Origin of the sequence: Acinetobacter sp. YH12072 (genome assembly GCF_013419565.1) — a bacterium.
Lineage (GTDB): Bacteria > Pseudomonadota > Gammaproteobacteria > Pseudomonadales > Moraxellaceae > Acinetobacter.
This window is the reverse complement of sequence record NZ_VOZV01000003.1, coordinates 57,672-115,342: the sequence shown is the minus strand read 5'-3', so window position 1 is coordinate 115,342 and position 57,671 is coordinate 57,672. Positions and strand designations below refer to the sequence as shown.

At 44.3% G+C, this 57,671-nt stretch carries 53 protein-coding genes, 5 tRNA genes, 1 pseudogene and 1 riboswitch (2 of these 60 cut by a window edge); of the genes and pseudogenes, 29 read left to right on the top strand and 30 right to left on the bottom strand.

The genetic code is table 11. The features are described 5' to 3' along the window. The 3 genes in view from FTU19_RS02715 to FTU19_RS02705 are tightly spaced (at most 27 nt apart) and all read right to left on the bottom strand, a layout consistent with a single transcriptional unit that may run on beyond the window. On the bottom strand, positions 1 to 415 hold the 5' portion of the coding sequence (locus FTU19_RS02715) for a sigma-54 dependent transcriptional regulator (protein WP_180016639.1). The gene continues 1,007 nt to the left of window position 1, outside the view; 415 of the gene's 1,422 nt are visible here — the first part of the coding sequence; it begins with the start codon at positions 413 to 415; its stop codon lies beyond the left edge, outside the window. Between the two features lie 17 nt (positions 416 to 432). After that, the gene (locus FTU19_RS02710; protein WP_180011332.1) at positions 433 to 1,998 is read right to left on the bottom strand and encodes a PAS domain-containing sensor histidine kinase; all 1,566 of its coding nucleotides are present in this window, start codon (positions 1,996 to 1,998) and stop codon (positions 433 to 435) included. Positions 1,999 to 2,025: 27 nt separating this feature from the next. Then, the gene (locus FTU19_RS02705) at positions 2,026 to 2,661 is read right to left on the bottom strand and encodes a response regulator (protein ID WP_005233474.1); all 636 of its coding nucleotides are present in this window, start codon (positions 2,659 to 2,661) and stop codon (positions 2,026 to 2,028) included. 216 nt (positions 2,662 to 2,877) lie between these two features. Here FTU19_RS02705 and FTU19_RS02700 point away from each other — a divergent pair, with 216 nt between their 5' ends. Beyond that, entirely contained in the window at positions 2,878 to 3,930 is a 1,053-nt protein-coding gene (locus FTU19_RS02700) for a serine hydrolase (RefSeq protein ID WP_034703413.1), read from the top strand. A 59-nt stretch (positions 3,931 to 3,989) separates the two neighbouring features. Here FTU19_RS02700 and thrC read toward each other — a convergent pair whose 3' ends face one another. The 4 genes from thrC to xerD form a co-directional block, all read right to left on the bottom strand. Further along, complete coding sequence (gene thrC, locus FTU19_RS02695) at positions 3,990 to 5,129, bottom strand: threonine synthase (protein ID WP_180016629.1); 1,140 nt, start codon at positions 5,127 to 5,129, stop codon at positions 3,990 to 3,992. A gap of 55 nt (positions 5,130 to 5,184) precedes the next feature. Beyond that, complete coding sequence (locus FTU19_RS02690; RefSeq protein WP_005233480.1) at positions 5,185 to 6,489, bottom strand: homoserine dehydrogenase; 1,305 nt, start codon at positions 6,487 to 6,489, stop codon at positions 5,185 to 5,187. A gap of 127 nt (positions 6,490 to 6,616) precedes the next feature. Next, complete coding sequence (locus FTU19_RS02685) at positions 6,617 to 7,429, bottom strand: DsbC family protein (RefSeq protein ID WP_034703409.1); 813 nt, start codon at positions 7,427 to 7,429, stop codon at positions 6,617 to 6,619. Between the two features lie 100 nt (positions 7,430 to 7,529). Beyond that, the gene (gene xerD / locus FTU19_RS02680) at positions 7,530 to 8,447 is read right to left on the bottom strand and encodes a site-specific tyrosine recombinase XerD (protein WP_159124366.1); all 918 of its coding nucleotides are present in this window, start codon (positions 8,445 to 8,447) and stop codon (positions 7,530 to 7,532) included. Positions 8,448 to 8,622: 175 nt separating this feature from the next. On the opposite strand from xerD, the gene FTU19_RS02675 reads away from it, so the two are divergent. From FTU19_RS02675 to ftsW, 5 genes are all read left to right on the top strand, one after another. Beyond that, on the top strand, positions 8,623 to 8,883 hold the full coding sequence (locus FTU19_RS02675) for a FeoA family protein (RefSeq protein WP_004787267.1): 261 nt from the start codon (positions 8,623 to 8,625) through the stop codon (positions 8,881 to 8,883). Continuing rightward, a complete protein-coding gene (locus FTU19_RS02670) occupies positions 8,880 to 10,736 on the top strand; it encodes a ferrous iron transporter B (protein ID WP_004787264.1) in 1,857 nt (618 codons plus the stop codon). Before FTU19_RS02675 ends, FTU19_RS02670 begins: the two co-directional genes overlap by 4 nt. A 57-nt stretch (positions 10,737 to 10,793) precedes the next feature. Continuing rightward, positions 10,794 to 11,045 (top strand): DUF6587 family protein, encoded by a 252-nt coding sequence (locus tag FTU19_RS02665; RefSeq protein WP_175966305.1) that lies wholly within the window; start codon positions 10,794 to 10,796, stop codon positions 11,043 to 11,045. 378 nt (positions 11,046 to 11,423) lie between these two features. Further along, positions 11,424 to 12,770, top strand: a complete 1,347-nt coding sequence (gene murD / locus FTU19_RS02660; protein WP_180016627.1) for a UDP-N-acetylmuramoyl-L-alanine--D-glutamate ligase — start codon at positions 11,424 to 11,426, stop codon at positions 12,768 to 12,770. A gap of 20 nt (positions 12,771 to 12,790) precedes the next feature. Then, positions 12,791 to 13,987: a putative lipid II flippase FtsW gene (gene ftsW, locus FTU19_RS02655; protein ID WP_004787257.1), complete on the top strand. Its 1,197-nt coding sequence runs from the start codon at positions 12,791 to 12,793 to the stop codon at positions 13,985 to 13,987. On the opposite strand, the gene FTU19_RS02650 is transcribed toward ftsW, so the two are convergent. The 7 genes from FTU19_RS02650 to FTU19_RS02620 form a co-directional block, all read right to left on the bottom strand. Continuing rightward, positions 13,976 to 14,236: a zinc ribbon domain-containing protein gene (locus FTU19_RS02650; protein ID WP_034705366.1), complete on the bottom strand. Its 261-nt coding sequence runs from the start codon at positions 14,234 to 14,236 to the stop codon at positions 13,976 to 13,978. The genes ftsW and FTU19_RS02650 overlap by 12 nt on opposite strands. A gap of 56 nt (positions 14,237 to 14,292) precedes the next feature. Continuing rightward, positions 14,293 to 15,213, bottom strand: a complete 921-nt coding sequence (gluQRS, locus tag FTU19_RS02645; protein ID WP_180052429.1) for a tRNA glutamyl-Q(34) synthetase GluQRS — start codon at positions 15,211 to 15,213, stop codon at positions 14,293 to 14,295. A 2-nt stretch (positions 15,214 to 15,215) separates the two neighbouring features. After that, positions 15,216 to 15,743, bottom strand: coding sequence for an RNA polymerase-binding protein DksA (gene dksA, locus FTU19_RS02640; protein WP_004787252.1), 528 nt, complete (start codon positions 15,741 to 15,743; stop codon positions 15,216 to 15,218). 209 nt (positions 15,744 to 15,952) lie between these two features. After that, on the bottom strand, positions 15,953 to 16,765 hold the full coding sequence (locus tag FTU19_RS02635; protein WP_180052428.1) for a metallophosphoesterase: 813 nt from the start codon (positions 16,763 to 16,765) through the stop codon (positions 15,953 to 15,955). Beyond that, positions 16,762 to 17,397, bottom strand: coding sequence for an NUDIX domain-containing protein (locus tag FTU19_RS02630; RefSeq protein ID WP_180016624.1), 636 nt, complete (start codon positions 17,395 to 17,397; stop codon positions 16,762 to 16,764). The genes FTU19_RS02635 and FTU19_RS02630 overlap by 4 nt, the downstream gene beginning before the upstream one ends. Before the next feature lie 79 nt (positions 17,398 to 17,476). Beyond that, complete coding sequence (gene thiC / locus FTU19_RS02625; protein WP_179992201.1) at positions 17,477 to 19,372, bottom strand: phosphomethylpyrimidine synthase ThiC; 1,896 nt, start codon at positions 19,370 to 19,372, stop codon at positions 17,477 to 17,479. 88 nt (positions 19,373 to 19,460) lie between these two features. Then, positions 19,461 to 19,589, bottom strand: a riboswitch (TPP riboswitch). 96 nt (positions 19,590 to 19,685) lie between these two features. After that, the gene (locus FTU19_RS02620) at positions 19,686 to 20,702 is read right to left on the bottom strand and encodes a hypothetical protein (protein ID WP_180048011.1); all 1,017 of its coding nucleotides are present in this window, start codon (positions 20,700 to 20,702) and stop codon (positions 19,686 to 19,688) included. A gap of 302 nt (positions 20,703 to 21,004) precedes the next feature. Here FTU19_RS02620 and FTU19_RS02615 point away from each other — a divergent pair, with 302 nt between their 5' ends. The 4 genes and pseudogenes from FTU19_RS02615 to FTU19_RS02595 all read left to right on the top strand — a co-directional run bounded on the left by FTU19_RS02615 (position 21,005) and on the right by FTU19_RS02595 (position 24,854). Next, positions 21,005 to 22,354, top strand: a complete 1,350-nt coding sequence (locus FTU19_RS02615) for a TolC family outer membrane protein (RefSeq protein WP_180130058.1) — start codon at positions 21,005 to 21,007, stop codon at positions 22,352 to 22,354. 98 nt (positions 22,355 to 22,452) lie between these two features. Next, positions 22,453 to 23,172, top strand: coding sequence for a phosphate signaling complex protein PhoU (phoU, locus tag FTU19_RS02610; RefSeq protein WP_180016622.1), 720 nt, complete (start codon positions 22,453 to 22,455; stop codon positions 23,170 to 23,172). Positions 23,173 to 23,574: 402 nt separating this feature from the next. Continuing rightward, positions 23,575 to 24,660: pseudogene (locus FTU19_RS02600) on the top strand (glycosyltransferase family 2 protein). Continuing rightward, complete coding sequence (locus FTU19_RS02595) at positions 24,609 to 24,854, top strand: hypothetical protein (RefSeq protein ID WP_257218559.1); 246 nt, start codon at positions 24,609 to 24,611, stop codon at positions 24,852 to 24,854. Before FTU19_RS02600 ends, FTU19_RS02595 begins: the two are co-directional and overlap by 52 nt. A 75-nt stretch (positions 24,855 to 24,929) precedes the next feature. Here FTU19_RS02595 and FTU19_RS02590 read toward each other — a convergent pair whose 3' ends face one another. Beyond that, positions 24,930 to 26,732 (bottom strand): ABC transporter ATP-binding protein, encoded by a 1,803-nt coding sequence (locus FTU19_RS02590; RefSeq protein WP_159124355.1) that lies wholly within the window; start codon positions 26,730 to 26,732, stop codon positions 24,930 to 24,932. A gap of 160 nt (positions 26,733 to 26,892) precedes the next feature. Here FTU19_RS02590 and FTU19_RS02585 point away from each other — a divergent pair, with 160 nt between their 5' ends. Next, positions 26,893 to 27,513 (top strand): alpha-ketoglutarate-dependent dioxygenase AlkB, encoded by a 621-nt coding sequence (locus tag FTU19_RS02585; RefSeq protein WP_180052427.1) that lies wholly within the window; start codon positions 26,893 to 26,895, stop codon positions 27,511 to 27,513. Between the two features lie 235 nt (positions 27,514 to 27,748). Here the strand turns inward: FTU19_RS02585 and ruvX are convergent, their stop codons facing one another. Both ruvX and FTU19_RS02575 read right to left on the bottom strand, forming a co-directional pair. Beyond that, a complete protein-coding gene (gene ruvX / locus FTU19_RS02580; RefSeq protein WP_180016618.1) occupies positions 27,749 to 28,192 on the bottom strand; it encodes a Holliday junction resolvase RuvX in 444 nt (147 codons plus the stop codon). Continuing rightward, the gene (locus FTU19_RS02575; protein WP_004787233.1) at positions 28,185 to 28,739 is read right to left on the bottom strand and encodes a YqgE/AlgH family protein; all 555 of its coding nucleotides are present in this window, start codon (positions 28,737 to 28,739) and stop codon (positions 28,185 to 28,187) included. The genes ruvX and FTU19_RS02575 overlap by 8 nt, the downstream gene beginning before the upstream one ends. A gap of 645 nt (positions 28,740 to 29,384) precedes the next feature. On the opposite strand from FTU19_RS02575, the gene FTU19_RS02570 reads away from it, so the two are divergent. The 4 genes from FTU19_RS02570 to FTU19_RS02555 are packed head-to-tail and all read left to right on the top strand — an operon-like array spanning position 29,385 to position 32,808. Then, the gene (locus FTU19_RS02570) at positions 29,385 to 30,743 is read left to right on the top strand and encodes a COG3014 family protein (protein WP_180016617.1); all 1,359 of its coding nucleotides are present in this window, start codon (positions 29,385 to 29,387) and stop codon (positions 30,741 to 30,743) included. A 19-nt stretch (positions 30,744 to 30,762) separates the two neighbouring features. Continuing rightward, positions 30,763 to 31,164, top strand: a complete 402-nt coding sequence (locus FTU19_RS02565; protein WP_180016616.1) for a YcfL family protein — start codon at positions 30,763 to 30,765, stop codon at positions 31,162 to 31,164. Positions 31,165 to 31,176: 12 nt separating this feature from the next. Next, complete coding sequence (lpoB, locus tag FTU19_RS02560) at positions 31,177 to 31,776, top strand: penicillin-binding protein activator LpoB (RefSeq protein WP_180016615.1); 600 nt, start codon at positions 31,177 to 31,179, stop codon at positions 31,774 to 31,776. A 51-nt stretch (positions 31,777 to 31,827) separates the two neighbouring features. After that, positions 31,828 to 32,808 carry a CsgG/HfaB family protein gene (locus tag FTU19_RS02555; RefSeq protein WP_180016614.1) on the top strand — a complete coding sequence of 327 codons (981 nt, stop codon included), beginning with the start codon at positions 31,828 to 31,830 and terminating at the stop codon, positions 32,806 to 32,808. 71 nt (positions 32,809 to 32,879) lie between these two features. Here the strand turns inward: FTU19_RS02555 and recN are convergent, their stop codons facing one another. After that, positions 32,880 to 34,541 carry a DNA repair protein RecN gene (recN, locus tag FTU19_RS02550; RefSeq protein WP_180002783.1) on the bottom strand — a complete coding sequence of 554 codons (1,662 nt, stop codon included), beginning with the start codon at positions 34,539 to 34,541 and terminating at the stop codon, positions 32,880 to 32,882. Positions 34,542 to 34,978: 437 nt separating this feature from the next. On the opposite strand from recN, the gene FTU19_RS02545 reads away from it, so the two are divergent. From FTU19_RS02545 to FTU19_RS02535, 3 genes are all read left to right on the top strand, one after another. Further along, positions 34,979 to 35,302: a pyrimidine/purine nucleoside phosphorylase gene (locus FTU19_RS02545; protein WP_004787221.1), complete on the top strand. Its 324-nt coding sequence runs from the start codon at positions 34,979 to 34,981 to the stop codon at positions 35,300 to 35,302. A 142-nt stretch (positions 35,303 to 35,444) separates the two neighbouring features. Continuing rightward, complete coding sequence (gene rlmB, locus FTU19_RS02540) at positions 35,445 to 36,194, top strand: 23S rRNA (guanosine(2251)-2'-O)-methyltransferase RlmB (protein ID WP_005233526.1); 750 nt, start codon at positions 35,445 to 35,447, stop codon at positions 36,192 to 36,194. A gap of 45 nt (positions 36,195 to 36,239) precedes the next feature. Further along, a complete protein-coding gene (locus FTU19_RS02535; RefSeq protein ID WP_159122718.1) occupies positions 36,240 to 37,157 on the top strand; it encodes a DMT family transporter in 918 nt (305 codons plus the stop codon). A 38-nt stretch (positions 37,158 to 37,195) separates the two neighbouring features. Here the strand turns inward: FTU19_RS02535 and coaE are convergent, their stop codons facing one another. Genes coaE through pilB form a run of 4 tightly spaced genes read right to left on the bottom strand, consistent with a single transcriptional unit; the run spans position 37,196 to position 41,632 of the window. Further along, complete coding sequence (gene coaE / locus FTU19_RS02530; protein ID WP_159122717.1) at positions 37,196 to 37,801, bottom strand: dephospho-CoA kinase; 606 nt, start codon at positions 37,799 to 37,801, stop codon at positions 37,196 to 37,198. A 1-nt stretch (position 37,802) separates the two neighbouring features. Further along, positions 37,803 to 38,663 (bottom strand): A24 family peptidase, encoded by an 861-nt coding sequence (locus tag FTU19_RS02525; RefSeq protein WP_180016613.1) that lies wholly within the window; start codon positions 38,661 to 38,663, stop codon positions 37,803 to 37,805. Further along, entirely contained in the window at positions 38,663 to 39,892 is a 1,230-nt protein-coding gene (locus tag FTU19_RS02520) for a type II secretion system F family protein (RefSeq protein ID WP_004787210.1), read from the bottom strand. Before FTU19_RS02520 ends, FTU19_RS02525 begins: the two co-directional genes overlap by 1 nt. Before the next feature lie 30 nt (positions 39,893 to 39,922). Continuing rightward, positions 39,923 to 41,632, bottom strand: a complete 1,710-nt coding sequence (gene pilB, locus FTU19_RS02515; RefSeq protein WP_180104172.1) for a type IV-A pilus assembly ATPase PilB — start codon at positions 41,630 to 41,632, stop codon at positions 39,923 to 39,925. Between the two features lie 278 nt (positions 41,633 to 41,910). Here pilB and tpiA point away from each other — a divergent pair, with 278 nt between their 5' ends. The 11 genes from tpiA to FTU19_RS02460 all read left to right on the top strand — a co-directional run bounded on the left by tpiA (position 41,911) and on the right by FTU19_RS02460 (position 49,179). Continuing rightward, positions 41,911 to 42,702 (top strand): triose-phosphate isomerase, encoded by a 792-nt coding sequence (gene tpiA, locus FTU19_RS02510; protein ID WP_180130055.1) that lies wholly within the window; start codon positions 41,911 to 41,913, stop codon positions 42,700 to 42,702. A 13-nt stretch (positions 42,703 to 42,715) separates the two neighbouring features. Further along, positions 42,716 to 43,045, top strand: a complete 330-nt coding sequence (gene secG, locus FTU19_RS02505; protein WP_159122712.1) for a preprotein translocase subunit SecG — start codon at positions 42,716 to 42,718, stop codon at positions 43,043 to 43,045. Between the two features lie 53 nt (positions 43,046 to 43,098). Next, a tRNA-Leu gene (locus tag FTU19_RS02500) sits at positions 43,099 to 43,183 on the top strand. Positions 43,184 to 43,236: 53 nt separating this feature from the next. Next, positions 43,237 to 43,313: transfer RNA gene (locus tag FTU19_RS02495), tRNA-Met, on the top strand. 81 nt (positions 43,314 to 43,394) lie between these two features. Beyond that, positions 43,395 to 43,471 (top strand) — tRNA-Met (locus tag FTU19_RS02490). 71 nt (positions 43,472 to 43,542) lie between these two features. Further along, a tRNA-Met gene (locus tag FTU19_RS02485) sits at positions 43,543 to 43,619 on the top strand. A gap of 88 nt (positions 43,620 to 43,707) precedes the next feature. Next, positions 43,708 to 43,784, top strand: a tRNA-Met gene (locus tag FTU19_RS02480). 224 nt (positions 43,785 to 44,008) lie between these two features. Further along, positions 44,009 to 44,533 carry a ribosome maturation factor RimP gene (rimP, locus tag FTU19_RS02475; protein WP_179992192.1) on the top strand — a complete coding sequence of 175 codons (525 nt, stop codon included), beginning with the start codon at positions 44,009 to 44,011 and terminating at the stop codon, positions 44,531 to 44,533. A gap of 35 nt (positions 44,534 to 44,568) precedes the next feature. Continuing rightward, entirely contained in the window at positions 44,569 to 46,053 is a 1,485-nt protein-coding gene (gene nusA / locus FTU19_RS02470) for a transcription termination factor NusA (protein ID WP_004787201.1), read from the top strand. Between the two features lie 10 nt (positions 46,054 to 46,063). Further along, entirely contained in the window at positions 46,064 to 48,775 is a 2,712-nt protein-coding gene (gene infB, locus FTU19_RS02465) for a translation initiation factor IF-2 (protein WP_180011351.1), read from the top strand. Further along, the gene (locus tag FTU19_RS02460) at positions 48,775 to 49,179 is read left to right on the top strand and encodes a ribosome-binding factor A (RefSeq protein ID WP_004810065.1); all 405 of its coding nucleotides are present in this window, start codon (positions 48,775 to 48,777) and stop codon (positions 49,177 to 49,179) included. Before infB ends, FTU19_RS02460 begins: the two co-directional genes overlap by 1 nt. Before the next feature lie 79 nt (positions 49,180 to 49,258). On the opposite strand, the gene FTU19_RS02455 is transcribed toward FTU19_RS02460, so the two are convergent. From FTU19_RS02455 to FTU19_RS02420, 8 genes are all read right to left on the bottom strand, one after another. Further along, on the bottom strand, positions 49,259 to 49,657 hold the full coding sequence (locus FTU19_RS02455) for a Na+/H+ antiporter subunit G (protein WP_005233541.1): 399 nt from the start codon (positions 49,655 to 49,657) through the stop codon (positions 49,259 to 49,261). A 10-nt stretch (positions 49,658 to 49,667) separates the two neighbouring features. Beyond that, positions 49,668 to 49,943, bottom strand: a complete 276-nt coding sequence (locus FTU19_RS02450; protein WP_004787192.1) for a monovalent cation/H+ antiporter subunit F — start codon at positions 49,941 to 49,943, stop codon at positions 49,668 to 49,670. After that, positions 49,940 to 50,458: a Na+/H+ antiporter subunit E gene (locus tag FTU19_RS02445; protein ID WP_180025455.1), complete on the bottom strand. Its 519-nt coding sequence runs from the start codon at positions 50,456 to 50,458 to the stop codon at positions 49,940 to 49,942. Before FTU19_RS02445 ends, FTU19_RS02450 begins: the two co-directional genes overlap by 4 nt. Beyond that, positions 50,458 to 52,266 (bottom strand): monovalent cation/H+ antiporter subunit D, encoded by a 1,809-nt coding sequence (locus FTU19_RS02440; protein ID WP_180130052.1) that lies wholly within the window; start codon positions 52,264 to 52,266, stop codon positions 50,458 to 50,460. The genes FTU19_RS02445 and FTU19_RS02440 overlap by 1 nt, the downstream gene beginning before the upstream one ends. Beyond that, on the bottom strand, positions 52,266 to 52,631 hold the full coding sequence (locus tag FTU19_RS02435; RefSeq protein WP_034169749.1) for a Na+/H+ antiporter subunit C: 366 nt from the start codon (positions 52,629 to 52,631) through the stop codon (positions 52,266 to 52,268). The genes FTU19_RS02440 and FTU19_RS02435 overlap by 1 nt, the downstream gene beginning before the upstream one ends. Before the next feature lie 4 nt (positions 52,632 to 52,635). Beyond that, the gene (locus FTU19_RS02430) at positions 52,636 to 55,473 is read right to left on the bottom strand and encodes a monovalent cation/H+ antiporter subunit A (protein WP_180016638.1); all 2,838 of its coding nucleotides are present in this window, start codon (positions 55,471 to 55,473) and stop codon (positions 52,636 to 52,638) included. A gap of 437 nt (positions 55,474 to 55,910) precedes the next feature. Beyond that, positions 55,911 to 57,305, bottom strand: coding sequence for an AAA family ATPase (locus FTU19_RS02425; RefSeq protein WP_180130049.1), 1,395 nt, complete (start codon positions 57,303 to 57,305; stop codon positions 55,911 to 55,913). Between the two features lie 39 nt (positions 57,306 to 57,344). Further along, positions 57,345 to 57,671 carry the 3' portion of an AAA family ATPase gene (locus tag FTU19_RS02420; protein ID WP_034590271.1) on the bottom strand. The gene runs 1,176 nt beyond the window's last position, so the window shows 327 of its 1,503 coding nt (coding positions 1,177–1,503); its start codon lies beyond the right edge, outside the window; it ends in the stop codon at positions 57,345 to 57,347.

The following is a 57,671-nucleotide window of genomic DNA, read 5'->3' as shown; positions in this document are numbered from 1 at the left end:
TATGCTCTAATGAGTCATTGGAATTATTCTGATAATAGTCTACTGGTTTATTTAGCGCTTTTTGCAGCAGTTGTTCCAGATGCTTTTGATTAATCGGTTTGCTGACAAAGTCAAATGCACCTGCCTTGAGTGCAGCAATGGCAATTTCCATATTACCATAGGCCGTTAGAACAGCTACCGGAAGGTGAGGGGAATGCTGGTTAATCCAGTCCAGTAATTGCAGACCATTGCCATCAGGAAGATTTAGATCTGTCAGACAGGCATCATATTGATGATCCCTAAGACATTTTTTTGCATCTTCCAGACGATGAGCAATATGCGTACGGATTCCCATGCGCATCAATGACATTTGCATGAGGGTACATAGATCTTCCTCATCATCCACCAATAAAACCAGTGGTTGTTGTTCCACAATATTTCCCCTTATTCCTTTTATGCTGTCACACGTTGACAGCTAATCCGAAAGCATGCGCCCTGTTCTTGTGAAATGTAGTTGAGTTGTGCCTGATTGGCTTCACAAAAACTGTGTGATAAATATAGTCCGAGTCCCGTTCCATGGATAGACGTGCTGAAAAAAGGTTTAAATAATAATTCCTGATCATGGGTGGCAACACCAGAGCCAAAATCCCGGACATCTATCCATACCTTATGTTCATATGGGTGAATATTCAATTGAATATGGGACGAATCCGGTGAATTATGCCGGATGGCATTACGAATCAGGTTAATTAGAATCTGACGTAACTGGGCTTCATCGAACTGAATTGCCAGTGGTACATCAATATTAAATTGAATCTGGTCCGCCACATCTGCTAAATCTTCCTGAATAAACAGTGGTATAAATTCATTCAGCTGAATTACGACTGGATGGGTTTCTTTATTCTTCACCATATTCAGGGTGTCCTGAATAATCCGGTCAATCCGGGTGGCCTGTCGGCTAATCATCTGATGCAGAACTTGTTGCTGTTCAGGTTCAGAATCGAGATAAAGATCATTGGCCTGTACAATGGCAGCCAGAGGATTGCGAATTTCATGGGCAATACTGGCGGAAAGCTGGCCTAGAGCAGCAAGCTTTAACTGTTGCACCTGCTGATTAAGTTTACGGGCATCTTGCAGCACGAGGAGAGTCAGAGTCTGGTGCGGCACAATCAGCTTTTGTACCTGCACGTGAATATTATAACGACTCTGCTGGGATTCAAATTGAAACCGCTCGCCATTTTCCAGATTTTCAAAACGGATCAGTTCAAACAGGTCATTTTGAGATTGGTATAACGAAAATCTTTCATGGGCATACATTGGCTCAATGCCGAGCAGATGACAGGCAGCCGGATTACTGAGCACCACATGGTAATTCTCATCTAAAACCAGATAGCCGGTTTCAATCTGTTCCAGAATATAGCGGTTAATATTCTGTAAGCGATATAGTTCCAGCGATTGAGAAAAATTCAGGTTTTCCAGAATCTGAAAGCGCCGTACCGCAATTTGTCCTGAGCCATAGACGACAAAAAACAAAAAGGCCAGCAGGGCACTATTCCCGATATTGGTAAGCGAGGAAAAGGCAAAAATACTGCCGATAAAATGCTGGTAGATGATACTAATCACCGCAATCAGGGTGATGATCAGGGCCTTCTTGGCATCGAGCAATAATGAGGCTGAAAAAATGGTAATAACAAAAATCAGTCCGAGATGCACGTTTGGACCCTGACTGGCCAAGGTCAATAAACTGAGAAAAAAGACATCGCTGGCAAAAATCAGAATGAACTGCGGCTGAATCAGGCGCTTTACCCATCTCAGCGTAAACAGCTGCACAGTATTGACGGCGACGCTAATCATTAAGGCATAGTGATAGAGTTTAGGATACTGATAATCTGTAGTCATATCAGGATAAGTCAGCAGAAAAATCAGCAACAGACCCGTGCTGATAATCAGGCGGTAGGCGCTATACCATAGGCCCAGATGATATTGATTCAGTTCAGAATAACTGGATGTTTGCGCCATAGGAACCGCATTAAGCAGAGGGTTAAATTAAGGTTTAATCAGGCCATAGCGCATTGCAAGATGGGTTAGTTTAACATCACTATCGATATTCAGTTTTTCGAAGATCCGGTAACGGTAAGTATTAACTGTTTTAACACTTACAAACAGCTTGTCGGCAATTTCCTGCGCGCTGATACAGTTCACTACCATCATGGCTACCTGCATTTCACGTTCAGACAGTGCGTCAAAAGGAGATTGCTGGGTATCGGACAGGTAAGAACTCGCCAGCTGTTCAGCAATGTCGGCACTGAAATATTTACCGCCCTGCATGACTTTATTGATGGCACGGACCATCTCTGATACAGGTGCACCTTTGGTGATATAACCTTTGGCACCTGCTTTCAATAATAGTGAAGGATAAGGTTCTTCAGCCAGGCCACTGACCGCAAGAACTTTGGTTTCAGGAGCAGTCTGTAGCAAACGGCGTGTGGTTTCTACACCACCGATACCTGGCATGTTGACATCTAACAGAACCACATTGGGATGATGCTGACGGACGAGGGTAATTGCTTCTTCACCAGATTCAGCCTGTCCAATCACCTGAACATCCGCATGGTCTTCCAGCATTCTGCAAATTCCAGTACGAACTAATTCATGGTCGTCGACAACTAAAACTGTGATCACCTAGACTCTCCCTCATTAAAAAATCATTTTTTTGTTACATAAAGCAAAATAAGCTTGCAATGAAACTACAAAATTAGCAATCCTATTCGCAGATTAAATCTGAAACTTATCACATAGTGTCAAGAACAAAAAATGTTCGGCATTGTGTTTAAATGTAAGGCATATTAGAGGTAATACGCAAATCAATCTTACCTCTGTTAGTTGAGTGAAGGAATAGTGAAGAAAATAAACAAGTCTTTAAGGCATCTACTCGGCCTGTCCGTGTTAATCAGCATGAGCACGACAAGTTTTGCTGAAATCATTATGAATTCTGGCACAACAGAGGGCGGATCCAGCATCAGCTGGTCTTCTGATGAAGTCAATCAGCTCATGAATGATAATTTGAGCGTATCTGCTGCAGAACCTTCACCACCAGGTTCAGCAACTGTTACGACGACGATTCGTCAGGGCGGCGCACCAGCACCAGTACCGACAAAACCTGTGCAGATTATTGATAATAGTCATTTTATTAATCAACCTGCTGTAAGTGCGCGTGCAGCTCTGGTGATGGATTCACAGACAGGTGAAGTGTTATTCAGTAAAAATACCAATAATGCTTACCCGATTGCGTCGATTACCAAATTGATGACTGCAGTAGTGATTTCAGATGCGCGTTTGAATATGTCTGAAAAAATTACCCTGCAACAGGCTGATTTTTCCTGTGCAGGCTGTAAGAGCTCAAGTTCTACCTTAAGAGCCGGGGACAGCATGAATCGTGCTGAAGCCTTATTATTTGCTTTGATGAAGTCTGAGAACCCGGCTGCAGCTGCATTGGCGCGTACTTATCCAGGCGGTCGTGCAGCCTTCATTGCGAAGATGAATGCCAAAGCTAAAGAGCTGGGCATGAATTCAACCCACTATATGGAATCTACTGGCCTGCATCCTGGCAATGTGTCTTCTGCACGTGATTTGGGGATTCTGGTCAATACCGCTTCACAGTATGGCCTGATCCGTCAATTCTCTACCACTGCCAGCTATGATTTCAACCTGGGTTACCGTGTATTGAAATCCAACAACACCAATTCACTGGTGCGTAATGGTGGTTGGAATATCAATCTGTCTAAAACCGGTTATATTAATGAAGCAGGACGTTGTGTCGTCATGCACACCACCTTGAATAACCGTCCTGTGGTGGTCGTGGTATTAGGTGCGGATTCAACTGCTGCACGTACCAATGATGCGACTCGTCTGATGACTTGGGTATCTAGCCTGCCTAAACAACGTGTTTAATCTTTTTTAAGCGCATATAAAAAGCCCTGCAATTGCAGGGCCTTTTATTTCAATCTAAATTACATATTAGAAAGAATTGATTCACGAACCTGTTCTAAAGTTGCGTCAATTGAAAGCATTACGGCATCAGAACATTGTTTGATCGCAGTATCCGGATCTTTCAGACCGTTACCAGTTACAGTACACACGATCACAGAACCTTCAGCAATTTTACCTGCTTTAATGTCACGGATTGCGCCACCGATTGAAGCTGCAGATGCAGGTTCTACGAATACGCCTTCATACATAGAAAGAAGACGTTGCGCTTCCAGAATCTCGGCATCAGTCAGTTCATCGAACCAGCCTTTAGAATCACGAACAACCGCTTTCGCATGGTTCCAGCTTTGTGGATTACCGATACGGATTGCAGTTGCAACAGTCTCAGGATTTGCAACAGGTGCACCACGAAGGAAAGGTGCGGCACCAGAAGCCTGGTAACCTACCATTGTTGGCAGACCTTCAGGTTTAGGACCAGTGAAGGCATCAGTAGCAGCATCGTAAACCACTTGCTCAAACTCGCCAGCAGGCTGATTTGCAACCGCTTCGGTATAACCCATCCAGTGCGCAGTAATGTTACCCGCATTACCTACAGGCAGGCAGTGGTAATCTGGTGCACGGCCCAATTCATCCACGATTTCGTAAGCAATGGTTTTTTGACCTTGCAGACGGTATGGGTTGATTGAGTTCACGATAGTGACAGGTGCTTTGTCAGCGATTTCTTTTACCAGACGCATACCGTCATCGAAGTTACCGCGGATTTGCATGGTGATCGCACCATACATCATCGCTTGCGCCATTTTACCCATCGCAATTTTGCCTTCTGGGATTAAAACAAACGCCTTGATACCTGCACGCGCTGCATAAGCTGCTGCAGCTGCTGAAGTATTACCTGTAGAAGCACAGATAATCGCTTTAGAGCCTTCTTCAACCGCTTTTGTTACCGCCATGGTCATACCACGGTCTTTAAATGAACCAGTCGGGTTTAAGCCCTCGTACTTCACATAAATTTCAACATTTTTGCCAATAATGCGCGGAATATTCGCAAGCTTAATCAGTGGCGTGTTACCTTCACCCAGAGAAACGGCTTTAGTAGTTGCAGACACTGGTAAACGGTCGCGATAGCGGTCAACTAAACCAGTATAACGATTGGCATTCGACATGATGATGTTCCAATTGTGTAGAGCTTGGCAAGGGGAGAGTGTCCCCTCGACCCGATTAATTATCAAGCGATTCTAAACGAATTCGTACAATTTCGCCATGAATGACAGGAAGAGCTTGAATTTGTTTTAACGCTTCATCCATTTTCGCTTCCTTGACTGGATCAGTCAGGATCACGATAGGAATAAGATCTTTCAGACGTGACTGCTGCAGAATTGCATCAATACTGATGCCTTCGCGGCTTAGAATAGAGGTTACTTCAGCCAGTACTCCGGTTTGATCTTCAGCATTGATCCGGATGTAGTATCCAGTCGTCATTTCTTCACGTGGCAGGATTGGCAGGTCACTTAAGCTTTCAAAAGCCAGTTGTGGAATTGTACCAGCACCATCTTCAGTATAAGAAATATCACGTACGATATCCACGACATCTGCGACTACTGCAGAAGCTGTAGGACCTGCACCCGCACCTGCACCGTAATACAGTGTAGGACCAACCGCATTGGCTTGAACCAGAACTGCATTTTTTACACCATTCACATTAGCGATCAATTGCTCTTCAGGAATCAGGGTAGGGTGTACACGGAGTTCGATACCAGTTTCAGCACGACGGGCAATACCGAGGTGTTTAATACGGAAGCCCAAGTCTTCAGCATATTTCACGTCTTGTGCAGTAATTTTGCTGATGCCTTCAGTAAAGACTTTATCAAACTGCAACGGAATACCAAAAGCAATAGAGGCCAGTAATGTCAGTTTGTGTGCTGCATCGATGCCTTCTACATCGAAGGTTGGATCTGCTTCTGCATAACCCAGTTCTTGCGCTTCTTTCAGTACATCAGCAAAGGCACGGCCTTTATCTCGCATTTCAGTCAGGATGAAGTTACCTGTACCGTTGATGATACCAGCCAGCCAGTCAATCTTGTTGGCTGCCAGACCTTCACGCATCACTTTAATAATTGGAATGCCGCCAGCTACCGCTGCCTCGTAAGCAATTTGCACAGCGTTGTCATCGGCAAGTTTGAACAGTTCATTTCCATGTTCAGCCAATAGGGCCTTGTTGGCAGTTACGACCTGTTTGCCATGCAGAATGGCTTCTTTAATCACTTCATAAGCAGGGTGAATACCGCCCATGACTTCAACCACCACATCTACATCAGGTTGACGTACGATATCGAGCAGATCTGCACTTTGTTTGACTGATTCAGGTAGATCCAGATCAGGACGCGGACGACGCGTACCAACATGGGTAATTTGAATTTCACGACCGGTGCGACGTTTAATCTCAGCAGCATTTTCTTTTAATAGTTTAAGGGCACCACCACCCACAGTACCAAGACCGAGGATTGCCAGACGAACTGGTTTCACGTCACACTCCAAATATAAACAGTTTTTTACGAGAGCCTAGATCATAGCTAAAAAAGCGGCCTGACTCTAGGGTCATTTCAGAATATCTTCATCTATAAAATAAAGTTAAATAACTAATTAAAATGAGTTATTTAAGTCGATCCAATAATTCTGATGTGCTCATATAGCCACCGAGGTAAAGTCCTTCAGAACTGTATACGCCCGGCGTACCATTGACACCAATATTAAGACCCATTTGATATTGATCTTTCACAGGATTTTTACAAGTCGTTGGTGTGATAGATCCACCGGCAATGGCTTGATCGAAGGCTGCACGACGATCGGAATTACACCAGATGGCTTCCATGGCAGGCATATGCTGCTCGCCACGTGGCCAGGCAATATAGCGTACTTCGATGCCTTTGCTGTTCATTTCATCCATCTGTTCATGGAATTTGTGACAATACGGACAGCTGACATCGGTAAAGACATAGATCACATGCTTGGTTTTGCCTTTGGCTGGATAAATCAGCAGGTCTTCCGCTTTAAGGTTTGCAAAGATTTTCTTGTTGACGTCAGATTGCAAAGTTTCACTGACATTGTGCAGCTCTTTATCTCCAAGGCGAATGACATCGCCCTGAATCAGATATTTGCCATCATTTGTCACATAGACGGGTGCCATACCTTCCAGGCTGACCCATGACATGTTGGGTACTTCAGTGGTTTTAATACCCGTGATTTTTGCGTTAATTCCCGCTTTTTTGAAATGACCTTCGAGCGTTGAAATCAGGCGTTGCTGTGCATTACGTTCGCTAAGGTTAGAGGCTTCACCCGTCGCCGGTGCACTTGCTGTAAGCGTATCTTGCTTTTTATCTGAATTATTGGAATTGGAACATGCGCTCAGTCCCAGACCGGTAGCAAGCAGACAAGCGATAAAAATTTTGGTGCGGGCAAATGTCATAATAACCCTTTTTTTTCTTGGACTAAAAACAGAGCATTAGCATAGCAAAAAAAGATAGAGCTACGTCAAACTTCTCAGTTTATTCTATTCAAATCAGCTCTTAAGCCCGTGGATGATGGGTTGCATGCAGTTGCTGCATTCTAACTTGTGCCACATGGGTATAGATCTGTGTGGTGGATAAATCACTATGACCTAGCAACATTTGTACTACCCGTAAGTCAGCGCCATGATTAAGTAAATGCGTGGCGAAGGCATGACGCAAAGTATGTGGAGACAGTTCAGCCTGAATTCCGGCTTGTAGTGCATAGCGTTTAATGGCATACCAGAAATTCTGCCGGCTCATGATGCCGCCATGCTGGGTGAGGAACAGATAATCAGTCGCTGTCTTATACAATTGCGGGCGTGCTTCCTGCAGGTATTTTTCCACCCATTCACAGGCCATCTGTCCCATCGGCACCAGACGTTCTTTATTGCCTTTACCGACAATACGCAAATAGCCCTGTTTTAAATTAATCAGATCCAGACGCAGATTAATCAGTTCTGTCACCCGTAAACCGCACGCATAAAGCACTTCAAACATAGCACGATCACGTAAACCGAGGGCAGTATTAATATCGGGTGCATGAATCAGTGCTTCGACATCAGCTTCAGACAGGTCTTTGGGCAGGGCACGGCCCAGCTTCGGTGTTTTATGAGCAGCAACCGGATTGTCACTCCGCAGTTTTTGTTCCCGCAGGAATTTATAAAAAGAACGTAAGGCGGACAAACATCGTGCAATTGAACGTGGACTTTTTTGCTGTTTGGTCAGTTCAATCAGTACATCGGAAATATCGTCATGGTTCCATTCTGGTAAAGGTTTAACCAGACATTCGGCACACTGGATCAGATCAGACAAATAGGCATTTCGGGTATGAGGGCTCACTGTCTGGGCAATCAGATAATCGCGAAAACCCTGTAAGTAACTGAAAGCTTCAGGAATCTGAACTGGACTAGGAATGCGAGGTTTTTTATTCAGCATGATGTTTAATGAAGATAATTTTAAAAGCGAGAAGCCTGATTGCTCATCTCCACTCTAGTTTAATTTTACGAACATGTCGATGTGCTATACAGCTAAGAAGAAATGTAATTAATACTTATTTGTTAATTATTCTCATTTGTTTGTATACTGTACAAAAGTCTTAGGAATTTTCACGGTGCGTTTGTCTGATTTGAAAGCAAAACAAACTGCCATCATTCGAAAAGTTAATCGAACTACTGATGGTAAAGGCGCTTCCCACGATGTTGTGGCCAGTCGCTTGGAAACTTTAGGTTTTGTACCAGGGACTCAGGTACAAGTCATTACCAAAGGTATTTTTGGTGGGGATCCGATTCTTATTCAGGTGGGGTTTACGCGTTTTGCTTTACGAAAATCGGAAGCGGCCAAGATTGAAATTGAACAGGGAGCGGCGGCATGAGTGATACCTTACGTATTGCCCTTGTCGGTAACCCAAACTGCGGTAAAACTTCTTTATTCAACCATTTAACCGGATCTCGTCAAAAGGTCGGCAACTATGCCGGGGTTACGGTTGAACGTAAAGTCGGGAATTTTACACTTCCTTCAGGCAAACCGGTACGCGTACTGGATCTGCCAGGAACTTATAGTCTGGATGCGACCAGCCCGGACGAAGAAATTACCCGTAATGTGGTTCAGGGTAAAATTGCAGAAGAAGGCCAGCAGGATACTTTCCTGTGCGTTGTAGATGCAACCAACCTAAAACTGCATCTGGGACTGGTACTGGAAATGATTCAGCTAGGTCGTCCAATGCTGGTGGTGCTAAACATGATGGATGAAGCGCGCCGTCGCGGGATGCAGATTAATACCCAGAAACTGTCTGAACGTCTGGGTGTGCCAGTGGTTGAGACCGTTGCCGTGCGTACTTCAGGCATTGAAAACCTGAAAAATGCACTGGATAAAAACAAATTTTCTGCCCCGCAAACTGAACTCAGCGGTTTGAGTGGCGATCACCATCATCAGATTGCCAGCATTCTGAAAGATGTGGTGAATTATGCCGATCAGGAAGATAAACGTACTGATTTTCTGGACAAGATATTCCTGCATCCGGTATTGGGCCTGCTTAGCTTAGCCATTATGATGTTTGTGGTGTTTCAGGCGGTCTTTGCTTGGGCTGCGCCATTCATGGATGGGATTGAAACTTTCTTCGGCTGGTTGGGCGAGTACATGGGTGGACTGATCGCTCATCCTTTATTAAACAGCTTGGTGGTTGACGGGATTATTGCCGGCGCGGGTGGGGTAGTGGTCTTTCTGCCGCAGATTCTGATTCTGTTCTTCTTTATTCTGGTACTAGAAGAGTCCGGCTATTTACCACGTGCCGCCTTCCTGCTGGATAAATTGATGTTTAAGGCAGGTCTTTCGGGCCGAGCCTTTATTCCATTATTGTCCAGCTTTGCCTGTGCCGTACCGGGAATTATGGCTTCAAGAACGATTAGTGACCCACGTGACCGTCTGACCACGATTTTTGTGGCGCCACTGATGACCTGTTCGGCACGTCTGCCAGTATATGCTTTGCTGATTGCAGCCTTCATTCCTGAGCAAACCGTGTGGGGCTTCATGAATCTGCAAGGTTTGGTGTTATTTGGTCTGTATATGGCCGGTATTCTAAGTGCACTGATTGTTTCCTTTATCCTGAAATTTTTCCATAAGGACAAGTCACAGCATATGCTGTTGATGGAGCTGCCAAGTTACCGTTTCCCGGATGTGAAAAACGTTTGGATTGGTTTGCTTGATCGCGGCAAAATATTCTTGAAGCGTGTCGGTGGCATCATCTTTGCGCTATCCATTCTGCTTTGGTTCCTGTGTACGTTCCCGCAACCACCAGAAGGTGCAACTTTACCGGATATCGATTATTCCTTTGCCGGGATGCTGGGCCATGTGATGCAACCTATTTTTGCACCATTAGGCTTTAACTGGCAGATCTGTATTGCACTGATTCCGGCGATGGCAGCGCGTGAAGTTGTCGTGGCAGCACTAGGTACGGTTTATGCCTTGTCTGCAGTCGATGAAGATGCCATGTCTGAGGGTCTGGCGGCACTGATTAGTGGCGGCGGTGATTTGGGCTGGTCGATCGCGACCGGCTTGTCTCTACTGGTATGGTTTATTTATGCACCACATTGTCTGGCGACCTTAGCCACTGTGAAGCGTGAAACCGGTTCATGGAAAACGGTCAGCTTTATGACCTTCTACCTGTTTGGTTTGGCATATTTCATGTCATTCCTGACTTATCAAATTGCATCACATTATTTGGGTTAAACTGGCTGAAGGGAAACCTTGGCTAGATCTGAATGATCATGTGAATGGGAGATTGAGATGATTGAAATTCTGATTGTAGCGGTACTGGTTGTCTGGAGTGCGCTCGTGGTATTTAAAAAGGTATTTCCGAATACTTCACGCTCAGTCTTCCAGAAGTTGTCTGATGCCTGTGCAGCCAAGGACTGGCATACGCTGGCGAAATGGTTAAAACCGGCTATGGCCAGTGGCTGTGGCGGTAACTGTGCCTGTCCGGCATCGGAGCAAAGTTCGGATGCTAAGCCTAAAGCTCAGGCAGTGAAATGGAAGTAAACTTTCATTCTGTTTGAGAATAAAAACTGAGCATGCAAATGAGTAGGGAGCTTAGAAATAAGCTCCCTAATTTTTTATTTTTTAAAAACTTATTAATTTATCTAGGTGAAAAGAATCCACTATTTTTCTATATTATGAATGGAAGCGTTATCTGATTTTCCTTTCAAGTTATGGATAGCATAGTCTTAACTTTTATTCCCATGATGGCTCCAATAAAAATTTATTAATTATTAAACCGATTAAAGATGAAGATTTAACGATATTTTTTTACGCCCTGACACAAAAAATGCCAGAGAAAGTCAAAACAGAAAAAGTATTCAAAACAGCAAAGTGCTACCATTTCGTCAGTTTTAAAATAGACCAGAAAATGGGGCGAAAATGTTAATACAACGTGGTGGATTAAAAGTCGTTGCAGGACTCGGGATTTCAGGTGTTGCAGCGGTCAACTTCTTACATGACCAGGGCTACCGCGTTGCAGTAACGGACTCAAGAGCCACCCCTCCGGGACATGACCAGATTCCTGCGGAAGTACAGACCAGTTTTGGCAAGTTTGACCAGAATCTGTTGCTCTCTGCCGAAGAAATTATCATCAGCCCGGGACTCGATCCAAAACTGCCTGAAATCCAGGCAGCACTAGATCAAGGTATTCCTGTGGTAAGTGAAATCCAGATTTTACGTCGTGCGACTGATAAGCCGATTGTGGCGATTACCGGTTCCAATGCCAAAAGTACCGTAACTACTTTAATCGGTCTGATGGCAGCGAATGCGGGTAAAAAAGTGGCGGTTGGGGGGAATCTTGGTCGTCCAGCACTGGATCTGACCAAAGATGATCCTGAACTGTATATTTTGGAGTTGTCGAGCTTCCAGTTAGAAACCACATCAAACTTGCAGGCTGAAGTGGCTGTTGTTCTGAATATGAGTGAAGACCATCTGGATCGTCATGGCGACATGATGGGTTATCACACCGCCAAACACCGTATTTTCCAAGGCGTGAAAAAAGTGGTGTTTAACCGTGATGATTCACTGACCCGTCCACTGGTTCCAGATGCAACACCGATGCAGAGCTTTGGTTTGAATGCACCGGACATCAACCAGTACGGTATTCTCAAAGATAAGGATGGCACGATCTGGCTGGCACGTGGTCGTGAACGTCTGCTCAAAAGTTCTGACATGTACATTCAAGGTACCCATAATGTGGCGAATGCCTTGGCTTGTCTGGCTCTAGGTGAAGCAATTGGCCTGCCAATGGACGTTATGCTGGATACGTTAAAAACCTTCAAAGGTTTGGAACATCGCTGCGAATTTGTTAAAGAAGTCAATGGGGTACGTTATTATAATGACTCCAAAGGAACCAATATTGGTGCAACACTGGCAGCACTTGATGGCTTGGGCATGGCAATCGAAGCTCAAGGTGGTAAAGTTGCCATTATTCTTGGCGGTCAGGGTAAAGGTCAGGACTTTACTGCTTTACGTGACTCATTATCTAAGTATGCAAAAATAGCTGTATTAATTGGTGTGGACCGTCCAATTATTGAAAAAGCCATTGCGGGTACAACTGAGCTGGTGCATGCAGAAAGCCTGCAGGAAGCAGTAGAAATTTGTCAGAAGCGCACTCAGGCACATGATGTCGTGTTATTGTCTCCTGCATGTGCAAGTTTTGACATGTTCTCCGGTTATCCGGAACGTGGTCGCAAGTTTGTGGCCTATGTGAATGAACTCAATTAAGAATAACAAGGATTCGTGATATGGCTGAGTTTGCTCAGACTGCGATCAATAAAATTAATCAATTTTATCAGCAGTGGGTACCTAAGTTACCCGCTGAAGTTAATCCGCGTAATGTGCTGATTTTTTGTGTGCTGGCTTTGCTGTGCATCGGTTCGATCATGGTGGCATCGGCTTCGATGCCTTATGCGGAACGGATGCATGAGAATGCTTTCCATTATGTGACCCGACATGCGATCTCGATTCTGGTTGCGGCGGGTGCAGCCTTTTTAGCCTATAAAGTTCCATTAAAAGTCTGGTTCAATAACACTTTCTTTTTATGGATTATTACCATTGTTTTGCTGGTCGCCGTACTCTTTGTCGGGACTGAAGTAAACGGCTCCAAGCGCTGGATTCGGGTAGCCGGTTTTACCTTGCAGGCTTCCGAAGTCGCTAAGGTCATGATGGCGATTTTTACCGCTGACTATGTAGTCCGTCGTGCTGAAGAGGTTCGTAATAATATCAAAGGCTTGGTACGATTAAGTGCCATCATGGGTGCAACCGTTGGCCTGATTATTCTTGAGCCTGACTTAGGGGCAACAGTGGTAATCACCCTGACCATGCTCGGTGTATTCTTCCTGGCTGGTGCACCCTGGATTCAGTTCGGTGTCGCTTTTATTACTTTATTGGGTGCATTTGCTGCTGCGATTGCTCTGGAACCTTATCGTTTACAACGTTTATTGTCTTTCTCGAATCCTTGGGAAGATCCGCTCGGTACCGGTTATCAGCTTTCTAATGCCTTGATGGCGTTTGGTCGTGGTGAATGGACCGGAGTAGGGCTAGGCCATAGTATCCAGAAAATGTCATATCTGCCGGAAGCGCATACTGACTTTATGTTGGCGATCTTAGGGGAAGAATTTGGTTTCTTGGGTATTTCTACCATTCTGATTCTGTCCTTTACCGTGATGGTCTGCTGTATCCGGATTGGACATCGTGCCTTGCAGCATCAATACTTGCGCGCAGGTTATCTGGCTTATGGGATCAGTATCATTTTCCTGTTACAGATTCTGGTAAACGCCGGGATGAATATGGGTCTATTGCCAACCAAAGGTTTGACCCTGCCATTTATTAGTTATGGTGGTTCATCACTCATTGTCTGTGCAGTGATGATCAGTTTGATTCTGAAAATTGACTCAACTACTCAACAAGTTAATCCAAGTCGGGAAGAATCAAGCTTCTAGATTAGACGGACGCTGTGGATCGGGCTGAGCATGGTTAAGCACTGTGCTCGGCATGACAGTTCCACAGTTCAGGCAACGCACAAAAGTACTTTTTGCCTTAGAAAGTGGAACTAGCGGAATAAAAAATAAAGAAAAATAATTACGCTGCTGTTTGAGTTCATACCCAGAACGGGTTCGGCAGACTGGACAAAGAAACTGACTTTTCTCAATGACCTTGGTTTTCGGTCCTACACCAAAAATAAAAAACATTTTTATGACCCTCACTCGCCTGTGTTATTGCTTTTAGCTTAAGTGAAAACCCGTTTTTATAAATAGTGACCTTGTAGCTCAGTTGTATGCGGGATTCGGGAGATATCCCATTGTGCGACGGCTTGTTCGAGCATACGAGCAGGGCGATCCAGTTCTACGGGCGCCTGACAGAGGGCTTGAAGTGCCTGTTGCAAGAGCAGGGGAACTTGATCAAGATCCAGTGCTTGCGCCAGATTTTGCTTGGACAGTTTCTGGCCCTGATCATTCATTGCCAGTGGTAAATGCATATAGCTTAAACGCGGATAACCCAACAATTGACCCAGATAAATCTGACGTTCCGTGTTGTCCAAAAGGTCTGCACCACGGACTACATGGGTCATGCCTTGCAGATAGTCATCGACCACAACTGCCAACTGATAATTCATGATGCCATCACGGCGTTTTAAGACAAAATCGCCCAAGTCCTTTTTCAGTTGTGAGCAGTGTCGGCCTTGCAGACGGTCTTCAAAACAGATTTCAACATCTTCAACCTTGACCCGAATTGCCTGATGTTCAAAAGGCAAACCTAAGTCACGACAGGTGTCCTGATAAATATGATTGGAACCCAGCATTTTACGGGTACATTGACAGGCATAGACCAGACCCTGCTGGCGCAGTTGCTGGATCACATTTTCGTAAATATCCAGACGATCTTTCTGATAAATGATTTCACCATCTGGCTCGAATTCAAAAGCATCCAAGGCACGCAAAATATGTTCTTCGCTGCCGGGATAAATTCGCGGGATGTCGGTATCTTCAATGCGGACTAGCCAGCGCCCCTGATGGGCTTTGGCATCGCAGTAACTAGCGACTGCGGTAATGAGGGAACCAAAATGCAAAGGGCCGGTTGGCGATGGCGCGAACCGGCCCACGTAATTCTCTTCAGCTTTCCCTTCCTTTGATAAAGGGAGGGTCAGGGAGGGATTACTTAAAGACATGCTTAACCGTTATTTTGCTTCTCTTTGATCTCTGCCAAAGTTTTGCAGTCGATACATAAAGTTGCAGTTGGACGTGCTTCTAGACGGCGCAGACCAATTTCGATACCACAAGTTTCACAGAAACCGTAGTCATCGTTTTTAATCGCTTCGATAGATTGCTCGATTTTGCGGATCAGTTTACGTTCACGGTCACGAGTACGAAGTTCGATGGCAAATTCTTCTTCCTGAGTCGCACGGTCGTTTACATCAGGGAGTGCAGTGTTTTCGTCTTGCATCGTATTTAAAGTACGATCAACTTCTGACATCAGTTCAGCTTTCCATGCCATCAAGATTTGGCGGAAGTGTTCAAGCTGCCCTTCAGACATGTATTCTTCATTTTTTTTAGGTTGATAAGGTTCAATACCAAATAAGCTAGCAGTAGAACCACCCTCAGTCGTTTTCGGCTTAGATTTGCGCACACGTTTTGTAGGTTTTTCCTCTACAACATCAGTTTGTTCGTCTAAGACTTGATTTTGGTTGTCATTCGCCATTTAGGGCATTCCTCATCATATGCGTATGTTAATACGCAAAAAATATGGTGATATGCAATTTTTATCCACCCTGTAGAAAGATTATCCTCCTACGGGGGTCGTCATCATATAGACTTTTTATGCTTTTTGATAGTCTTTGATGTCTGGATTATAGATATCACATTTCCTTTGGTTGCAATAAAGTAATTCAAAAAAAATAAAATGCAAAGTTAATAACCTGAAATTTCGGTATTAATATTTTGCTGGCTTAAGGTCACACGTTCGATATGTGTATCGAACTCCCCATTTTGTTTCAAATGTAATACACGATAGCCAGGTGCCGCCTGGTCTAGCGCGAATTCATCACTCTTGGGTTTGAACTGTACGCTGGTCGATGGCGTCGATAAAAACTGGATACCGTGCCATTCATTGCAGGAATCCTGATGCACATGACCAAACAGAACCAGCTTCACATTCTGGTGCCGGGCCAGTACATCTTTTAGATCTTCGGCATTCTTTAGCCGGTGCTGGTCAATCCAGTGCGACTTCATCGCAAAAGGATGATGATGGCAAGCCACAACCACATGCTGATTACGATATTCAAGCAATAATTGGTCTAGCTGTTCCAGTTGAGCCTGCTCTACCCAACCATCTATCCGATCCTGGACTGCACTATTTAGTAAAATCAGGGTCCAGTTGCCAAAATGAATCGCATGAGCCTGATCTCGATCCTGATAAAAAGGAAAGACCTTGATGTCATCATGATTGCCCGGAATCTGGTAATAGGGCACTTGACAGGACTGGATATATTTTAAATAACGCGTATAGGTTTCTGCGATCGGCACCTGTGCCAGATCACCCGTATGTACGAGTGCATCCATTCCTGGAAAATTATACTGAATATGCTGCATGACTTCATGGAAGCTCTGCTCGGGATTCATATTCGCGAATTCCAGATTGGGCTGATCCATCAAGTGGGTATCAGAAATCTGGATAATGGTCCATTCTTGCGGCGATGCAGGACTGAATTGTTCCGATGTCATGTCTGCCCCCTTAAACCTGATGGGACAGCCTGTTGATGCTGTTGTAGCCATTGTAAGGCCATAATCACAGGTGCATTTCTCAAGCGACCATTATTCAGCAGGGTCGGAATATCGGCATAATCCAGAATGTGCAGCTGGATATTTTCCCCTTCATCCGGCATACCAAAAACACCGCCTTCTTCAGGCAGTTCAGTCTGGGCGACATAAAGATGAAACAGTTCCGAGCAGGCACCGGCAGAAGGGTAGAAACTGAAAAGATGCTGTAAGGAATCAACAGTGCAGCCTGACTCTTCGAAAGCTTCGCGGCGAATACAGGTCTCAGGCGTTTCATCGCCATCCAGTACACCGGCAATGACTTCTAGTTGCCATGGCGTATCCTGATCATCCAGCCCGCCAATACGGAACTGTTCAATCAAGCCGAATTTTTGCTGTTGATCGTTATACAGCAGTACCCCAGCGGCTTCAGGACGATGGATGAGCTCACGCTGCAATGCAGGTGTATAAGATTCCTGATGGAAGACACGATGACGTAACGTGACTTTTTCCACCTGAATAAATCCCCGATATAAAAACTCACGGGCCTCTATCCTAAAATCTTTTTTATTATAAGAGGCTTGTTTAATAATATTCATAACTCAGAAAAGGATGAAATAACTTATTTTTTTCATCCTATCTGAGATTTTTATGAAAACAACTGTTTTTTTTACGGTTTTACACCTTGTGGTACAATTTTTGACCAGAGCTGTGGAAATCGTTTTTCATCTGGTTGAGGCCGGCTTCAATCTCTGCCTGCGTTACAGCCGGGGTTTCATCAGCAGATAACTGGCTGGCATAATCCCGCACATTCTGGGTGATTTTCATTGAACAGAACTTTGGTCCGCACATTGAGCAGAAGTGAGCCGATTTATGTGCCGCTTTGGGCATGGTTTCATCATGCATGCTGCGTGCTGTGTCCGGATCTAGACTCAAGTTAAACTGATCTTCCCAACGGAATTCAAAGCGGGCTTTGGACAGGGCATTGTCACGCGCTTGTGCTCCCGGATGGCCTTTGGCCAGATCAGCAGCATGTGCAGCAATCTTGTAGGTAATGATGCCATCTTTGACATCTTTCTTGTTCGGCAAGCCTAAATGTTCTTTCGGTGTCACGTAGCAAAGCATTGCCGTACCGTACCAGCCAATCATCGCGGCACCAATCGCCGAAGTAATGTGGTCATAACCCGGTGCGATATCTGTGGTTAATGGCCCAAGTGTATAGAAAGGTGCTTCCTTACAGACTTCCAGCTGCAGATCCATATTTTCCTTGATCATATGCATCGGTACATGCCCCGGACCTTCGATCATCACCTGAACATCATGTTCCCAGGCACGATGCGTTAGTTCACCCAAAGTGCGCAGTTCAGCAAATTGTGCTTCGTCATTGGCATCCTGAATACAGCCCGGACGTAAGCCATCCCCGAGGCTGAAAGACACATCATAGGCTTTCATGATTTCGCAGATTTCATCGAAATGGGTATAGAGGAAGTTTTCCTGATGATGGGCCAGACACCACTGTGCCATGATCGAACCACCACGTGACACAATACCAGTCAGACGATTCGCGGTCAGCGGTACATAACGCAATAACACACCGGCATGAATCGTGAAGTAATCCACGCCCTGTTCAGCCTGTTCAATTAAAGTATCTTTAAAAATTTCCCAAGTCAGGTCTTCGGCTACACCGTTAACTTTTTCTAGTGCCTGATAAATTGGTACGGTACCAATTGGCACTGGTGAGTTGCGAATAATCCATTCACGAGTTTCATGGATATTTTGACCAGTCGACAGATCCATAATGGTGTCGGCACCCCAGCGGGTGGCCCAGGTCATTTTTGACACTTCTTCTTCAATACTTGAACCTAGTGCGGAGTTCCCGATATTGGCATTGATTTTCACCAGGAAATTGCGCCCGATGATCATTGGTTCCAGTTCAGGGTGATTGATATTGGCAGGAATAATGGCACGGCCTGCAGCGACTTCCTGACGGACAAATTCAGGGGTGATTTCCTGTAAATTTTTGGCACCAAAATTCTGTCCCGGATGCTGGCGCATATCGGTACCTTCCAGCTGACGCAGGTTTTCCCGAATCGCAATATATTCCATTTCCGGCGTAATAATGCCCTGTTTGGCATAGTGCATCTGGGTCACATTCTGGCCAAGTTTAGCCCGGCGTGGTTTCTGGATATGGGCAAAGCGGATATTGGCAGTACGGATATCGCGCAGACGTTGGCGACCAAACTCAGAACTTAAATCATCTAGCATCTCTGTGTCATTACGCTGTTCAATCCAGCCTTCACGCAGATTTGGCAGGCCTTTATTCAGATCAATTTCAACGTTTGGATCGGTATAAACCCCTGAAGTGTCATAGACCATCAACGGTGCATTATATTCACCGCCCAGACCAGTCGGGGTTTCGCTGAGAGAAATTTCCCGCATCGGCACCTGAATATCAGGACGTGAGCCTTGTAGATAGACTTTACGGGAAGCAGGCAGAATGCGGGTCAGATCACGCGCTTCCTGTTCGTGTGGAGTAAGGGGTGTTTCAGAAGAAAGATTCGTTAACTGGCTCATTGCAATGATCCTTATGAATGACATCAACGAATCAAGCACGACCAAAAACGTGGACAGAATTATCTGAGTAGATAAAATAAGGGTAGTCGTTTTTAGATGGCTTGATTCCTACGCAGGTATTAACCTGATCAGGTTCAACGGTACTCACTATCAAATGGCCGATAAGGCTGATTTAAGTGATCTCAGCGAGTTATTACTCGCGCTCCGTCAAGCGAAGTTAAATCTTAGCTTAGTTGGTATTTAAAAAGTAGCTTTAAATTGGGAGGGGTTGCTGATTTTCGGCTATCTCATCGATTTTTAAGAAAAGATTGTTTTAAAGACAGATCGCATCCTTAAAGCAGTCTTTACCATAGTTCTGTGAGGGTGGGGTGACTTGAGCATAATATAAAATCTGTTCAGTGCTGGAACGGTCACGATATTCCGCAGCTAAGGCACGCTGACGCTGTTCAGGATTCATGTCCAGAAACTCTAAAAATAATTGCGCCTGTGTCGATAACTTGGATTTCTGACCACGCGCTAGACCAATAATAGTTTCCAGATGGCTGGTTTCTACTGAATAACGGTCACGATAATCCTCAGAGATTGGCGATTGCTCGCTGCCTCTGAACAGGAAATAAGTATATTGTTTCAGCAGATATTCGGCATCACGCTGATAACTGCTTTTTGGATAGGTTTGCAGATAATCTTCCCAGAATAGAGCGCGAGCGGCAATATTGGCAGCTTCAAGCTGTAAGCGTTTTTCGACCAAGACCGGTTCCATATTCTGCTCAGCCAGATTTTCAATAAATACCTTTTCGGCAGCTGGTAAATACGGCGCAAAGATACGTACCAGATATTCCGGACTACGACGATATTGTAGCGTGCCATTGCCCTGATCCAGCAGTTCTACATAGGCCTGACCTTTATGCTTCAATAAATACTGGTCGCGTGTGGTCAACTGTTCAAAGTGGCTTTGCTGAATAGTAGGATGCTGAGCCATATCTAAGGCATATTGCTCGAAAGCACGCTGCTGAAATTCGGTACGTTCCACATGCAGGAAGCGTTGATACATTTCGGTAGAACGCTGCATCAGGTGTTTCTGCTCGGCCAGTTCCATGAGCGGCAGACACACTTTAAGGTCCTGATTAATCTGTTCCAGCGCAAAAGTGGTGCGCTGTTCATTAATCTGGGACATGTTTTTTTCAATATTTTCACACATGAGGGTGAAATCGTTCGCGGGAGATTGAACGGTTTTAACCTCGGCCTGTTCCATTTCAACTTGCGGTTCTGAGGATTGCTGGCATCCGCCTACGAACAGCAAGCTGCTGAAAACAAAACAAACTTTGAACATCGAATGAATTCGCGTTAACACTATGCTTCAGGACTCTATATAGATGAAATCAGAAATAACTGCCTTACTGGGAGCTATATTGTATAGATCTAATTCAAGCTCTATGTGTAGTATTGTGAATGGCTTTGTTAAGCTAGGATGCGGGATGGGGAAAATAGGAGGAATATTGAATAAAATCGTGGATCTATAAGAGAAAATTAATAAAAGTCATACGTAAAAAATCAAAAGAAATCTTTAGTATTGCTGGGTTTAAAGCGCCTTAATCTGATGATTTAAATGGCTGTAGGGGTGAAAACTATAAAATGAAATTAAAACTCATCGTCAGTGCCTGTTTATTGGGTGTCAGTCCGACACTGTTTGCACTGGATCTGCTTGAAGCTTATCAGCGTGCCCAGCAGAATGATCCGAACTGGCAGGCGAATCTGTTGCAATACCAGTCGGACCAGCTCAATCTGGGCATTGCCAGCGGAAATTTATTGCCGACTGTGACTTTATCTGGAAATGTAACCCGTAAAAACCAGTCTGCTGATAATTCATCGATAGAAGGTTTGCCTGCCGAATTTGGGGAACTACAAGGTTCGAGTACGACCACGCGTCAGATTGCAGTCACTGCACGTCAGCCTTTATTCCGCTGGGATGCCTGGCAGGGTTATAAGCAGGTCAAAACCTCGGTAGAACTCAGCGAAGTTAATCTGCGTCTGCAAAAGCAGCAGCATATTTTACAAGTGGCAGAAGCCTATTTTAATGTTTTACGTCAGCAGTCTTTAACCACAGCTTATTTACAGGAAGAGCAGGCTTTATCAGAACAGTTAAGGATGATGAATGCCAAACTTCGAGAAGGGCTCGTGGCGAGAAGTGATGTCAGTGAAGCCAATGCCCAATACCAAAGTGCACAAGCTAACCGGATTTCTACACAGGTACAACTGGTGCTGGCACAGGAACAATTGACTCAGTTGATTGGACCCTATCAGGAAAATCTGGCGGTTCTGCGTGAGGATTTCCAGTTTCAGAAACCTGTTCCGAGTAATATCGGTTCCTGGACCGAACTGGCACAAAACCAGAATCTGGAAATTCTACAGGCACGTTTGCAGAAACGCTATTCTGAAGATGCCAAACGGGTGGAGCAGGCTGCTCTCTATCCTCAGGTTGAAGCCGTTGGAACCTATGGCTATTTGAAGCAGACCCCTGAAACAGTGTTATCAACCAATGGGGATTTTGACCAGATTGGTGTCGAAGTTAACTGGAACCTGTTTACCGGGGGCCGAACCCAAAAAAGTATTCGTCAGGCCGGCGTAAATGTGCAGCGAAGTGAAGCCCAACTGGATGCTGCCATTCGCAAAGCCAACACCGATGTCAAACAGTCTTATCTGCAGGTAGAAACGGATGAGGCCAAGCTGAATGCACGTAAAGCAGCGATGCAGTCTTCAGATATCGTTTCTCAAGCTTCCAGAGCTCAATATCAGGAAGGTTTAAAAACCATGGTGGATGTATTACTGGCCCAGCGCAATGCTTTCTCTGCCAAGACCGATTATCTGAATGCCAAATATGATTATTTGCTGCATGTACTACAATTACAGGCTTCGGTAGGACAATTGACAGAAAAGGAACTGGCAGAGATGAATGCCTGGCTCATTGAATATGACCGCTCTTAAAAAAGGCTAACAAGTTGTCATCAAACTTTCATGATGGTCATGCTTTAATCACAGTTCATGATGTATTTTTGCCTTTTCCTGTTCAGGAGTAGATTTCCTTGAGTCCCAATAATCCTGTGCTCAGTCATCACATTTCTTCGCAATTCAATGAAGAATTGCAGGATGTAAATACCAAGTTCATGACCATGGGCGGCATGGTAGAACAGCAGGTGGCTAATGCCATTCATGCGCTGCTGGATACAGATGCTGCAATGGCGGTTGAGGTGCAGTTTCAGGACAACACCGTGAACCGCCTGGAAGGTGAAATTGATGAGGCGCTCACCCTGATTTTGGCTCGCCGTCATCCCGCTGCCATTGATCTGCGTATGGTGCTTGCCATGTCCAAGGCCAATACCGATCTGGAACGGATTGGAGATGAAGCATCGAAAATTGCCCGTATTGCCCAGACTTTGTGTGAAGAGGGTGGTTCACCACGCGGTTATATGGAAACCCGACATATTGGTAACCAGGTTCGAGTGATGATTCATGATGCATTGGATGCCTTTGCTCGTCTGGATATAGACCAAGCGCTGCGCGTGATGCAGGCCGATGCCGATATTGACCGGGAATATCAGTCCGCTACCCGTACCTTAATGACTTATATGATTGAAGATCCACGGCATATTAGCCGAGTGATCAATGTGCTTTGGGTGCTACGCTCACTGGAACGCATTGGAGACCATGCACGTAATATTTCGGAACAGGTCATTTATATGGTCAAGGGCCTGGATGTACGGCATAGCAGTGTCGAAGAAATTGAGCAAAAATTTCAGCGTTAAGCAAACCTAAATAATGATAAAAAGCCTGCATTGTGCAGGCTTTTTTTATTTCAAAAATATATTCTTGATATTGTGAAAGCTAGATAGGATAGGCGTTCCTTAATATTACTATGAGAAAAATCACATAAATAACAATTACTAATAATCGTTATAAATTTAATTAAAAGAAATGTGAACTATTTATCAAAAAACATACAAAAGTTGTATATAATTTAGCAAAATGCGGGTTGATTTATGAAAATGGAATTATTTTCAGAAAGTGAAAAGATTTTTTCATGTGCTCATCAAACCTATAGATAAGAAAGAAAAACGAAGCTCTTTTGTTATCAGTCACATACTTCTGGTCTAAACCTAACCCTGCATTAATTTACTCAGTGAAATTATATATTTAAGAGAAAATTCATGATCATTGATGAAAGTCAAAGAGAAGCTTCCCGAATTTACTTTTCTGTGCAGTTAAAGTTTGTGATCGCGTTAATGGGTGCGTGTTTTTGGACCGTATTTTCTATCTGGATTGCCCAGGACTGGATGCATGATTTGAGCAGCTATATCGGTTATTTTTGGGCTATTTTTCTGATTTATGGTATTGCCATTATTCCAGGATTTATGAACTCATTTGCGGCATTAAGCCTGATGATGGACAGACGCCCTAAACGCCAGCCATTAGCAGTTTATCCAGGGATTACCATGTTGGTGGCTGCTTACAATGAAGCCGCGTCAATTGAAGATACTTTGGTCAGTATTAACCAGCAAAAATATCCGGGAAAATTACAGGTTATTGTGATCAATGATGGCTCTCAGGATGAAACCGCAGAGATTGTTCGCAAAGCAGAATCAAGATTTCCCTAGCTGACTTTACTGGATTTAAAGCAAAATGCAGGGAAGGCGCACGCCTTAAACGAAGGTCTGAAACTTGCGGAACATGATCTAGTAATTACCGTCGATGCGGATTCCTATCTCCATCGTGTTGCCCTCATCAATATTGTTGAGCGCTATGTGGCAGATCCTCCAAATACACGTGCGGTTGCGGGTAAAATTCTGGTACGTAACTCACGTACCAATCTGCTGACCAAAACTCAGGAATGGGACTATTTTTTGGGGATCTCGGCGACCAAACGCCTGCAATCTCTCTATCAGGGAACTCTGGTAGCACAAGGTGCTTTTTCTATTTATGACCGTAATGCCCTGATTGAAGTCGGTGGCTGGCCTAAATGTGTAGGTGAAGATATTGTGCTGACCTGGGCTTTATTAAATGCAGGTTATCGGATTGGACATTGTGAGGATACCTGCCTGTTTACCAATGCACCGACGACGCTTAAAGTGTTTGTTAAACAGCGTCAGCGTTGGGCTCGTGGCATGATTGAGGCATTCATTAAACATCCCAGTATTTTAATGTGGGTAGAGAGTACTTCAACCCAGAAGATTATCAAGAATCGATGCTCGCTCTCGGTTGGCGTCAGCGTTTTGCTGGCTGGTCCGCAGGCTTAACGGCAGGCTTTGGCCGAGAAAAAATCAATCAGGATCCGAGCCAGTCTACCCGGCTATTTGAGCTTAATGTACAAAGTTCTGTTCGTGGCTCGCAATTTCTGCGGATGAATGCCGGCTATAACCGCAGTGCTTCTTTCTATGGCCCGAATTACGATTATCGTTATATCAAAGGTGAATGGATTATGCGTTTTTAATACTGGACGATAAATCTTGATTTTAAGCGGTCTTTAAAGACCGCTTTTATTTTTTAGGGATAGTCTAATGAAGAGCTAACTATGCGTTTCTTCCTCTGCATCATCTTCAAAAGTCTTGGCAATTTTTTCAATATTCAGGCTCTTGGCCATTGCATCGAAAATTTCCTTATATACGCCGTCCTGATGATAAAGCGCGTCATGTTCACCGTGTTCGGCAATACAACCTTCTTTCATCACATAGGTATAGTCCGCATCAATAATTTGAGACAGGCTATGTGAAATGATAATCACGGTACGGCCTTGCTTGATCTGATCCAGACTTTGTTTGATCTGTTCTGTCGCAATGGCATCCAGACTCGCCGTCGGCTCGTCCAGAAAAATAATCGGCGGGTTTTTCAGGAACATCCGTGCGATGGCAATTCGCTGTTGCTGACCGCCGGACAGTTGCAGGGCATCGGAATCATAACCATCCGGTAGCTGTAAAATCTGTTCATGAATTGAGGCTTTTTGAGCAGCTGCAATCACCTCATCCATACTGGCATTGGTTTTGCCATAACGGATATTGTCAAAAATTGTGCCCTGGAAAATATGGTTTTTCTGTAGTACCAATCCGATATGATCACGTAAATATTGAGTGTCATAATCTTTTAAATCAATCCCATCCAGCTTGATCTGGCCTTCCTGTGGTTCATAAAATTTATCTAGCAGACTGATCAAGGTTGATTTTCCGGCTCCCGATAATCCTACCAGTGCGGTAATGGTATTGGGGCGGATTTCCATATTGATATCTTTTAAAGCATGATGCCCATTCGGATAATAAAAATTCACGCCACTTAGCTCAAATCGGCCTTGGACAGGTGGTTTTTGCTGGCCACTCTGTTCAATTTCAGCATCCGCTTCCAGAATATTAAAGAAGCTTTCTGAATAGATCATGGCATCATTCACTTCATCATAAATCCGGTGCAACGAGCGAATCGGGGCAGAGACGTTATTAAAGAGCAGCACATGGTACATGATCATGCCGATACTCATCTGGCCATCCAGTACAAAATAGGAGGTCAGAATAATAATCAGGACTATGCCGATCTGTTCAATAAAGGTTTTTAAGCCATCAAACAGGAAGCTGGTTTGCCGGGTTTTCATCTGGTTATCGGTCAGTTCACGCTGCAAGCTCAGCTGCTTGTCTGATTCAATTGATTCCCGGTTAAAGGATTTGATGACTGTAATTGAATTGATGATACTGAGAATCCCTTGGCTCTTTTTTTCCCGGCCATCTCTCAGACTACGGCGCCATCCACCAAGTTTTTGTGCCTGTTTATAGGTGAGCCAGAAGTAGATCGGTACAATCGCTGTGGCGACCAGCCCGACATAAAAATTGGCATAGTACATCAATCCGAGCGCGACAATTGCACTGGTAAATAGAGGAAAAATATCAATGAAAAAGATCTGGACCAGTCGGGTGAGGGAGCCAATTCCGCGGTCGATCCGGGTCTGCAATTTTCCGGCCTGATTATTATCCTGATTAAAAAATGCCAGCCGATACTTTAAAAACTTTTCAATAATGCCTTGAGCCAGATCTTGGGAAATAAAAATCCGCAGCTTTTCTCCATAAAACTTCTGCCCAAACTGTACCAGCGCATTCACCACTTCCTTACCGAGTAAAATGGCAGAGATAGTGATCAGGATATGCCAGCCTTCATCTAGCCCTTGTCCTTGTTCCAGCAAAGCATTGATACTGTCGACTGCATATTGCAGGGTCAGTGCATTGACCTGAGCAGTAAAGGAACCGATCAGGGTCAGAATGAGGGTCGCAATCACCAGGAGCCGATAAGGGCTGACAAAGGGACGAAGTTTTAAAAACAGCTGCCATAAATTCATAAGCAATTATTTTTATTGTCAAAGTTGAATTTAGTCTAGGCAGGAATAGAGGTACTCACAAGAGTAAATGTTGTATTTATTTGTGAAATTAGATTGTAATTTTTCCGGTTAAGTCTCAATCTTTTCAGCAAGATATCGTAAATTTTAGACTGATTTTAAAATGACTTTGGACCTGTTTGCGCCAGAATCTCAAGTGAATTTATTACCCTTTGATGGGGTGGTAGAGGATTATGGCCAGATTTTAAATGAGCAGCAGAGCCAGCAATATTTACAGCATTTTCTAGCTCATCTGGCTTGGCAAGCGGATGAAGTCACTTTATTTGGCAAGCATTATATTACTGGACGAAAAGTCGTCTGGTATGGTGATGAACACTATCAATATCATTATTCCGGAAGTTTTAAACAAGCTCATATCTGGACACCAAGACTATTTCGGTTAAAGCAGCATATTGAAAAATTGGTCGGTCATTCCTTTAATTCCTGTCTGGCGAATCTATATGAAGATGGTTCACAAGGTCTGGGCTGGCATAGTGATGATGAAGCTGCTCTATATCAAGGAACATCTCAAGAAAATGTGATTGCGTCCCTCAGTCTGGGTGCAACCCGCAAGATGAGTTTTAAACATAAAACGGAAAATAAAACAGTAGATCTGCTTTTACAAAGTGGACAGTTGATTGTGATGCGTGGACAGACTCAACACTACTGGAAACATTGTATCCGGAAAACGACTCGGGTTCTGGAGCCTAGAATTAACCTGACTTTTCGTTATTTTTTTCCTTAATTAAATTATCTTTGATAAAACAAAAAATACTAGTTCATTAGTATTTAAAATTCCTTCTCTCAGGGAGAAAGTGAGGATGAGGGAGTTCCTTTGCTCATTGTTGAATGATTAAAAAATGATTGATGAAGGCACTCTATTGTTTTTAGATTGAAAGTATCCCAATGAGCTAAAAAAGGGATTCTTTAATTCAAAAAAATAGCATCTCGAAAGATGCTATTACTGATATTTAAAAAATTTAAGGTTGCAGTCCAGCCGGATACCTATACCAGCTTTCAATCAAGAGGGCAGCAGCAATACTGTCCGCAGACAATTTTTTGCCACGACCTTGAGCCTGATAATGATCCAGTTCATCCCGTGCTTCACGAGTGGTCAGGCGTTCATCCACCATCAAGGTTTCAATATTGGTCTGATGACGTAAACGGCGGGCAAATTTTCGTGCCCGTGTCGACAGTTCAGATTCACTATCATCCATATTCAGTGGAAGTCCCACTAAAAATAGGCTTGGCTGATGGTTTTTTACAATTTTCAGTAATTCGTCCCAGTTCGGAATCCCGTCTTTCATAGGAAATAAAGGGAGGGGGGTGGCACTTTCAATCAGGGATTGGCCGACTGCCATTCCCATTTTCTGTGTACCAAAATCAAACGCCATAATAGTGTTTGGCGCGTTTACATCAGGCATGTCCAATCTCGGAAGATAACCAGGTTCGGTCTACGCCCATTTTTTTATAGGCAGCATCCCAGCGGTCGTTATAAGGTAAGTTAAAAATCAGGTCCATATCGGATTCACAGATTAGCCAGTCACCCCGGGCAATCTCTTCTTCAAGCTGATGTTTGCCCCAGCTCGCATAACCCAATGCGATCTGATAGCGGCCTACACCTTCATTATGCGCAATCGCATCCAGAATATCTTTAGATGTGGTAATACAAACATTTTCACCCACAGCAATAGAGGAATGCCAGGTCGGCTGACCGGTATGCAGGACAAAACCAGCCTCTGGTCGCAAAGGTCCACCTTGCAACACTTCATGGGGATTGACATTATCCGCCTCAATATCCAGATCATTCAGCAATTCTTTAATTTGAATGCCAGCAGGGCGGTTAATAATGATCCCTTGAGCGCCATCTTCATCATGACGGGCCAGATAAATGACCGTATGCGCAAAAAAATCGTCACTTGCATGGGGTGGCGCAATCAGACAACGATGAGTCAGATATTGTTTAGTCACCTGAGCGGCTCTCCAAAAGTCTATATCGTTTATGATTGTGGTAAATGATTTATCAGGGCAAAAGACTGGATTTTCAATTCTGCAAATTGTCTATTCCTTTATTTACTTATCCCACAAAAATGCACCACTGACAACTTAGCTTTGTAGATACTGAGTATAAAAAAACTACAAATAGGCATTTTTTTTATTTTTTCAATAAATTAATAAAATCAGTTTTATTTTATTGAATGGTAAATTCTAGAGCTCATTTATTATTGACTAAGAATATAAAATAAATTCAATGAGGAATAAGTTTATATATTTTTAATTGTTTAATAATCAAACTAAATAATTAAATAGAAGAAAATATTAAATTTTATATTTTAAGCGAAGTGCTTTATTTTTTATTAATTTTTTATAAGTTATTTTATTAATGAATAGATGTAATTAATTAAACTTATATAGCAATAATAGAAAAGATTTTTCATACTTAAAAACGATCATAATTTGTAAAGTTTATTTAATATTGTTTAATTTAGGTAAATATAATGCGTTTGTTTAGAGTTAAATTTTACGTAATATATACATAAACTACATATTGAAACAATCAGGCTTTGTTTGTAAGATGCGCCGATTTTTAATCTTCTATTATTTTAACGGATCGTTATGCATCATTTTTTTAAAGGGACTTTAATTTCTACTCTATGTTCAGCATCTATTATTTCCCATGCGGAAGTATTCAAAACATATAATGAAGAAGGTAATTTTTTTCGTAGTCATTTAAATGCAGAACTGTCTGAAAATTTAATTACAGATTTCAAGAATAAAACTAATTCAAAAGATGGAGTTTTATATCTGTTAGAACAAGCCCGTTTATTACAGGTTAATCATCAATATGATCAAAGCCAAGAATATTATAAACAGGCTTTTACTTTGCTGGATAAACAGCAAAATCGTGCGAAAGTCAGTGTATCCCGTGTGGGCTTTAAAGCTCTGGCTTTGATGAGTAATGATTCAATCGTTCCTTATCTGGTGCCACCACATGAACAGGTACTGGCACATATTTCTCAGGCAAAAAACTATATTTTTCTCAAAGATTTAGAAGCTGCATCCGTAGAAATGCGGGTCGCGCAAGGCCTACAGCGTGAAATTGAACTGGCTCACCAGAAAGAGCTGGAAAGAAAAAAAGATAAAGTTAAAAAACCGGCTACTGAAGGAAATCCGCTTAGCGCACTGGATGAAGCGTTTATAGGTTTGGACCCTATTGCCGGCAAGATTAAAAACAGCTACCAGAATGCGTATGCGTTCTACATGGCTGCCAATTTATGGGAAACCTTGGGTGAATATAATGATGCCTTGGTAGATTATAAAAAGGCCTATGAATTACAACCAGATGCGCAGATTGCCCAAGATGTAAAACGCCTGAATCAGTTAGTAGCAAAACCAAAAAGTGGCAGTGTGCCGGTGATTGTCTTTATCGAGCAAGGCATTGTGCCACAAAAGGTTGAAAACAAGATTGATGTGCCAACACCAGGCGGTCTGGTCAATATCGCTTTTGCGACTTATGAACCAAGCACCTATGTGGCACCGAAAAGCTTAAAAGTCAAAGTTAACAATAAGCCTATGCAAGACAGCTACGTGATTAGTGATATTGGCGCTCTGGCAGTTAAAGATCTGAAAGAAAAAGTAGTAGGCAATCTGACCAGTCAAATCATGCGTGCAAGCGCCAAATATGCGGCACAAAAACAGTTGGGCAATCAGCTGGGTATTTTGGGTCAGGTGGCCGGCAATGTGCTTAATATGTCAACTGAACGTGCCGACTTGCGTGGCTGGAGTACCTTACCAAGTAATGCTCAGATTGCTCGTTTAAATCTCGCCCCAGGCAATCATAAATTACAGCTCTCTAGCGGCAGCCTTTCCAGTTCGGCTGTCAATCTGGATGTTAAAGCCAATCAAACTGTCTTTGTCTATGCACATCACGTCAATGACAAGATTACTGCCAGCGTAAGCACCATCCCACATTAATAAAACCTAAGAGAACGATATGAAACATCAATTCAGCTTTGCAGTACTTGGTTTAGGGGCACTGTTAATGGTGGGGTGTACTGCACCGAATGCCTTGTCGACCCAGACCAACTCAACTAATGAAATCAGCATCCGTACGATCACCAATAACCCGATCCTGAGTACGGAAGTATTTGTAGAACGCGTAAATATGAGTGCGGCAGGGGATTTGAAGCGCGCATCAATTGCAATCAAAAACCGTCGTTTTAATAACAAAGATTTTAGCTACAAGATCGTGTGGGTAGATGCGCAAGGTGCGGAAGTGAATCCTGAAGGTGCCATCTGGAAGCCGATTCAGTTAACTGGCCGTGAAACCAAAGGCGTGCAATCCCTGGCGCCAAATCCATCTGCTGTCGATGTTGTTGTGTACTTGAAAAAATAAGAGAGATTAAACATGAATGCAAAATTGATTTTCGCTGTATTGGCAGCAACGACTCTGGTTAGTGGCTGTGCGTCTACTGGTGCAGTGAGTTATGGCGATGCGCAAGCAGTTGAAACTTTGACGACTGACTTCGGTTCGACTGACCTGCAAATGATCGCAGCGAAAATGGTGGATGACATGCTGATGTTCCCGCCGATCGTGCAGATGACACAAAACCGTCGCCCGGTGATTGTAGTAGATCGTATTCACAATAAAACTCAGGAACATATTGATACTGAATCCATTACTGACAGCATTCAGAACAAGCTGATCAACTCTGGAAAATTCCGGTTTGTGGATATGAAGTCTGTGAATGCGATGGCGCAACAACTGGCCTATCAAAAACAGAGCGGCATGGTGAATCAGGCAACCGCTGTACGGAGCGGTGGTCATATCGGTGCTGAATATATGCTAAATGGCAACTTGTCGAGCATTGTAAAAAATGCGGGCAGCAAGAGCGATGTGTATTACAAGTTCACCTTTAAATTGCAAAACCTGCAGACTGGAATTGTCGAGTGGACTGGCGAGAAAGAAATCCGTAAAGCAGGCAAGCGTTCGACTTTCGGCCTGTAATTTAAATTAAGGTTGCTGTGCTTTGGCACAGTGACCGCAGAAGAATTCATTATGAAAAAAATATTACTTGCAGGCTTATTGTCCGGATTGCTCAGTTCACCTGCTTTTGCAGCAATTAAGGAAGTGATCAAAGAAGCCAGCGGCAGTGGTTCTACACAGCATCAGGCCATTTCTGAAGCGTTATTGGTAGCGGTACAGTCAGTAAATGGTGCTTCGGTTTCTTCGCAGATGGATTATGAAGAAACCGTTTCTTTATCAGTGAACCATCAAGGCTGGACCTATACCGGCAAGGTATCTCCGGTCTTTAGCGTAGCTAATCAGGGTTCGGGTTCAGTCACTAAATTCCAGGTACTTAGTGTTTCTGGAGCGAAGAATAATTATCGGGCCAAAGTCCGTGCTCATGTGGTCAAGTTTGAATCTGCTGTGCAGGATCAGCATTTACACCGGATCGCTGTTTTACCATTCCAGATGGCGGAAAAAAATAATCGACTGGCTGGAAGGGGATCTGCCCGTCAATTTAGTCAGGAATTATCCGATACACTGGGCACTTATCTAACCCAAAGCGGACAATTAAGTGTGGTTGATCGTCACTATATTGAGGAAATGCAGTCTGAAACCGGTTTCCTGTATTGGGATGGCGCACCACAGGAACTGGCACGTATCGGTCAGAAAGTTGGCGCAGATTATTTGCTGGTTGGTCAGATTAAAGATTTATCTAGCGCCAGTGATCGGCAGATGTATGGTCTGAATGCTGGTGCGGCTCAGGTGCGTCTGAGCTGGCGCGTGATTGAAGCTGCGACCAGTAAAGTCGTTGCAGCTGGAATCTTTAACCGTACCTTGTCTAATTTAATGACGCAGAATATTTTGACGAACAGTTTAAATGACAGTACTGCAGACAAAATTGCTCAAGGTCTTAATTCAGAGATTTTACAAGGTTTGAAATTGCAGCCTGTACAAACTCGTCAAGCTTATGACCAGTCACCCGGTTATGGAATGACGCCAGGTTCTAGTGATCAACCAGTCAAATGGTAATTTTTGGCTTTAACTAAGAGCTGTTCATAAAAAAATCCCTGCAATAGTCAGGGATTTTTATTAAGCATGATTTATGCTTGCTGAAACTTTAACTGTCTTAACTGACGTGCATGCTGCAAGGTGGTTTCATTAATTTCCACGCCACCCGTCATACGTGCAAGTTCCTGTACAATTTCACTTTCTTCCAAATTAATAATGGTACTGCTGGCCGGATCAGTCTGGCGTTTTTTCACTAATAAATGCTGGTCGGACTGTGCAGCCACCTGCGCCTGATGGGTAATACAAAGAATTTGTACATGCTGTGCCAGATCAGCCAATAAGCGACCCACGATTTCCGCAGTTCCGCCACTGATCCCGACGTCGATTTCATCAAAGACCAATACTTCAGCTTCGGTTTTTTCTGCATTCATCACCTGCATCACCAAGGCGATACGGGATAATTCACCGCCTGAAGCCACGCGTGCCAGAGGTTGTGCTGGTATGCCCTTGTTGGCAGTAAACAGAAGCTGAATAAAACTCAAACCTTCACTTGATGGATGTTCCAAAGGCTCAAATTTAAATTCAAAATGCGCTTCAGGTAGGGCAAGCTGTTTCACCTGTTCGGTCAGTTTTTTCGCCAGCGGTTCGGCTGCATCACGGCGAATCTGGTCCAGATGTTGAGCTTTGCTTAGAAACTCCTGATAAGAGACCTCGACCTGTTCAGCCAGAGTTTCCGGGTCTTCTAGCTGATGCAATTGTTCAAGTTCAGTCTGCCAGGCCTCATATTCTTCTTTCAGCAATTCTGGCTGGGTGCGGTATTTGCGTGCTAAACGGTGAAACACTTCCAGTTTGGAATTCAGTTCTTCCATACGTTCCGGATCAAAGCTTTGCCGATCCATAAACTGACGTAAGGTTGCCGTTGCATCTTCGAGTTCGCTTTGGGCATTCAGTAAAGAGGTATAAATCTGGGAAAGCTGTTCGCTACGACCGGCATGCGATTCCATGCGGCGCAAGATTGAAGCCAGTTCCTGCGAAATATTCTGTTCACCTTCATCCAGGCCATTCAGGCTATAAACACAATCCTGCATGATGGCTTCATGATGTGAAAGGCGGTCAAATTCCTGCTCAATTTCCTGATAATCCGTCTGGACGACTTCTTCCAGTTCTTCAAGTTGCAGCTCCAGAGTTTCCATACGTTGCTTACGGGTTGCTTGTGCATCCAGCGCGGCCTGATGCTGGCGAATATTTTTATGCCAGGTGCTATAAGCGTCACGTACTTCCTGAGCTGGTGCATAAAAATTGCTATAGCGATCCAGCCAGTGTTTGGGATAAGGTGGTTCTAGAAGTTGCTGCTGACTATGCTGGCTATAAAGCTGAACCAGTAGTCGGCCAATTTCTTTCAGTTCAGACAGACTACTGGGACGACCATTGATCCAGGCCTTACTGCGGCCAGTGGCAAAGATCACCCGGCGTAAATGAATCTCCCCCGACTCATCATCCAGTTCATGCTCTTTTAACCAGCTCGCTTCAGGGCTGTCTTCCTGATAACTAAAGGTTGCTGTTACATCCGCTTTTTCGGTGCCATAACGCACATAATTGGTATCGGTTCGCTCCCCCAGACAGGCAGACAGAGCATCCAGTAACAGGGATTTACCTGCACCGGTTTCACCAGTAAGAACGTTAAAACCTTTATCAATATCAATAGCAAGATGCTCGGCCAAAGCAAAATTGATCAGAGTTAAATGTGTCAGCATAAACGCATCCGGGCTGCGAAAAGTTTGAATGAAATAGCATGTCAGTTGCTTCAGTCTAGCAACGCGGCTGTTATTATAAATCAGGATAAATCGATTTCATTCTATCTTAAATTTCATGGATTAATACACGCTTATTTGAATGTTGTGTCACAGGAACCAAGATCAGGCCACTGAAGTTACAAAAGATATTTTCATTTTTCTGACATGCTTGAAAGTTAAATTAAATCAGGTCGGAATATATTTTGCTTATAAATGGCGGGAAAAATCACGGCATTTTCCAGGATCTGCCGAAATCATTCAAACAGGCTGGAATCAAGGCAAGCAGGGGGCACCAATAATTTCATTCAAGTCCGATAAACTTCGATTGATTAGTTGCGGGTGCACATTTAAACTACAGCAATCAAAATATTACAAAATGCTTTATCTGGAGAAATGGCATGTCAGCTCAGTTTGATCATGTATCAGTACTTAAAAAATCGAATGTGTATTTTGGCGGGTTATGCATTAGCCATGTGGTGCAATTTGAAGATGGCACTAAAAAAACCTTAGGGGTAATTTTACCTTCAGAAAATGCATTAACTTTTGAAACACATGTGCCTGAGCGTATGGAAATCATCTCAGGTGAATGCCGTGTGCAAATCGCTGACAGCGAAGAAAAAGAACTGTTCCGTGCTGGTCAGTCTTTCTATGTGCCAGGCAATAGCCGTTTCAAAATTGAAACTGATGATGTGCTGGACTATGTTTGCCATTTTGAAGGCTAAACAGACCTACAGATGAGCTGTAACCGATCAAGAAATTTTGTTCTGAATCGGTTAAACTAAGCTTAATACAGAATCCTGTGAAGTTGGCTTTGCAGGATTTTTCTTTTGCTGCCTATTTCCCAATTTATTTTCGAGGTCGTTCATGGCTAAACCTGAGTATTATTATGGCGTCCATTCAGTAGAATCACTGCTGGAGCTTGAGCCTGAACGTGTCTTGACTCTTTTTACCCTGAAAGGCCGTGATGATCAGCGCCTGAAACGTGTGCTGGAATTGGCTGAGCCTTTTGGCATTAGTGTCCAGCAGGCTAGTCGTGACAAGCTGGAAAAACTGGCTGGTTTGCCTTTTCACCAAGGCGTTGTAGCGGCAGTTCGCCCGCATCCAACCTTAAATGAAAAGGATCTGGAAGATCTATTGAAGCAAGATTCTCAAGTACTTCTATTAGCACTCGATCAGGTAACGGATCCACATAACCTGGGTGCTTGTATTCGTACTGCCGCAGCGATGGGTGTAGCGGCTGTGATTGTACCGCGTGACCGTTCAGCAAGCCTGACGCCGACTGCACGTAAAGTGGCAGCAGGTGGTGCAGAAAAAGTGAAGTTTATTCAGGTGACCAATCTGGCGCGTACTTTGGGTCAAATCAAAGATGAATTTAATGTACGTGTGGTTGGTACGATGCTGGATGAAAAAGCTTTACCTATCCAGAAATTTGATTTTACTGGTACAGGTGTATGCGTGGTGATGGGTGCGGAAGATACCGGTTTACGTCCAATTACCCAAAGCCAATGTGACCAGACGGTTTATATTCCGATGGCAGGCAATCTGCAAAGTCTGAATGTGAGCGTGGCAACAGGGATGGCTCTTTATGAAGCCTGTCGTCAGCGTCAAGCCTAAGCCCTTTTTATTGTTTATTCACAAATACTGTTAAAGAAGAAGTCTATGTCTCCCCGAACGCAAGGTTATGCCTTTGTCTTAATTACCATGTGTATTTGGGGAGGTTTTACCTTAAGCACGCGCTTAAGTGCCCAGTGGGGGATTAGTGCCTGGGATCTGGTGGGATTACGTTTTCTATTGGCTTTTCTGATTCTGATGCCAGTCCTGATTTATAAAAAGGACACAGCCTTTTTGTGGAGTAAGGAATCCTTTCTCTTAGCCATGATTGGCGGGGTAGGGTATTGCCTGACTGCTTATACTGCTTTCCATTATGCACCTGCAGCTCATGCTGCCGTATTTCTAAATGGCTGTATTCCACTTTGTACCGCAGTGGCTGCTTTTGTGTTATTTAAACAGGGATTTGACCGACATACTTGGATCAGTATGGCGATTATGCTGCTTGCGATTGGCAGTATGAGTTGGCTGATGTTCCGAGAGTCCGGTGTGGCCTTGGGATTAGGCGATCTGCTATTTTTCATCAGTGCAATGTGGTGGGGTGTATTCACTGTACTGCTACGTCAATGGAAGCTATCTGCCTGGCATTCTATGGCCAGTGTAGCGATCTGGTCAGCCATCGTTTATGTGCCAATTTATCTGCTATTCTTCCCCAAACATCTGGATGCTGCTGAACCTTGGCAAATGGCTTCCCAGGTACTCTTTCACGGTGTTTTTGTGGTGATTGTAGCGACACTAACTTATGTGGAAGCGATTAAGCGTTTAGGTGCATTTAAAGCGGGTAGTATCGTGACTCTCGCACCATTTATTGCTGCCATACTGGCTGTGCCGCTTCTAGATGAACCTTTAAGTCTCGCGATTGTTTCTGGTTTGGTAGGTATGGCAATTGGTGCCATACAACCTTGGCGCTGGCTGATGCATCAAGATAGCCTGAGTCAGAAACTGGAACAACAAAAAAAGCAGTCCTAAAAGGACTGCTTTTTATTTGGAGACTGACTGAGTTCGGGTTAATGATTTTGAGCAGCCATCTGAAGATACTTTTCATGTAATGGTGTGAGATGAGCATAGAGATGTTCTAGCTCACCATCATTCAGTACAATATCATCAGCCATGGCACACTTTTGTTCACGCGGCATTTGTGCGGCAATGATCTTCTGAATTTGCTCTACATTTTGTCCATCGCGCTGTGAAGCCCGTTGAATTTGCAGTTCAATAGCAGCATCAATTAATAACGTATGTTGTGTTAGTTCATGCTGATTTGTTTCAAACAATAAAGGAGAAACTAAAATCGCATAAGGACTTTGTGCTGCATGTAACTGTTGAATAATTGAATTGCGAATAGCAGGGTGGGTGATATTTTCCAGCATTTTTCGTGCTTCTGGAGACTGGAAAATATGTTCGCGCAAAACACGGCGATTCAATGAACCATCCTTGAGTAAAACCCAATCGCCGAAAGCTTCCCGAATTTGCTGTAGGGCTGGTTGACCGATATCAACGACTTCACGGGCGACAATATCTGCATCTACGACAGCAATCCCTTGAGCTTCAAACCATTGGCTGGCAGCAGACTTGCCACTACCAATTCCACCAGTTAAACCGAGTACAAATTTCACTTTACTGACCTAAATAGATTTTCATGATCTGCTCACCCCATAAAAAGGCAATCCAGCCGGCAATGGCAATATAAGGGCCAAAGGCAAAGGGCTGATTTTCTTTACGGACTTTAAGCAGGATAATCCCAATAATCGCGCCCACCAATGATGACAATAATACAATGAGTGGTAGGAGCATAGGCCCCATCCAGGCACCTAAGGCAGCTAGTAATTTGAAATCTCCATAGCCCATACCTTCCTTGCCGGTCACCAGCTTAAACAGATAGTACACCACCCACAAGCATAAGAAGCCAATGATATAGCCCCAGATGGCAGAATCAGGGGTAGTATAAATCGCATAACTATTAATGCCCAGGCCGAGTGCAGCCAGCGGCAGGGTATAGCGATCGGGTAATAACTGGGTATCGAAATCAATAAAGGTGAGGGCAATCAGGACATAGGTAAAAACCAGACCAAACAGCATCTGTATGGTAGGCCCAAATACTGCCACCACTATCAGCGCACAAGCAGCTGTGAGAAGTTCAATAAATGGATAGCGGATACTGATTGGATTCTGACAGTTACCACATTTACCACGTAATAATATCCAGCTAATCACCGGAATATTCTGATACCAGCGAATAGGAGTCTGACATTTCGGGCAGGTGGAAACTGGTTTGCTTAAAGTAATTTTGCTTTCATCAATAATGGGCTGATCTGGATGCAAGAACAGCTGGCAATCTGTACGCCATTCCTGTTCCATCATTTTAGGGGTACGGTAAATGACAACGTTTAAAAAGCTACCAATACAGAGACTAAAAAGCCCAACTGCGAGATAAAGCGCAGTTGGGTTTTGACTGAAATATAAAATAAAATCTTGCATTAAACCACGGAACCCATTTGGAAAATTGGAAGGTACATTGCGATAACAAGGCCACCAACAAGGACACCAAGAATTGCCATAATCAAGGGCTCCATCATGGAAGTTAAACCATCAACCGCATTGTCGACTTCATTTTCATAATGGGTTGCGACTTTATCCAGCATGGCATCCAATGCACCTGATTCTTCACCAATTGCAACCATTTGTACGGCCATAGAGGGGAATTTATCGGTGACACGCATGGCAAATTGAAGCTGTTGACCTGTCGCAACATCTTCCTTGATTTTTAATACCGCCTCCTCATAGACCACGTTATTGGTTGCACCAGCAGTCGATTCAAGCGCATCAATTAATGGCACACCGGCAGCAAAAGTGGTGGCGAGAGTGCGGCTATAACGGGCAATGATCGCTTTATAGACCAGATCACCAAAGATGGGTGCTTTGAGCGCGGCCTTATCCAGTAAATCACGGAATTTTTTGCTACGCTTTTTCGCTTCAAGGAAAGCAGTAATCACTACGCCAATTCCAATAATCAAAAGGAACCAATATTTTTGCATCCATTCGGACATATTGACTACCATTTTAGTAAATGCAGGTAAGTCTGCACCGAATGAAGAGAATAAGTCCTGGAATACAGGAACTACTTTCACCATCAGGATAATTGTGACGATCACAGCTACTACAATTACTGTGGCTGGGTATTTCATGGCTTTTTTAATTTTTTGCTTTAAAAGCTCACTTTTTTCTTTATAAATCGCGACACGATCCAGCATGGTTTCCAGAGCACCAGATTGTTCGCCAGATTCGACCAAAGAGCAGAATAGATTATCGAAATATTGTGGGTATTTTCGTAATGCTCCGGCAAAAGTATTTCCCCCTTCAACTTCGCCTTTAATTCCAAGCACAACCTCGCGCATAGATGGATTTTCTAAACCTTCTGCAACAATTTCAAAGCCTTGTACTAAAGGCACCCCGGCTTTCATCATAGTGGCGAGCTGACGGGTGAAGATGGTGATATCCAGGGTGGAAACTTTTTTCTTCATCAAACCTTCAAGAATATTTTTTTTCTTTTCCCGGATGGTTTTGATCGTAATGCCTTGTTTGCGCAAGTTCACTTTTGCCAAGGCCATATTTCGTGCCGGCAATTCCCCCTTGATCTTGGCGCCTTTGCGATCAACCCCTTCATAACTGAAAATCGGTGTCATCTGGCCTTTTTTTACTGCTGCCATAGCTTTATCCTTATTTTATATTCAGCACGATCATTCGCTGGTTACACGATTGACTTCCTGTAAAGAAGTCACCCCCTGCATAACCTTCACTAACCCTGATCGGCGTAAATTGTTAAATCCTGCACGTGCGGAAGCTTCAGCAATTTCAATGGCATTGCCATCTTCCATAATAATTCTTGAAATCTCAGGTGTTACCTTCATAACTTCATAAATACCGACCCGGCCCTTATAACCTTCACGACATTCATTACAGCCGACTGGCTCATAAATCTGAAATTCAGGGCTTTGTAAATCTGCTTCGGTAAAGCCCATCTCCAGTAAGCTTTGCTTTGGAATGTCAGCCGGTTTTTTACATTGTGAACACAAGCGACGGGCCAGACGCTGCGCAATCACCAGATTGACTGAAGTCGCGATATTGAAAGAAGGTACGCCCATATTACGTAAACGGGTCAAAGTTTCCGGAGCACTGTTGGTGTGCAGAGTTGACATCACCATATGACCTGTTTGCGCTGCTTTGATTGCAATTTCAGCTGTTTCCAGATCACGGATCTCACCGACCATGACAATATCAGGATCCTGACGCAGAAAGGATTTTAAAGCAGCTGCAAACGTCAGGCCAACTTTATTATTGACGTTCACCTGATTAATCCCTTGCAGGTTAATCTCGACTGGGTCTTCCGCAGTAGAAATATTGGTATCTTCACGATTTAAGATGTTTAAGCCCGTATAAAGGGATACTGTTTTACCGGAACCAGTAGGACCGGTAATCAGTAACATCCCTTGCGGTTTATCTAAGGCTTCCATAAATAATTCTTTCTGCTCAGGTTCATAACCTAAAGCATCAATTCCCAGCATGGCACTAGACGGATCTAAAATACGTAGAACCAGTTTTTCGCCAAACAGGGTAGGGAGCGAGTTAACACGGAAGTCGATGGCTTTGTTTTTTGAGAGCTTTAATTTAATACGGCCGTCTTGAGGCACGCGTTTCTCAGAAATGTCCATCTGCGACATGACTTTCAAACGCGACGCCAAACGGTTTGCCAGTTGTAGGGGCGGGGTTGCAATCTGACGTAAAACCCCATCGACACGATAGCGCACCCGATACATTTTTTCATAAGGTTCAAAATGTAGATCTGATGCCCCCATACGAATGGCATCAATCAGTAATTTATTAATATATTTAACAATCGGGGCTTCTTCACCCTTGTCTTTTTCATCTTCTTCTTTCGTCGGATCGGTTGTGTCGACATCGACATCCAGATCGAAATCATCATCAAAATCAAAAGTACTTTCTTCAGTAAAGTTTTGCTCAATCAGTTTTTCAAGTTTATTGTGTTCAACAATAACAGTTTCGATATTCAGTTTGGTTGCAAAGCGGATGGCATCCGTTGCTTCGATATTGGTCGGATTGCTCGTGGCGACATAAAGAATATTGGCGTTTTTATAAATTGGCAGAATACGATGCTTGGTAATCAGCTTTTCATCAATATCTTCACGCAGGATTTGTCCCGGATCATAAGCACCAATATCAAATAGAGGCTCACCAAATTCTACTGAGATCGTTTCAGCAATGGTAGTAGGGGAAAGATTATGATGACTGACCAAATAGGCCACGATATCTGTTTTTTCCTGTTTGGCATTGGCTAAAGCAGTCCGCATATCTTCAGCTGATAATACCCCTTCATCGACCAGGCGACGAATAAACCCCGTAAATCTTGGTGACCCCTGCAATGCTGTCATGCTTCAAATGCCTATCAATTCAATTTTTTTAATTTGCTATTCTAAAATTATACGTTTGTTATGCAAAAATACCATAGCTGAGAATGCTGCAATCTTCCTGATATTCAGTAAAAGCTTGAACTGGTCGGAAGAACCGGGCATTTTTTTCAGTGATAACAAAAAATAACCATTTTGAATAGTCTAAACTGAGAAATAGGATGAATAAAACTATTCTTTAAATTTTACAATTCCGTGTAGAATGTGCCCAATTCAAGATATGTCAGTGAAATAGGTTATTTATGTCGGTTTCGACGATTACCCCTTGGGTGGTGGGCAACTGGAAAATGAATCCAATGCAGGCAGATGCCCAAGCTTTGGTTCAGAATTTAAAAGACTTGCTTGAGTCTGCACCAGTTTCAACAGAGAAATGTCATTTGGGTGTGGCGCCGACAACCCTTGCCTTAACTCAAATTCAAACTGCATTTGCTTCTGCTAATCGCCCTGTATATACCGTAGCACAAGATGTATCACGTATTGCAGGGACAGGCGCTTATACTGGGGAAGTGAGTGCTGAATTATTGGCTGATAGCCAGATTCACTATGTATTGATTGGACACTCTGAACGTCGTGAAATTTTTGCTGAAAGTTCGCAGATTCTAAATGCTAAAATCAAGAATGCCTTAAATGCCGGTTTAACCGTAATTTACTGTGTGGGCGAAAGTCTGGAACAGCGTGAAGCAGGGCAGGCAGAAGCGGTGGTTCTCCAACAGATTTGCGATATCGCGACTGTGGTAGAAGATGAACAGTGGAAAAATATTGTGATTGCTTATGAGCCAATCTGGGCCATTGGTACCGGTAAAACAGCTTCTCCAGAAGATGCGCAGGCCATGCATGCCCAGATCCGTCAGGGTTTGAGCCAGATTACAGGTTATGCTGCGACTATGGCGATTTTATATGGTGGTAGTGTAAAACCGGAAAATGCAGTAGAGTTAGCAGCCTGCCCTGACATTAACGGGGCATTGGTGGGTGGTGCATCACTCAATGCTGAGTCGTTCCATCAAATTGCTCAAGCATTTGCAAATACACAATAATTAGGAGTTCAGCATGCAAACTTTTGTGCTGGTAGTACATATTATCTTAGCGATTTTGATGATTGTCTTGATTTTAGTTCAGCATGGTAAAGGTGCGGATGCAGGTGCATCATTTGGCGGCGGCGGTGCGGCAACGATCTTTGGTGCCTCAGGTTCGGGTAATTTCATGACCCGTTTGACGGCAGTTTTTACCGCATTGTTCTTTGTGACCAGTATTACTTTGGCGATTCTTGCCAAGAAACAAACCACGAATGCGTACAGTTTATCGTCAATTCAATCAGCACCAACTGCGCCTGCGCAACCGGTTGAAACTTCACCAACTGCACCACAAACGACCGAATAATTTTAATTAAACCTTTCTTTTTTTCAGTGATGCGACTAGAATGCGTCACAGCTGCGGTGGTGGTGGAATTGGTAGACACGCTACCTTGAGGTGGTAGTGCTTTCGGGCGTGGGGGTTCAAGTCCCCCCTTCCGCACCAACTTATAATCCAGAATATAAGTTGATGTATGCAGCTAAAAAAACTTCTGTTGATGCGGGATGGAGCAGTCTGGTAGCTCGTCGGGCTCATAACCCGAAGGTCGTTGGTTCAAATCCAGCTCCCGCTACCAATCAATCCTTTTTTAAAGACGCAAACTTTTAAAAGGCAGCTTAAATCTGATTTAAGTTGAGAAGAATTATTTGCATGTTGTTGCGGGGTGGAGCAGTCTGGTAGCTCGTCGGGCTCATAACCCGAAGGTCGTTGGTTCAAATCCAGCCCCCGCTACCAATCCTTTAAAGCTGCAAACTTTAAAGGCAGTTTAGTGTAAAATATTAAGCTGAATGTTATTTGTATGCTGATGCGGGATGGAGCAGTCTGGTAGCTCGTCGGGCTCATAACCCGAAGGTCGTTGGTTCAAATCCAGCTCCCGCTACCAATTTTTCAGTAACAGATAACAAATATGCAGAATGATGTGGTTGTGATTGAAAAGTTCGCATCTTTTGTATATAATTTTTGCACGTTGATGCGGGATGGAGCAGTCTGGTAGCTCGTCGGGCTCATAACCCGAAGGTCGTTGGTTCAAATCCAGCTCCCGCTACCAAGTTTCTTAAAAGAGGCTCACAACTATGGTGGGCCTTTTTGCACAGTGGGATTTGAAAAAAGTTCAAATTGTGCATTAATTGGGGCGATTTACGCCCTTTTTTATTGGCTATCGTGTAGTGTCGACAATATTTGGTCAAATCTCCATGTTTCACTACTACTATAGTTTGTATTGGTTTGTAGTGGTCAAATAGATCATAAAATCGCACCAGATGACGAGAGTAAATGAAGCTATCAAATAAAACTCAAGCACTTCAGGATTTGATTGCACCAGCAGTTGAAGCCTGTGATGTAAATCTGTGGGGGATTGAATTCCTGCCACAAGGCAAACGTTCATTATTACGGATCTATATCGACAAACCGGTCGATGAAAATGCAGCACCTGTTGTCAATGAAGATGGCGAAGAAGAGCAGGGTCGTGGTATTGGGGTTCAGGACTGTGTACGTGTCACACAGCAAGTCGGCGCGATCCTGGATGTACATGATCCAATCTCAGGTGAATATTCGCTTGAAGTGTCTTCACCAGGTTGGGATCGTCCATTCTTCCAGCTGGAGCAGATGGCTCATTATATCGGACAAACGGTTGCGCTGCGTTTGATCAGTGCCGTCGATAACCGTCGTAAATTCCAGGCAAAACTGGTTGCAGTCGACCTTGAAAATGAAATGATTCAAGTTGAAGTAGAAAAGCAACAGATTTTGGATATCGACAGTCACAATATCGATAAAGCAAACTTGGTCTATCAAGATTAATTCAATTAATAAGAATCTGAACGAATAGGTGACTTATGGCACGTGAAATTCTTACCGTCGTTGAAACGGTTAGTAACGAAAAAGGTGTAAGTCGTGAAGCAATTTTTGAAGCGCTAGAACAAGCTTTGGTTGCAGCGACTAAGAAGAAATTCTACGAGGGGACTCACTCGGAAGAAGCTCGTCTTCGTGTAGAAATTGACCGTAAAACTGGTGATTATCGTACTTTCCGTCAATGGGAAGTAGTGGCTGATGAAGATCATGAAATGCCTGCTTGTCAGGATGCGATCTCTGATGTGGATCCGGCACAATGGTCGATTGGCGATATCCGTGAACTGGAAGTAGAATCAATCGATTTCGGTCGTATTGCTGCCCAGATCGCGAAACAGGTGATTGTACAGAAGATCCGTGAAGCAGAACGTGCACTGGTTGCCGATGCTTATGAATCTAAAGTCGGTGAGCTGATCTACGGTGAAGTGAAAAAACAAACCAAAGATGGTTTTATCATTGACTTGGGTGACAACGCAGAAGCGTATCTGGCACGTGAAGAGATGATTCCGAAGGAAATCCTTCGTCCGAAACAACGCGTAAATGCGATTCTATATAGCGTTAACCGTGAAGGCCGTGGTGCACAATTGTTGTTGTCACGTGCTAAACCGGAAATGCTGATTGCATTGATGAAAAAAGAAATTCCTGAAATTTCTGAAGAAATCATTGAAATTAAGGCCGCAGCTCGTCAACCGGGTGTTCGTGCTAAAATTGCAGTGAAAACCAACGACCACCGTATTGACCCGGTGGGTGCTTGTATTGGTATGCGTGGTACACGTATCCAGGCTGTACAGCAAGAGCTCAATGGCGAGCGTATTGATGTGGTGGTTTGGTCGGATGATCCTGCGCAATATATCGCAAGTGCATTAGAACCAGCAGATGTATCTAGTATTGTCATCGATGAAGATGCACGTACTGCAGACATCATTTTCGCGACTAGTGATCAGCTAGCTCGCGCAATTGGTTCACAAGGTCAAAACGTTCGTCTGGCATCTGAATTGACTGGCTACAAGCTGGACATGATGCTGGAAGAAGAGTACTACGCACGTCAGCAAAGCGAAGCACAAAAATACCTGGATATGTTTGTTACACGTCTGGATATTGCTGAAGATTTGGCGATGGCGTTGGTAGAAATGGGCTTCACCTCGCTTGAAGAAATTGCTTACGTACCGCCAGAAACGTTTGATGAAATCGAACTGGATGCGGAACTGGTTGAATTACTGCAAAGCCGTGCGAAAGAAATTGCACTTGCTGATGCATTACAACAGCAAGAAAACGTACAAGCGCCAAGTGAAGAACTTGTTGCAATGGAAGGCATGACAGCAGAGATCGCGCAAGCTCTCGCAGCTCGTGGTGTGGTAACCGTAGATGACTTAGCTGACCAAGCGACTGATGATATCGAAGATATCGAAGGTCTCGGTGCTGAGAAAGCCGGTCAACTTATTATGAAAGCGCGCGAATCATGGTTTAACTAGGAGGTAGTATATGACGGACAAGTCGATTAAAGAGTTAGCACTCAGCGTGGGTCGCCATGTTGATAAGCTCCTAGAGCAGGTTCGTGAGGCAGGTTTACCACAGCGTAAAGCTGACGATATTATTACCACCGAACAACAAGATCGCTTAATGAATCATGTGAAAAAGACACAAGGTTCAGATGGCCATGCAGGACAAATCACGTTGAAACGTAAAACGACCAGTACTGCTAAAGTGGCAAGTACTTCAGGTAAGGCGAAAACGATTAATGTAGAAGTTCGCAAGAAACATACATTCGTCAAGCCAGACCCGGAACAAATTAAAGCAGAAGCTTTAGCGAAGGCTCAAGCTGAACAGCAAGCGAAAGCAGAAGCTGAACAGAAGTCAGCACCAGCTAAAAAACCTGCTGATGCACCTAAATCAGGTACAAACAATGCAAGCAAAGCGCTAGAAGCAATGCGTGCAGCTCAGAAACAAGAAACTGAGAAACAGGAAACACCTAAAGCAGCTGTTGTGGTAAAACGCAAATCAACTAATAAACCGATTGTGAAAGCAGCGGTTAAACAAGTTGAAACAGCAGAACAGAAAAAAGCGCGTGAAGCTCAAGCCGCTCAATTAAAAGCAGCTGAAGAAGCAGCACGTCGTAAGGCAGCTGAAGAAGCACAACAACGCACCCTTGAGCAAATGCGCAAGATGGCGTCGAAGTATTCTTCTGAAGATACCACTGCAACTATTCGTGTGATTGATGATTCTCCACTTGCTGCTGGTCTGGTTGGCCAGGCATATGAAGACTCATTTGCGAAAGAAGACCGCGAAATTAAACGTGGTACTAACACTTCAAATACACGTTCACCGAAAAAAGGTGGTCGTCGTGGTGAAGAGCAGTCTTTCCGTGATAACTCACACAAACGTGGTTTGAAATCTAGCCAAGCGAACAAGCATGGTTTTGAAAAGCCAGTGAAAAAACAGGTTTATGACGTTGAAATCGGTGAAACGATTGTCGTTGCTGACCTTGCTGCGAAAATGGCGGTTAAGGTTCGTGAAGTCATCAAGTCACTGATGAAAATGGGTGAACTGGTTACTCAAAACCAGGCAATCGATCAGGAAATCGCGGCACTTGTGGTTGAAGAAATGGGTCATAACCCGGTACTGGTTTCTGAAACTGCAGTTGAAGATAACCTGCTTGAACAGGCTGAAGAAGCTCGTGGTGCGCAAACCACTCGTGCGCCAGTTGTTACGATCATGGGTCACGTTGACCATGGTAAAACATCGCTTCTAGACCGTATTCGTCGTGCCAAAGTGGCGCAAGGCGAAGCAGGTGGTATTACCCAGCATATCGGTGCTTATCATGTAACAACTGATAAAGGTATTATCACCTTCTTGGATACTCCGGGACACGCAGCGTTTACTGCAATGCGTTCACGCGGTGCCAAAGCGACTGATATCGTAGTCCTGGTTGTTGCAGCAGATGATGGTGTGATGCCACAAACTGCAGAAGCAATCGATCACGCACGTGCAGCGGGTACGCCAATCATTGTTGCAATCAACAAGATGGATAAAGACTCAGCTGATCCAGATCGCGTATTGAACGAATTGACCACCAAAGAAATCGTACCTGAAGAATGGGGCGGTGACGTTCCTGTAGCGAAAGTATCTGCACATACTGGTGCCGGTATTGATGAACTTCTTGACCTGATTTTAATTCAGTCTGAATTGCTTGAATTGAAGGCGTCTGAAGAAGGTGCGGCACAAGGTGTTGTGATTGAAGCGCGTGTTGATAAAGGCCGCGGTGCAGTGACTTCTATTCTGGTTCAAAACGGTACGCTGAAAGTGGGTGACCTGGTACTTGCTGGTTCATCTTATGGCCGCGTTCGTGCCATGACCGATGAAAACGGTAAACGTATCAAGTCTGCAGGTCCTTCGATTCCAGTCGAAATTCTGGGTCTTCCAGAAGCGCCGATGGCAGGTGACGAAGTTCTTGTTGTGAATGACGAGAAGAAAGCACGTGAAGTTGCCGATGCGCGTATGGATCGTGAACGTCAAAAACGTCTTGAACGTCAATCTGCAATGCGTCTTGAAAACATCATGGCGTCTATGGGCAAAAAAGATGTGCCAATCGTCAATGTGGTATTGAAAACTGATGTACGCGGTACATTGGAAGCGCTGCATGTTGCATTGGCTGAGCTTTCAACGGATGAAGTAAAAGTACGTATCATTGGTTCTGGTGTTGGTGCGATTACTGAATCTGACGTAACGCTTGCTGAATCTTCAGAAGCGGTTCTTCTTGGCTTTAACGTACGTGCCGACAATACTGCACGTCAAAAAGCAGACGCAGACAGTATCGACATTCGTTACTACTCAGTGATCTATCAATTGATTGATGACGTGAAAGCAGCGATGAGCGGTAAGCTGGCTCCTGAACACCGTGAAACCATCTTGGGTGTTGCTCAAGTACGTGAAGTGTTCCATTCAAGCAAATTTGGTGCTGCAGCAGGCTGTATGGTACTTGAAGGCGTATTACACCGTAACAAACCGATTCGCGTATTACGTGATGACGTGGTGATCTTCCAGGGCGAGCTAGAATCTCTTCGTCGCTACAAAGAAGTGGTGGAAGAAGTTCGTGCCGGTATGGAATGTGGTCTTGCGGTGAAAGGCTATAAAGACATCAAACCTCTCGACAAGATCGAAGTGTATGATGTGCAATTGATTAAACGGAGTCTTTAATGGCGGGTAGTCAACGTCTGAAGCGTATGGCGGATACGGTACAACGCGAGTTGTCTGAACTGATCCGTCAGGAGCTGAAAGATCCACGTCTGGGTGGTCTGGTGACCATCTCAGCCGTGAAGGTGAGCCCAGACTTAGGATATGCAGAAGTTTATGTCACAGTAATGGGTCGTGAACTTGGTGATGAGCAAAGTGAAGCGGCAAATAAAGAAACACTCGATGTCCTGAATAAGGCATCCGGGTTCCTGCGCCATGAACTGAGTCGTCGAATCAAGACACGTATTACACCTCGTCTACGTTTCCATTACGACAAAACCAATGCATATGGTAACTATATGTTTGGTCTGATTGCTGAAGCAGTGAAGGATTTACCTCCTGCTGAAGACAAGAAAGATGAAGAATAAGCTTTTATAAAGCGCAATAAAAAAGCCACCTTAGGGTGGCTTTTTTATTGTTGAACTTTTAAGTAGAACTGGCTAACTATTACTTTGAATCCTGGTCATTCATTTTCTTTTCATAAAATGCACGACGGCGGGTTTTCTGCCAAGGCAATGGACGTTCTAGTGTTTCTGGCACTTCACCACTCATCGAGCGCAAACGTAAATGCAAGGCCGCTTGCGCCATCAGGTTGGCAGATACCGGTGCAGTAATGAAGGCAAACAGGGTAATCAGTACTTCAGCAAAACCTAAACGACCATAGATAGCCGAAAAAATAATAGAAGCGATCAGAAAGCTTCCCAGGCCTAAGGTACTGGATTTAGTCGGTGCATGCAGACGCATAAACAGGTCAGGTAGACGTATCATTCCAATACCACCCACCAGCATAAAAAACGCGCCAATCAATAAAAAAATCGAAACTAGTATTTCTAAAATCAAAGGCATTTAAAAACTCCTAGTCGATGACATGGCCAGTGGTGAAATAGCGGGCAAGGGCAGCGGTAGAAACAAAGCCCAGCATGGCCACCAGTAGGGCACCTTCAAACATGAAAGTGCTGCTCCAGTAGATTCCCAGAATCACCACCAGACAGGTTGCATTTAAAAATAGGGTATCCAGTGCCAGCAGACGGTCAACGATTGATGGGCCCATAACCAGCCGGATCAGACACAGTAACATGGAGATCGTGACAGCACCCAGACAAATCAGCAATGCATAAGGCAGAATGGTCATGCTTCAGCTCCTGATTGTGCGCTAAAAATTTTAATCAATGGTTGTTCATAGCGCTGTTTGATGGTTTCGATTTCGGCCTCTTCATCATCCGTGCTTAAGGCATGCACCAGAATATCGCCACGATCCTGATCAATCCCCGCAGAGACTGTACCTGGTGTGGTGGTAATAATCATTGCCAGCAAAGTATTCACTTCTTCATGCTCGGTATCCAGAGGAACACGAAACCATTTTGGATGCAGATTTTTGGTCGGTCCCAGTACTAAAATCGCGACTTTAATATTAGCGACAATGATGTCCCAAACAACGATCCAAAACAGGCGCATCGCCGGGATCCACCGGATATTCGGCGTGTAATCAATGAAAGGGGCGACCATTCGCGGAATCAAGATGGCCAGAAATAGTGCCATGAGCACTGTGCCGGCTTCCATATTATGGGCCAGCATGACCCAGCTCATCGCCACAATCACGGAAACGAAAGGATGAGGGAACCAGCGTTGAAGTAATGATTTAGCCATTAAAGTCCCTCCGCCGGTTTAAGTTGATTGTCGTCGTATTTGTTCTGTTCAATATACTGTTTATCAATCTGACGCTGTTTAAATTCAGAAATATGGTCGCCATTTAAGGTATTTTCTGAAATGACATAAGGAATCAGATGTGCATTTGGATCAGGCGTTTCACCACCGTATTTGGTTTCTGGTAAATAACCCGGATCAAATGGCTGCACACTAATAAACTTACCTTCAGCATCACGTTTTAATAATGCTGCTTCATAAATCGGATTGGTCTTAATCTGTGCTGCGGTCTGATAATTATATTGATAAATCGGTGCAGCAAAAACAACGTAGGCTGTCAGACTGAGCAATAATAGATAAATAACCCGGTCATTCCGTGCTGGTGCCTTGCTGGGCAAGGATTCATATTTGCTGAATTCTTCAGAATTTTCATCCTGTTCTGGTCGGCTTGAACGCCAGAACAGAATAAAACCAACCCGGGTAAAAGCCAGAATACTTAGTAAGCTGACCAGTAGAACCGTAAAGATAATCAGCATTTGATGTTCAGACTGTCCTGAAGCTTGCAGGATAAACACTTTACCGAAGAAGCCACTGAAAGGTGGCAAGCCGGCCATCATCAAGGCAATGATGAAATACACAATAGAAACCAGCTTATTCTGTTTCATCTGTGGGGCAATTTTAAAGTGATCTTTAAATTCACCGCGTTGTGAAGTAATCCAGCCACACAGGATATAAAACGCTGCGCCAATCAGGGTACTGTGCACCATATAGTACAAGGCACCTGCCCAAGCCTGAGTGCTGTTCATGGCAATCGCAATCAGAATGGTGCCGACCGAAGACAGGATCATAAAGCCGACAAAACGACGTAGACGTTCAGTCCCAATGGCACCAAATGCGCCATACAGTGAGGTAATCACCCCAATGACCAGCAGACAGTTCATCAGGATCTGATGGCTATATTCATCATCAAATACAGTGCCATTGACCCGGATAATCGCGTAGATCCCGACTTTGGTCATGATGGTAAACAGGGCAGCCACCGGAGTAGTGGCAACAGCATACGTTTTAGGAAGCCACAGGCCTACCGGTAACATGGCTGCCTTGATCCCGAACACCACAAATAGCATCAGTCCGCCTGCAACGGCAAGCTTATTTTCGTCACCTGCCAGAGTTGGCATCAGACGAGCAACATCAGCCATATTCAGGCTGCCGACACTGCCATAAATCATGCCGAGTCCGATCAGGAACATGGCAGAAGCGAGCAGGTTAATAGCCACATAATGCACACCGAGCTGGAAGCGTGCCTTGCCTTGCCCATGCAAAAGCAGGACATAGGATGCCATTAACAAGATCTCGAAGAACACGAACAGGTTAAACAAGTCACCGGTCAGGAAGGCACCACTAAGCCCCATTAACAGAAAATGGACCATGGCGTGGAAATAGCGCCCGCGAATATCCCATTCTTTACTGGCATACCAAACGATGGGCAAAGCGAGTGTATAGGTCAGTACCAGCATCAAGGCAGAGAGCTGGTCCAGGACCAGCACAATACCAAAAGGGGCGGCCCATTCACTTAAAGTGTAGACACTAATTTGCCCTTGGCTGCTATTGATCAGATAGCCAATCGCCATAATCAGACCCAGTAGGGTCGAAATATGACTCACGCCACGACGCCACGGCTGACGCCAGTCGGTAATCAGAGAACCGGAACCTGGGTTACCTAACAGTACTAAAATAAAGGCAGTAAACGCCGGTAAAAGAATACTGAAAATAGGGGTGTGTTGATTCAAGAAGTTGAGAAGATCAGTCATTACGGCTCATCCTCACGTGGGTCATGTTGCGGTATCTCTTCTTTGGAATCAACGTGATCTGTTCCTGATTCATAACGGCTACGTAAGGCCAGCTGTACAATAAAGGCGGTGGTGGCAAAACCGATTACAATTGCGGTTAAAACCAAGGCCTGAGGTAAAGGATCGGTGACCTGCGTGGTTTCGGTGAGTACTGCAGGTGAATTCATCTGAATACGGCCCATGGCAAATAAAAACAGGTTCACTGCATAACCAATCATGGCCAGTCCGAGGACCACCGGAAAGGTACGTGCCCGCAGAATCAGATAGATCCCGGTGGCAGTGAGTAGGCCAATTGCTGAGGCTAATAAAAGTTCTAAACTAATCATTCTATTATCCTCTTGGTACTGGGCCAGTCATACTTGAGTGACGGGAGTCACCCAGAACGGAAATCATCAGCATGGTCGCACCGACTACGGTGACATAGACACCGACATCAAATAGTGCAGCAGAAGCCAGATGCATATCGCCAAGTAATGGCGGATGGACATGAATATGGGCACTGGTCAGGAAAGGACGTGACCAGAACCAGGCTGCGATGCCAGTCAGGCCAGCAATAGTCAGGCCGACGCCAATCCAGATTTCATAGAGACGTCCAGATTTAGCTCCCAGCATTTTTTCTGCATGATCCTGACCAATGGCAACGTATTGAATGATCAAAGCCAATGAGGTGACCAGACCGGCAATAAAACCGCCACCCGGAAGATTATGGCCGCGCATAAAGATATACAGACTAACCACCAGTGCTACCGGCAAAATCCATGATGCAGTAATTCTTAGCATCAAAGGGGAGGGGTTAAAACGGTAAGTCAGGCCTTGGGTAATGGTGGTGCCATGAGCACGCATACCATCCATCAGACTTAGTACCCCAATGGCGGCAATCCCGAGTACGGTAATCTCGCCAAAGGTATCGAAACCACGGAAATCGACCAGAATTACATTGACGACGTTTGTACCGCCACCAAGCGGAATCGATTGTTGGATGAAGAACCAGGAAATTGAATTATGGTCACGTGTCATAACTAGCCAGGCAACTGTTGCAATTCCTAGACCTCCGCAGACTGCAATCACTGCATCTCGCCAGCGTCGGGTCGGGCTGGATTCATAAGGCGTTAATTGTGGCAGGAGTGACAGGCTCATTAGTAGCAGAACCGTCGTTACTACATCGACTGTAATCTGGGTCAAAGCCAGATCGGGTGCTGAAAAACCAATGAAAACCATGGTGACGACCAGACCGACCGCACCGCTGATCAGGATGGCTTTAATCCGTTCATGATGGAACCACAGCATCATCCAGCAGGCTGAGAACAGCAGTAACCATAGAACGATGGCCAGAACTGGTGCATGGGTCAGTTCGCGGCTACCGGTGTCGATCCCATTGACGACGAGTGGATAGCCCACCAGACCAATGGTAAACAGCACCGTCCACAAAATATAACTTTGCAGTTTGCCATTTTCAGTCGCACGGCGGAAACGTCTTGAATTCAGTAACAGATTTTTCAGGAACAGATCAAACAGTACACGACCTTGCAGTTTGCCCAGTTTCGGATCCAGATCAATTTCCCGAATTGCGCCGCCTTTGGCCAGTGCAAAATAGAAAATTGCACCGCCGAATATCGCGATGATACTCATCACCAAAGGCAGATTAATACCGTGCCAAAGGGCGAGGTGAGTGCCTTCAAAGGCGAAATTCTGGGTTGACGCTTGTGTGGTGCTATTTACAATCTTTTCGACCAGTAATCCTGGTAGCAGACCAACTGCAATACACAGAAAAGCCAGTAAGATAGCCGGTGCACGCATACCAAATGGCGGCTCATGCGCAGCTTTATTTGGGACTTGCTGGCCTAACGGACCATCAAAAAACACGCCATGTACCAGGCGAATCGAATAGGCGACAGCGAAAATCCCGGCCAGTGTTCCTGCAATAGCAGCACCGACCATGACTGGGCCACTTAAGTTTGCGACCAGTTCGGTAAAGAACATTTCCTTGGACAAGAAACCATTGGTTAATGGAATACCAGCCATGGAGGCGGCGGTGATCATGGTCAGTGTTGCGGTAAAAGGCAGCATTTGCCAAAGACCAGACAATTTTCGCAGATCACGAGTACCGGATTCATGGTCAATGATCCCGGCAATCATGAATAGGGCAGCTTTAAAGGTTGCATGGTTAATGATATGGAAAATTGCTGCTGCCACGGCCAGTGGTGAGCCAATACCCAGCAAACACATGATCAGGCCCAAGTGGCTAATAGTTGAATAGGCCAACAGACCTTTCAGATCTTCTTTAAAGATGGCAAAGAACGCTGCCACACACAGGGTAAATAACCCGATAAAAGTAACAATATTATGGAACAGTGCCGCGCCTGCAAAAATCGGCAATAAACGTGCGACTAAAAACAGGCCCGCTTTGACCATGGTGGCAGAGTGCAGATAGGCAGACACCGGCGTCGGTGCTGCCATGGCATTTGGTAACCAGAAGTGAAACGGGAACTGCGCACTTTTGGTAAAAGCACCGAGTAAAATTAATAATAATGTCGGTACAAATAGGGCATGTGCCTGAATCTGTTCGCCCATCATCAGGATCTGGTCAATCTGATAGGTACCCGTCATCTGTCCGAGCAGAATAAAACCACCCAGCATAGATAAGCCGCCCATGCCGGTAATGGTTAGAGCCATGCGTGAGCCGCGTTGGGCCGCTTCGTAATTGCTCCAGTAACCAACTAGCAGGAAGGAAGAAATACTGGTGAGTTCCCAGAAAATCAGGAGAATCAGAAGATTATTAGACAATGAAATACCGAGCATCGCTGCCATAAACAGCATCAGCAGGAAATAGAGTTTACTCAGGGAGTTTTTAGGACTGAGATAGTAATAGGCATAGATATAAATCAGGGTACCAATTCCACTAATCAGCAGAGCAAACAGCATGCCCAAAGCATCCAGCCGGAAACTGAAGTCGATTCCAAGCTGGGGTAGCCAGGACCAGGTCTGGGTAATTACCGTTCCATTAAATACAGCAGGCGCCTGACTCAACAGTAATAAGAAACTGCTGAGGCTGACGGCAATTGCTCCTAAAGCCGTTACCCCGCGTGAAAATTGCTTCAGCCACGAGACAAGGGTTGTGCCTAATACTAACGGTAACAATATAATAATTGGCAGCACACTCGTATCCATTGTCGTGATATAGGTTAAGGTCAACCTAGGGTGAATCTTTATCTTTCAAGGATTACAGGACCGCAAAGAGCGACCCAAAACTTCTCGATCTTGAAAGCCAGAATGATATTCAAACAGAATAAAACAGTTGTATTGCGCAACTTATAAACGATAGCAAATTCCGATTTTACAACGAAAATTGCAAGTAAAACCGATCATATTACAGGATAACCACAACATCAATGTTTTTATGTAGAACTTGTAGATTATACGTAAGCTTGGTTTTGATATGGGGTGCATGCTTGAACATCTCGTACAAATTTGACCGAAAATAAAGATCAAACTCCCTGCATTTATTGATAAAAATTTATAACTTCTTGATCAGGAATGCAGAAAATCAAAACCTATTCTTGCATCCTGATTTTAATTTTTAAATTGCATTATCGTTTCAGCACTAGTTAAGAAGATTGAGGCAGGCTTTGTGAATTATCCTGACTCAACAGTTGTAAAAGTTCTTGCTGCTGTTCTGTGCTTAGCTGTTCCTGAATCAGTTGCAAAACAGACTGAGCCGTCAAGTTGACTATTTCTGGTTCCTGAAGTGCATCTTCAACTTTTTCTATATCTGAATGATTTTGGCTCATCTCAAGCGGCAACTCTGCATAAAAATGATCATACTGAACCTGCATTGGATTTAGATGGATGGGATGCACCTGTTTATTTTCCAGTTTTAGACACTGAAAATCCTGAGCCTGCTCCAGCAATTCCGGCCGGTTTCCAGTCACAATAATCTGCAAGTTAGGAAACGCCTGATGCAGACGCGGTAAAATGACGGCGGCCATGTCCTGATCCAGTTGATGATCAATTTCATCAATCAGTAAAATGCCAGTACCTTCCTGACAGGGAAATAAGCTGTGCGGATTAAGCAGACAAAGGCGCCGTACAACATCTCCCACCAGTGCAATCCAGTTCCGGATACTGCTCGACAACTGCTGAAAGCTAAAGGTGTGATCCTGATAACGCACCATCAATTGCAGCTTGGGCTGGTAGTCCAGATAAATCTGGCTAAGTTCTGGTAGTACAATGGATAAAGCTTCACGCAAGGCAGTCAGGCTCGGTGTATGCATATGTGCTTTAGCTTTTTCAATTTGCTGGACCAGCTGATCTGCCTGTATATCATCCGATTGCTGTAGCGCCTGATCTAGAATCTGGTCAATGATCTTGGCACTTTGTGCATTTTCGATATCACTGATTTCACGAAACCATTCAAAGAAACGTGCAAAAGTCGTAAAAGGGATAGCAGTAATTTCATAGGCATGCGCAGTCTGAAAAATGGCCTGATTATTTTTGCTGAGTAAATTGATTTCATTGACGAAGCGTTCAGCCGGATAATAGGCGACCATAGGCAGGCCGAGCAAAGGGTCATGTTGTCTTGCCTTCTGATAAAGATTCACCATGGTATCGAGTTGCTGGGTTTCCGCTTTGGCAAAGCCAATTCCCTGACTATTTAAGGTTTTGTATAACTGCCAGGAACAGGATTGGGCAGGGGCTGCTTCTCCCTGTGCTGATTCAGGTAATGGTCCCAAATCATCAGGAAAACGCACCTGGATATCAATTTTGGATTGCAGACGATTTTGCAGGATATCCTGATCCAGCATACTTAAACCTGCGGTACGCAAGTCGCGAAAACGTGCAGAAAACCAGGTTAAAGCCTGATAACTCAAGCGCAGCAAGGTGGTTTTACCCGAACCTTGATCACCCAGAATTAAAGTCACAGGTGATTTTTGCAAATCAAAATCGAGCTGGATATTAGAAAAGTGCAGAGCATGTTTGAATTGTATTTTTTCGATGTGCATGGATCACCTGTAGCGTGATTTTTACATCTATGTTTTACCTTAGCCGACGGCTTGGCGCAGTGACTGTGGCATCCTGATTTTCAGTTGTTGAATGAGGTCATAAATGTGATGAATATTTAAGCTTACTTTAGCACGAGTACAGGCCACGTAAAGCAGACGTAACTCTTCGTCACTAATTTTATGGTCTTTCTCATTCAGCTTGAACTGGTAGTCATCTTCAATATGCACACGATCCCATTCCAGACCTTTGGCCTTATGCGCGGTAGAGATGATGTAGTCCGCTTGTCCGATTGGGGTGATTTTGGCGAGGGCAGTTTTCAGGGGATCAGTGCCATGTTCATCGACCAGTTTGACTAAAGGCTTGAT

Excerpts from the sequence above, each read along its gene's own strand:
- FTU19_RS02710 (WP_180011332.1), bottom strand. The coding sequence starts at position 1,998 with ATGGCGCAAACATCCAGTTATTCTGAACTGAATCAATATCATCTGGGC.
- thrC (WP_180016629.1), bottom strand. The coding sequence starts at position 5,129 with ATGTCGAATGCCAATCGTTATACTGGTTTAGTTGACCGCTATCGCGAC.
- FTU19_RS02685 (WP_034703409.1), bottom strand. The coding sequence starts at position 7,429 with ATGACATTTGCCCGCACCAAAATTTTTATCGCTTGTCTGCTTGCTACC.
- xerD (WP_159124366.1), bottom strand. The coding sequence starts at position 8,447 with ATGCTGAATAAAAAACCTCGCATTCCTAGTCCAGTTCAGATTCCTGAA.
- FTU19_RS02670 (WP_004787264.1), top strand. The coding sequence starts at position 8,880 with ATGAGTGATACCTTACGTATTGCCCTTGTCGGTAACCCAAACTGCGGT.
- FTU19_RS02665 (WP_175966305.1), top strand. The coding sequence starts at position 10,794 with ATGATTGAAATTCTGATTGTAGCGGTACTGGTTGTCTGGAGTGCGCTC.
- murD (WP_180016627.1), top strand. The coding sequence starts at position 11,424 with ATGTTAATACAACGTGGTGGATTAAAAGTCGTTGCAGGACTCGGGATT.
- ftsW (WP_004787257.1), top strand. The coding sequence starts at position 12,791 with ATGGCTGAGTTTGCTCAGACTGCGATCAATAAAATTAATCAATTTTAT.
- FTU19_RS02650 (WP_034705366.1), bottom strand. The coding sequence starts at position 14,236 with ATGTTTTTTATTTTTGGTGTAGGACCGAAAACCAAGGTCATTGAGAAA.
- gluQRS (WP_180052429.1), bottom strand. The coding sequence starts at position 15,213 with ATGTCTTTAAGTAATCCCTCCCTGACCCTCCCTTTATCAAAGGAAGGG.
- dksA (WP_004787252.1), bottom strand. The coding sequence starts at position 15,743 with ATGGCGAATGACAACCAAAATCAAGTCTTAGACGAACAAACTGATGTT.
- FTU19_RS02635 (WP_180052428.1), bottom strand. The coding sequence starts at position 16,765 with ATGACATCGGAACAATTCAGTCCTGCATCGCCGCAAGAATGGACCATT.
- FTU19_RS02630 (WP_180016624.1), bottom strand. The coding sequence starts at position 17,397 with ATGAATATTATTAAACAAGCCTCTTATAATAAAAAAGATTTTAGGATA.
- thiC (WP_179992201.1), bottom strand. The coding sequence starts at position 19,372 with ATGAGCCAGTTAACGAATCTTTCTTCTGAAACACCCCTTACTCCACAC.
- FTU19_RS02620 (WP_180048011.1), bottom strand. The coding sequence starts at position 20,702 with ATGTTCAAAGTTTGTTTTGTTTTCAGCAGCTTGCTGTTCGTAGGCGGA.
- FTU19_RS02615 (WP_180130058.1), top strand. The coding sequence starts at position 21,005 with ATGAAATTAAAACTCATCGTCAGTGCCTGTTTATTGGGTGTCAGTCCG.
- FTU19_RS02595 (WP_257218559.1), top strand. The coding sequence starts at position 24,609 with ATGCTCGCTCTCGGTTGGCGTCAGCGTTTTGCTGGCTGGTCCGCAGGC.
- FTU19_RS02590 (WP_159124355.1), bottom strand. The coding sequence starts at position 26,732 with ATGAATTTATGGCAGCTGTTTTTAAAACTTCGTCCCTTTGTCAGCCCT.
- FTU19_RS02585 (WP_180052427.1), top strand. The coding sequence starts at position 26,893 with ATGACTTTGGACCTGTTTGCGCCAGAATCTCAAGTGAATTTATTACCC.
- ruvX (WP_180016618.1), bottom strand. The coding sequence starts at position 28,192 with ATGCCTGATGTAAACGCGCCAAACACTATTATGGCGTTTGATTTTGGT.
- FTU19_RS02570 (WP_180016617.1), top strand. The coding sequence starts at position 29,385 with ATGCATCATTTTTTTAAAGGGACTTTAATTTCTACTCTATGTTCAGCA.
- FTU19_RS02565 (WP_180016616.1), top strand. The coding sequence starts at position 30,763 with ATGAAACATCAATTCAGCTTTGCAGTACTTGGTTTAGGGGCACTGTTA.
- lpoB (WP_180016615.1), top strand. The coding sequence starts at position 31,177 with ATGAATGCAAAATTGATTTTCGCTGTATTGGCAGCAACGACTCTGGTT.
- FTU19_RS02555 (WP_180016614.1), top strand. The coding sequence starts at position 31,828 with ATGAAAAAAATATTACTTGCAGGCTTATTGTCCGGATTGCTCAGTTCA.
- recN (WP_180002783.1), bottom strand. The coding sequence starts at position 34,541 with ATGCTGACACATTTAACTCTGATCAATTTTGCTTTGGCCGAGCATCTT.
- FTU19_RS02545 (WP_004787221.1), top strand. The coding sequence starts at position 34,979 with ATGTCAGCTCAGTTTGATCATGTATCAGTACTTAAAAAATCGAATGTG.
- rlmB (WP_005233526.1), top strand. The coding sequence starts at position 35,445 with ATGGCTAAACCTGAGTATTATTATGGCGTCCATTCAGTAGAATCACTG.
- FTU19_RS02535 (WP_159122718.1), top strand. The coding sequence starts at position 36,240 with ATGTCTCCCCGAACGCAAGGTTATGCCTTTGTCTTAATTACCATGTGT.
- FTU19_RS02525 (WP_180016613.1), bottom strand. The coding sequence starts at position 38,663 with ATGCAAGATTTTATTTTATATTTCAGTCAAAACCCAACTGCGCTTTAT.
- FTU19_RS02520 (WP_004787210.1), bottom strand. The coding sequence starts at position 39,892 with ATGGCAGCAGTAAAAAAAGGCCAGATGACACCGATTTTCAGTTATGAA.
- pilB (WP_180104172.1), bottom strand. The coding sequence starts at position 41,632 with ATGACAGCATTGCAGGGGTCACCAAGATTTACGGGGTTTATTCGTCGC.
- tpiA (WP_180130055.1), top strand. The coding sequence starts at position 41,911 with ATGTCGGTTTCGACGATTACCCCTTGGGTGGTGGGCAACTGGAAAATG.
- secG (WP_159122712.1), top strand. The coding sequence starts at position 42,716 with ATGCAAACTTTTGTGCTGGTAGTACATATTATCTTAGCGATTTTGATG.
- rimP (WP_179992192.1), top strand. The coding sequence starts at position 44,009 with ATGAAGCTATCAAATAAAACTCAAGCACTTCAGGATTTGATTGCACCA.
- nusA (WP_004787201.1), top strand. The coding sequence starts at position 44,569 with ATGGCACGTGAAATTCTTACCGTCGTTGAAACGGTTAGTAACGAAAAA.
- infB (WP_180011351.1), top strand. The coding sequence starts at position 46,064 with ATGACGGACAAGTCGATTAAAGAGTTAGCACTCAGCGTGGGTCGCCAT.
- FTU19_RS02460 (WP_004810065.1), top strand. The coding sequence starts at position 48,775 with ATGGCGGGTAGTCAACGTCTGAAGCGTATGGCGGATACGGTACAACGC.
- FTU19_RS02455 (WP_005233541.1), bottom strand. The coding sequence starts at position 49,657 with ATGCCTTTGATTTTAGAAATACTAGTTTCGATTTTTTTATTGATTGGC.
- FTU19_RS02450 (WP_004787192.1), bottom strand. The coding sequence starts at position 49,943 with ATGACCATTCTGCCTTATGCATTGCTGATTTGTCTGGGTGCTGTCACG.
- FTU19_RS02445 (WP_180025455.1), bottom strand. The coding sequence starts at position 50,458 with ATGGCTAAATCATTACTTCAACGCTGGTTCCCTCATCCTTTCGTTTCC.
- FTU19_RS02440 (WP_180130052.1), bottom strand. The coding sequence starts at position 52,266 with ATGACTGATCTTCTCAACTTCTTGAATCAACACACCCCTATTTTCAGT.
- FTU19_RS02435 (WP_034169749.1), bottom strand. The coding sequence starts at position 52,631 with ATGATTAGTTTAGAACTTTTATTAGCCTCAGCAATTGGCCTACTCACT.
- FTU19_RS02430 (WP_180016638.1), bottom strand. The coding sequence starts at position 55,473 with ATGGATACGAGTGTGCTGCCAATTATTATATTGTTACCGTTAGTATTA.
- FTU19_RS02425 (WP_180130049.1), bottom strand. The coding sequence starts at position 57,305 with ATGCACATCGAAAAAATACAATTCAAACATGCTCTGCACTTTTCTAAT.